The organism is Zavarzinella formosa DSM 19928 (assembly GCF_000255705.1).
Taxonomy (GTDB): domain Bacteria; phylum Planctomycetota; class Planctomycetia; order Gemmatales; family Gemmataceae; genus Zavarzinella; species Zavarzinella formosa.
This window is the reverse complement of sequence record NZ_JH636441.1, coordinates 674,896-727,923: the sequence shown is the minus strand read 5'-3', so window position 1 is coordinate 727,923 and position 53,028 is coordinate 674,896. Positions and strand designations below refer to the sequence as shown.

The window sequence follows — 53,028 nt, the reverse complement described above, 5'->3', positions numbered from 1 at the left end:
GCTGGCCGCCGAGCGACGGACCGGGTCGCAGCCGGTGACGACCGCCTTCGGCTACGACCCCGCGGGCAACCGCTCGGTCCTGGCCGACGGGGCGTCGCGGACGACCTATCAATATGACCCGGCCAACGAACTGACCCTCGAGCAGACGGGGACGGCGAGGACGACCTACCAGTACGACCCGAACGGCAACCGCGTCCGCAAGGAGGCGCCGGCGGCCCTCACCGTATATTCCTGGGATCCGCGCAACCGGCCCCAAGCCATCGAGCCCGTGGCCGGACGCGTCACCTACGGTTATGACGCCCTTGACCGGCGGGTGAAAAAGGAGTCATCAGGAGCAACGACGCAATACCTGCACGACTTCGAGCGACTGCTGCGCGAGGACGACGGAACGGACAACCGGGAGTACACCTGGACCGACGGCGGCTACGGTGATTTGGTGAGCGCGTTTGACGGGGATTCCAAATACTATGAGGCCGACGCCCTGGGCTCGACGGAGGCGCTGCTGGACGACTCGGGTTCGGTGAGCGACCGCTACGCCTATCTGGCCTTCGGGCTGGGGACGCAGACGGCCGGGACCGACCCTCAACCGCACACCTTCGTCGGCAAGCAGGGGTATCTCAAGGACACCGAGACGGACCTTTACTGGGTGCGGCGCCGGGCCTACGACCCGCTGACGGGCCGGTGGGTCTCGGAGGACCGCTCCGGATACAAGGGGGGCGACCTGAACCTCTACCGCTACTGCTTCAACGACCCGGTGAACCAGAAGGACCCGAGCGGGGACAGCATTTACGTTCCCGAGGCGGACGTGCTCCGTTGCGAGAACAACCAGGGAAATCATTCGGGCGTCACCGACCGCCTGCGCGACCAGTTCTTCATCGCCTTCGGGCCGTTGACATCCAACGATTACGAGAACGAATGGACCTCGCGCGAGTCCAAGTCGATCCGCCTGAACAGCACGGGCAAAATCAACGAAAGAATCTACTACGCCGCCGACCCGTTGCTGCGCGACCTGCCGCCGGTCATCTGGCTCAAGATCCGGGCGGGCGAGGGTTCGGGTTGCATCCCCGGCTACGCGGCCCAGTTGCAGGCCCAGATCACCCAGCCGAAACTCCTCCAGGAACCCAGCTCGTCGGCGGCGGCCGCCACGGCCTCGGTTCCGGGGGGGCCGTGCCTGGTCTGGAGCGACAACTTCCCCAGCCCGCCGTTTTTGATCTGGCTCGATAGCTTCATCAGCGACGTCCTGCAGGCCTCCGAGGTGGTCGCCGAGAAACTGGTGCAGGCGGGGCTGGACTCCATCCTGTCCCTGCTGGGGATCAACCCGGGGGACCTCATCAAGATGGTTGATGAATTCCTCGGCGGCACCTTCGCCGCCGCGGAAAAGCTGATCTCCAACCCGAGCGAGTTTGCCGGGGCGATCAAGACCGGGGTGGTCGGCGCCTTCAATCAATTCGTCGGGGGGCTGCCCGGCAGCGGCATCCAGATCCTACTCAAATGGCTCTTCCAGGGCACCGGGGTGAACACCGACAAGCTGAAAATTCCGACGCCCCCGGACGATCCGGTGGCTTGGGGCCAGATGCTGCTGGGGGCCGCGGGCTTTGACACGACGTCGCTGAAGGACGGGTTGAACAAACTGATCGGCGAGGACACGGACCCGGACAAACTGACCATCGACACAGTGCTGAAGACGGAAATCACGGACGGCGTGACGGTGCAGACGCTGCTGGACAACCCAAGCCAGTTGTACGACGCGTTCATGGCGGCGGCGGAGAACTTCAACTACGCGGGCTTCCTGACGGGGGTCGCGCAGCAGTTCCTGACCAACGCGCTACAGGCGGCGGCGAAGGGGATCGCGGAGCGGGTGGTGACGTGGCTGGCGAGCCTGACGGGGGTGGGTTCGTTCAAGCTGGTGGTGGATTTCGCCCTGGGGCTGTGGAACAAGATCCAGCCGGTTCTGACGCGAGTGAAGGATATCATCCTGGCCATCGGAGCGGGGTTGCAGGCGGCGGCGAGCTTGGACGCGGGCAAGGTGACGACGGCGGTTCTGGGGGCGTTGTCGGGCTACCTCCAGAACCTGCTCGATTTACTGGAGGCGGTCGTGGGTCTGACCACCCTGATCAACGGGCTGCGATCAGTGGTAAAGGGGGCGATCGACCTGGTCAAGGGTCTGATCCAGAAGATCATCGCCTGGCTCTTCGGCAAGTGCAAGAAGTGCAAGAAGACGATGATGCCCAAGCCGGGCACGACGCCCGCGCCACAACCGCCGTCGAAGACCGGGGGCGGCAAGACGGGAGGCGGCGGGAAACCGAAGCTCTCCCAGTGCTTCTCGGGCGGGGTTCTCCTGGAACTGGCCTCGGGGCGGGTGTTGATGCCGGAAGGGAGGATGGGTCGGCGGGTGACGACCTGGCGTCCCGGCGAGGCGGGGTTCGAGGCGGCCCGGGAAGTCCCGGACACGCCGGTCGATCCGGCGACGTGGCGGGCCTTCTGGATGGCCCAAGAGGACGACGAGGGACATCGGTCCGAGGTGGGATTGCTGCGGCCGCTGTCGTGGCTGGCCGAACGGGGGGCGGCGAAGACCGGGGACCGGGTGATATTGGACATGCCGGAGATGAGTGCCGAGGGGGTGTTCCAGTTGATGGCCGTCGAGCCGTGCCCGGCGATCGAACCTGGACCGGGCCGGGTCATCACCGGCGAGTTCCGCTTCACCCGGGGACGGGTCTGGCATCTGCTCGTGTCCGGGGAGAAGGAGCCCATCGGCGTGACCGATCAGCACCCGTTCTGGAGTGCCGACCGGGGAATGTTCGTGCCCTTGAACAAGCTGGCGGCCGGCGAACGGGTCGCCATCGAAGGCGGCGAGGCGGTGGCACTGGGCTTCGTGGAAGCCGGCGAGGAGCCGGTCTACAATATCGAGGTCGATGGCGACCACTGCTACCGCGTCGGACAGCAGGGCGTGCTGGTGCATAACGTCTCTGATACATGCAGCATTTTCAGCGAGAAAGAGTTTGGCGGGAGTTATTGCTCGTCCGGCCCCAACAGCCCTCGGTATGTCCCTGGGCCTGGTGGACGCACTCAGCGTGTTGAAGCCAGAGTTTGCAGCTTGACTGGAGATGATCGCGTGACGCTGCCTGATCCGCGTTGTTGGATCGGACCTGGTGTCAACATGCGAGGGGCAACCCGTGTGGCGAGGTGTCATCTCTTGGGGCATGAATTTGGCGGAGAAAATACCGAGAGGAATTTAGTCGCGTGTTGCCAACGCGATAACCGCCTGATGTATGATAATGCCGAAGGACCAACAGCCAAATTGATTACGGGTGGAGAATGCGCTGATATTCAAGTCACAGTCACATACAGAGGAAATAGTGCAAATGCATGCGTGAGGCAAATCAAGTACCTTGCGAAAGTACGTGACTCGGCGAAAAACTGTCAAACCATTCAATATACCGTTGAAGTCCCTGGAACTTTGGGTGACTGTCCAATTCAAGGTGAATAATGAGCGAAAAATATAAGATATCAACCATTGATGGCCGAGATTACGTATCCATTAATGATGCCAAGAAGCTATTGGGTTTGTCATCAGCCAAAGAACTACGATCACTTGGCAGTGCCACAATTTCGATAGGCAAGGCAAAGCCACTTTGGAGCCTAAGCTGGCTTATTGAGCAAGCGAGGAGTCGATCAATTTTACCTGAAATGCAGCCCGATTTGGAGTGGATCGAATCATACGAGCAAAAAATCTCCGATTCTGAGGCGAACAAGAATACAAAAGCAGTTATTTCTAATCGCTCAACTTCGACAAGAGGATCTGCGACATCGGCCCGTCTCAAAGAACTTTTGAGGATGATGCCTCCTCCCGAAGAGATTCCCTGCCGGAACATCGACTGGGGTTCCGTAGAGGAGGTGATCGGCATCCAATATCCTCAAAGCTTCAAAGACTTCATAGCAGCATATGGTGCTTTGCAATGGTTCGATTGGTTGCAGCCCCTAGTTCCTTTCGAAAACAAGTCACCGAAGCAATTTCGTGAGTTCCTGAGTCATGTATTTGACGAGAGCTTCAGATCTCAAGTCAAGGACAAAAATGGAGACATCATAGCAACTCCAAAATTCGGCACTCCCGGTGGGTTTCTCCCATTTATGACGGGGAGTGATGGCGAAACATACGCATGGATAACCGATGGTCCACCCGAAGACTGGAATGTTATTTGCGTTCTCAATCGCAAAGCAACTGTTCTTCCGGCAATTTCTATTGTCGAAATGCTTGTAAGTTGGCTTAAAGGCGAGCCGGCAATGGAATCAATTTGGGGTAGTGTTGACGAATTCCGCAAGCATTCGGCTAGTCGTCTTTCGATGTTGAGTTGATTGATATATTTGTTCGCCAAGTTGTTATGTCGAATATTAAAATATTGCGAATACGTTGGCATTAGGCTCAACAATACTGAAGATGAAAAAACAAATAACAGACCAACTGCAACTCAACATTACCAATTTATACTGCTGCCAAGCCGCGATTTCACTCGCCAATCAAATGTTTTTGGCTATCTTGGCACGTGCTTCGAACTGGCGTTTTGATTTTGCGTCTGGACAGCTTTCCTTCGACAATCAGTACCGCTGGCACTCACAGGTTCTCGGGACAGAATCTTTCGAAAGTAACACATGGCTCTGGGCTTGGGCGAACGAAGCCAGCAACATCCCGGCATCCCTAGTTGGCTCGGCCCATGTGATGCGAATGCTTGGCGAGGTCCAAGGCTTTCCTGAACTGACCGAACCCGAAGTCTCCCTGGACCGGATCGACGGCCACACCATCGCCATGATCGCCAGCAGCGTCTGCCAGGCGAACGCATACTATCGCTGCCCATACGAAGGCGGGGCATTGTACGTCCTCATCATGGACGATAATTTTCCGAAAGACCCGACACCGCCGCTGGCCCGCTTGGCCACCGTTTTTCCGCAAGCCATTTCATCGCTCGACATCCCCGATCACAGATTGGCCCTGACAGGCTATTTGGACTATCACGGCTTGGCCTACGAACAGATTGGAGACAGGGTCGTCGCCAAGGAAAACGGTGAGCCAGCTTTGACGGCCACGTTCGATCATTTGAACCGGCTGACGAACTTGGAGGCCACCATCAAGCCCCGTTCAGAAACCTGAGCAGGAGAGCGAACGATCAAAGCCTGCCCCGCTTTGCTTGCCCCGACCTTTGTTCGTTCGCTCGCTTGGCCCGCGCCCGTAGAGGCAAGTTTCAAGTTCGGGTCGGGTCAGCGAACGAACGAGCAATGTCATCGCTATCCCGAGTCTTTGTTCGTTCGCTCGAATGCACGCAGCGACCGAACAGGTCATACCCAAGCCGATGCCCCGGCGCATGCCTTTGTTCGTTCGCTCGCTTTGCCCGTTGGTCAGAATATGTGCTACGTCAAGGTCAGTGCCAGACCATACCAGGTCGTCGCAAGGCGTAGTTGGAGCAAGGCGACGCATCGACTGGTGGCGGGCGGGGGAGTGGTTGAAGCCTACGTCGTTCTCGGTGCCAAGTTCCGCTCAAGCCCAGCACAGCAATTGCCAAGCCGCAGCGAGGCCACAGGCAGGGCAACGGCATCAGCAAAGCACAGCGTCAGTTTGGCCCGGCCTCGCGGCATTGCAAGAAGTTTAACCACCCCCCCGCCCCCGCCCCGCTGTGCAGACCGGCCAAGCCGATGCCTTGCTGAAGCTCTGCGATGCCAAGCTGAAGCACTGCTGAAACCCTGCCATGCCAAGCTGGTGCCTTGTTGTTGCTCTGTTGATGCCAAAGCGATGCTCTGCCGAGCAAAAGCAGCAGCAAGCACAGCCACGGCTTTGCGATGGCTTCGACTGTCACGCCAGCCGGGTTAATAGCCGACGAAGGCAATGGCGAGGCCCGGCTATTGCCTTCTCAATCCCTGTGCTTCGTTCCCGCCGAGCGAAGCGTGCGAACGAACAAAGCCCTTTCTGGGTTGCTCCTCTTCAGTCGAGGCAGTGCGAACGAACGAACAAAGCCTTGCCGTTATCCTGACGATCACATTCCTCGCCCAGATTTGCCAAAGAGGGGCAAGCGAACGAACAAAGTCATTGCTTGTGCCTCGCCAGAAGCATCCTGTTCGAGCGAATGAACAAAGCTTTTCTTGGAAGGCATCAAGCATGTATCGCATGCGAGCGAACGAACAAAGTCAGGTCCCGCAAGGAGATGCTGCTGATCAACAGGCCGGAATGGGAAGTCGCCAGCGAACTGCTTCCATTCCAGCAGATTATCGGTTAAAATTCACATTAAACTTGGCAAGACTAGAAAGGCGAAGACAATGAGCCGACTCGTGGAGTCCCCTTGACCAAGCGTCCATGCGTCTGTGATCGATTCGTGCCCGCGGAACCGCTGATTGCCGGCCGCGACTGTAAATCCTGCTGGTTGTGGAACAACAATTTCAAGGATTCTGCAGTTGCGACCGCCGTCCGTCCCGCCCCAACCGTCCCGGAGCAACCCTCCCGACCCGCCTTCCCGCCGGGCCCGTTGCCGCTTTGCGAACACCTCGGGCGGGGATATGTGAGGAATATCGGGGGCCAAAGGCGGGCTGGCACCAACTCTGAAAGAATTCACGCGGATCCAAAAGGCCGGTTGGGATCTTCGCGGACGTGTGTCTGGAAACTAATTAATATTGATTTTTTGAAAATTGCGACAGAGTTATGACAGTATCATTTAAAAGCTAGATTTGAATATGCAAAACGTCATAAGTGACCAATGGTTGCAAGCTGGAAAAAAATGCATGACTATTCCATTGCTAAAAGTATTTATGTCAAATGAGGCGCCTGAAGCAGCCGCTCAAGTGCTTACAAGTGGATATATTGGTCAGGGACCGATGGTTGAAGAATTTGAGACGCTACTGAGATCACATTTCACAAGCGATTACGTTGCAACAGTAAATTCCGGAACATCAGCCTTGCATTTAGCGCTTCGGCTGATTGCGGACATGCCAGGGGATGAGGTGCTGACAACACCGCTCACTTGCACCGCGACAAACTGGCCGATTTTGGCAAACAACATGAGGATAAAATGGGTTGATGTCGATCCGCAATCATGTAACATGGACATTGAAGACCTTAGAAAAAAAATATCTCATCGCACAAAAGCAGTCATGGTGGTCCACTGGGGCGGCCAGCCAATTGATCTGGATTTGCTACGCAAAACAGTTTTAGAATTTAGCAATCCAAACCAACCGATACCAGTAATCGAAGACTGCGCACATGCTTTCGGCAGTTACTACAAAGGCCGTCCGGTGGGCTCTCACGGAAATTATGCCTGCTTCAGTTTTCAAGCCATCAAGCTGGTCACCACAGTCGATGGAGGCGCGATTATCACTCCGACAATGGAAACTTACAAGCGAGCGAAATTGTTGCGATGGTACGGGATTGATCGAGAAGTCCCTCTTTTGGACATGAGGTGCGAACTGGATGTGCCGGAGTGGGGATACAAATTTCACATGAATGATGTGGCTGCGGCTATTGGAAAATGCAATGTCAAACACTGGCGGCGTCTGGCCGCAATTCAATACGAAAACTCTGGCTACTATGATGAGGTTCTTGTGAATGTTCCGGGGCTGACATTGTTGTCGAGAAATCCCGATTATAAATCATCTTGCTGGCTTTACACACTGCGCGCCAAAAATCGCGACGGTCTTATGCGCCGCTTGCGAGAAAACGGAATCATGTCCAGTCGAGTGCATGAGCGAAATGACAAGCATACCTGTGTCCGGCAATTCCAGGAATATTTGCCGCAATTAGACGCACTTGTTTCAGACATGCTGTGTATTCCGGTAGGATGGTGGGTTACACATGAAGACAGAGAATTAATTGCCCGTACCATCATGCAAGGATGGTGAGCTTCAAGCCTGCCCGAAAAGGCCGTCTGTCGGCTATTTATTCCTTGTAACGAGGGGTTCTTGGGACTCTATGGGTAAATATCATCAAGCCAAATTTCCTTGTCAGGTTCGGAATCAACGAGGCAAGAACGCTCAGTTTCACGGATGTTTGTTGTTTTGCTAAGCACTAAAAAATAATGTTTAAAAAAAGCGAGGCTCTAAACTTGGTTTGCTGGGAGTTCGTCATTGCTTCCGGATATTCCAAATACACATAAGGCCATCAAGGCAAAGCAACCCAATATCAGCTTTTTCATTACAAACATCATTGTTTGATTTGTAATTTTTTTTGGAAAAGCTATTGCGCCATAAATTTGATGCTCGCACAAGTCAATATGCCAAAAAATATTAATAAACATCATAAGTCACAAACAACAATGGATGATTGGAAACAACGAGACAAAAGCTCAGCATTCGCACAAATGCTGGCCATAATTTCGGAGTACCCATAAGTTATTTTATCATGCAAAGAAGTCCGAGTTATTTTATAATGAATATTCGATATGCAGAAAAACTTGCTTGCAGCCAACATTTCACGATGTGTCCGCTGCGCTGGCGCAGGTTTGCAATCCTTGCGACCATCCAGCCATCAACCCGTTTCGCCTCGCAGCATTTTGCTGCAATTGCCCTTGGATAACCGCTTTCCGGATCCATCGTCAGGCTGAATTCAGGTTATCCTCCGCAAAGTATTTTGATTTAATCCGTTTAATGGAGTGTCAAGATGTTTGAGCAATACGGACTGAGACTTAGAAAGATGGACCGAGGTGATTTGGCTGACCTGCTAGAATTGAAAAATGAAAGCTGGCGGTACCGTCATCAAACACCGATTGTTAACATGGAAGATCAGGTTCGATGGTATGAATCATTAAGACAGAATGACATTGTTCTGATTGCAATGAGCGGCGACAAATCCATAGGTGTCTTCAAGATCTTCGGAATAGACTGGCCCAGTCGTGTCGCCGATGTGGGCTGGGACGTGTTCGCCAAACATCGGGGGCAGGGGCTGGGAAAATTACTTGTTAAAACCGGCGTTGATTTTTGCATACAGATTTTGAATTTAAGGCGGTTGGATTGTGAAATTCTTGAGGATAATATTCGATCAATTCGTTGCGGCGAAGCTGCCGGATTTGTCGAGGAGGGACGCAAAAGATCGCGAATAATGCGTGAGGGAAGGGCAATTGACAGTATCGTGTTTGGCTTCCTGATTTCCAGGAGAACCCCTTCTCCAAGAGTCAATTATGTAATCGCCACTTGGAGCGGAGAAAGACGAGATCACACTCCAGAATCGGCTGTGTATATCGAGACACATATAAAGAGCCTTCAATCGCTGGCGCATTCCTTGACTCAAGTGACTGTGGTCATCCCCCACAACCCAGAAGAACCATTCAAATTCTCGGCGATCATTGAGTCATTGCCAAAATCAATCGGTTCTGCTCAAGTTCAAGTGCTGAGGCGGTCAAATTCCGGCTTGTCATATGGGAGCTATTCCGACGCATACGGCAGATTTCGCCGGGCATTTGATTATTATATTTTTATTGAAGACGACTATATGTTTGCCGTTGACGATTTTGACCGTCATCTAATCAGCATGTTTGATGCAAAAAGCAATTGTGGTTTGTTGTGCGGACTCGTTTCACCGATTGATGGTTTGGATCACGGAGCGATATCAAATGGAATCACGACCAGCCGAGTCCTTGAGGATCTCTGGTCCCGTTACGGGCAGATTCCCCACGCCGCCGCGGAGCCAGAGTATAGTTCGGCACATCAAATCGAATTCACACGATCATTCATGCACAATGGCCGCCAGTTGTGCGATGTGACGGATAAATTCCACGTTGAATTTAACGATATGGGAGTGTGGAAAATTTATGGAGATTCAAATCTTCCTCGTCTAATGAAACCAATTCACAAGCTGTCCGGGCCCAAGCCGCTCACTGTTTTGATATTGCTTTTATACCACGAACGCCCCCTGATGGTCCGCAATGCCCTGCTCAGCGTTCTGCGTGCCAGCCGACGATTTCCCTGTTGGGAACTCGCATTTATTGATGATCGCAGTTCTCATGCTGGCGAGCCCGTCGCAAGAGATATCCTCAAGGATCATCTTGGACAAGTCAGGTTTATAAATATCCCCCAAGATGGCGAACCAGTCAGTTCCGTTGGAAAATACATGAACAAGGCAATTGTTGATTCGTCAGCAGACATAGCCTTTATATTATGCGACGACGACGAACTCCATCCGGACTATCTGTTTAACATTAGCAATTACTTTGAAACCCATCCTGAAGAATCGAGCTGCTATAGCCTTGTTCATTTATACAATCCTGCCTGGGAGAGCTCGGAGCACGTGGATAATATTACTGGCCCTTTGAATTCTCATCGTTCAAAAATTAACGCTTCATGCCAAGTCGACGCCTCCCAAGTTGCCTGGAGAACCAGTGTAAACAAGCGATTGGACGCTTGGTTTGATTATCCTCGCACATCATGTTTGGATGCGGGATTTTTTCAATTGCTGGCCGAAAAAACAGGAGGAACGTCATTTTCCGGGTTTGTTGCACAATATAAAGGCATTCATTCAGGCCAGCTTACATATGGACCTGAAGCTGCTTTGGCCAAGAGGATTGACGTCCCGCACGTTCGAATTTCCACGCCAATTAGCAAAGTGACGGAATTAATAACACATTATCGTGATATAGACAAAAAAGATGCTGTTGAGAAAATTATGAAAATCGCTCTTGAGGTTTTCCCCGAAAATATTGCCCAAGCCTTAAGGGGCATGGGCAATATTTAACAGTGCATCGCGGCATTATAATAGACATCTGTGCCGTCGTTTCTTGTTCGCTTTGGCGGCGGCCGCGTTGTGGCGCTGGTGATAGCGGATTAGGTTGCTCGCATGCCGGAGTTCCGGGATGACCCACCGCCGACGGAACAGGGCCGCACAGCGGTGATTCAGCGTGAAGCAGGCTTGCCCGCCGTCAGTTTCTGGTTCTCCCGCCCCCCGCAGTCGCTCTGTGTGGAAGGCGACGAAGCCCAGGACAAAAGGCACCAGCGTCAGGTGCCGGAGCAGCCCGACATAGTCCCGTCCCTCAAAGTCCAGCAACCCGGCTTCCTGCTTGTCAAGCCGGTACAAATTCTCGATGGTCCATTCATAAAGTCCTCCAAGAGAGAGTAGGGTTTGGGATGTTATTAAGAGCGTTCGGAAACAATGAAGCAAAACCCTTGGTTTTCACGGATGTTCGTCATTGTTTCCGGTGGCTCTTAGGTTTTGCATTCTTCTTCCGATCATGCCTGAGGACTCATGGCAGTCAAAGAGACGATAGTTTGGGATGTTATTTCGGTCTCATCCGGGAAGAGCGTACCCGGGGGGTTGACGACAAGGAGGAGCATGCTGTTTCATGAAGGGTAACCACGCTTGTTTCAGGAAGCCGGCATCTCCTCCACGCTACTGTATCGCGCCTTGGGTGTTCGTGACTACCAAGGCGTTTGCACCGTTTCTGTCGAGGGCGTTCTCACCCTTCATCTGAGGCGGGATTCCGCCCGCGACCGCTGTTCCGCCTGCCAGTCTGCCAACGTCATCCGTCACGGAGCCGTGGAACGCACCGTCCGAACCCTGCCCGTCGGCGGCAACCCCGTCGATCTGTGCCTGCCCGTTCCCCGCCTTGCCTGCCGGGATTGCGGGCTCGTCCGGCAGACGGCGATTCGCTTCGCCATACCCTTTTTGCGGTTTACCCACGCCCTGGTACGGTATGCCCTCGACCTGCTCGGCCACATGACCATCATGGCCGTCGCCGTCCATTTGAATGTCGGCTGGTACAGCGTCAAGGAACTCTTCAAACGACGTCTCCAAGCCCGCTTCGGCCGGCCGAAATTAAAACGCCTCGAACGTATCGCCATCGACGAAATCTCCATCGAGCACGGCCATCGTTACCTGACCGTCGTCCTTGACCTTGACACGGGGGCGGTCGTCTTCATCGGCCGGGGCAAGGGAGCCAACGCCCTCGATCCCTTCTGGAAATGTCTCGAGGCCGCCCATGCGAAGATTCAAGCGGTCGCCACCGACATGTCCCCGGCGTACATCTTTGCTGTCCGGGAGAACCTCCCCAAGGCCATCTATGTCTTCGATCATTTCCACGTCGTGAAACTCTTCAACCAACGCCTTTCTGATTTTCGCCGTGAACTCCAACGCGAGGCGGAGGGGCCGCTCGGCAAGAAGCTGCTCAAAGGCACGCGCTGGCTGATTCTCAAGAACCCCGAGAACCTGGACGAGTCCAAGGGGGAACGCGCCCGGTTGAAGGAAGACCAGCGGATCAACCATTCGCTGGCGACCGCTTAATACATGAAGGAGGAATTCCGTCACTTCTGGGAACAGGACACCCTGAAAGACGCCACGCGGTTTCTAGACGATTGGTGTCTGCGGGCCAAGGTGTCCAAGCTGTCGGTGTTGCAGAAGATAGCCAGTTCTTTCCAGATGCACCGGACCGGCCTGCCGAACTTACCATCGCTGCCCGATTTCGAACGGCCCCTTGGAAGGCGTGAACAACAAGATCAAACCTTGCAACGACAAGCCTACGGCTACCGTGACTTGGAATTCTTCCACCTTCGCATTTACTCAATCCATCGTGCCAAACACGAACTTGTCGGATAAAATTAATTCATGTCAAGTGCAGCTGAGCGATTGAGGATCTTGAATATTTGCAGATTTGAAATCTATATTAATAAATGGTTTACGTCAAAAATACCAAATTAACGGATCAGGCACGCTGGCTTCCGCGAGCGCACCTCATCCCTTGATGGCATGTTTTGCAATTCCTTAACCGTGACCCATGAAACGTCCGCTTTTCACGCCATGTATCCCGTACATGCCTCCACTATAGTTGCTCCGTTCTTCAGAGCAAACCGGTAACCGTCTGGGAACGCCTCCGCGAAATCTTCCTGGTGCGAGACGAGGACGACGCACCGCAACTGCTCCCGTAGCGCTCCCAGTTCCTCGATCATCGCCTGGCGGTTGGTCCGGTCGAGGCAGCCGAAGCCCTCGTCGATGATGACGGACTCGATCGGGCGTTGGCGTCTGCAGCCGTACTGACCGATCGCCAAGGCGAGTGCCACGGCGAGGCGGAAGCGTTCGCTCCCACTCAGGAAGGAGAGTGCGAACGTCTGCCCGGTATTCCGCTTGGTTGCCTCCAACTGGAGCGCGCGATCATCGTCGCCCTCCTCACCCCCCTGGAGTTGGAGGCTCAGGACTCCGCCCGTCAATCGGTCGAGGAGGCGATTGGCCTGCTCCAAGACACCTTGCTCGGCCCGCCGCAGCAAGTGCCGTTGCAGCCTCTTCCGGCCGAGCAAATCGGCCAGTTTCGTCCACAGGTGGCGATAGCGGTCTGCCTGGAGGGATAGGTTGTTGGCCTCCTCCCTCTGCGATTTCCGCGCTGTCAGTATCGTCAGCGCTGCGTCGGCTTCTGCCCGCACGCGCTCGAGGTTCGTCCGACGGTCAGCGGCCTGTGTCAACTCCCGCGTGACGTCGGCCAGCGACCGTCGATCCGCATTTTCAAACGCATCGGCTTCGCTTTGAAGGCGGGCGCACTCGTCCCGGAGCACCGTCAGCGAAGCTTGCGCTCGTTGCAGCCGTGCCCACCGCCCAGCCGCTTCGTGGCCCACGAGTTCGTCGCGTTCCCGCTGCAAGTTTCCGAGTTCCATCCGCGAGGCGTTCCGCACTGCTTCGGCCCACGGTGCAGGCAGTCGCTGGAGGGCATTGTCGCGAAGCGCGGTCGCCATCTTGAGCTGTCCGAGTTGCTCTGCGACTTCCCGTTTCGCTTGGGCGAGCGAAGCCGCCAGCACCGAGGCGTGATTCCGGCATGTTGTTAAGGATTTGACAACACGGGAGTGCGCCGTTCGCGTCTCCAACAATGTCGCCTTCATCTGCCGGTGGCGTGTCAGATCCGCTTCTTGCTGGTTCGTGATCTCGCCCCAATCCGAAGCGGATGGATAAGACACGGTCGCCCAGTCGTCTGGCGTGGCGGGGCTGACACGTGACCGGTACGGTTCAGGCAAATCCCTTCTCGCGTCCTCGCAGCTCGTTTGGTGCCGCTCCATCGCTTGCACTGCCAAGATGATCTCATGGAGAACATCTCGGTGCGCGTCCGTGGCCCTACGGTGGCTCTCGTCGGCCTCGCGGCAGTGGGCCGTGGCCTTCGCGGATGCGACCTCTCCGGCACAATGTTGCGCCTCAGCCTCGGCCCGCTCACGTTCGCGGTCGGCGACCTCAGCCTGCAGGCGTGTCTGTTCGGCGGCCTTATGCTCCGGCGAGAGCCGCAAGCCGCAAAAGCGGCAGTTTTGGTCTCCGGCGACGCTGTTGAATCGCTCCAGTTGCTCCCGAATGAGGTACATACGCTCCCGAGAGGTCGTGAGCGCGACGAACTTCCGCTTGGATTCGTCAGCCGCTTCTCCCTCTGCGAGGCGTGCCGCACTCAACTCATTTGCCCGGGTTTGGACGCACACCTTGCATTCCAGCAGTCGGGACTGTGCGTCCATCTCTGCCGTGCGGTGCTTGGTGTAATGTCCGCGTTCGCGGTCGAGGCGCTGAAGCAGTTTCACCACGCCTTCGAGTGTACATTTATCGGTTTCGATCCGTTGCAGTGCAGCGAGGAGATCGGTTTCCTGAACGGCCAGTGCCTCTCGCTGCTCTTCGTGCCCGGTGATCTCTGCTTCGAGCCGGGCTGTCTCGGCCTCACTGCGTTCGATCACCTTGTTGAGTTCGGCAATCTGCGCCTTGGCAGATAGGCACTCCTCGCACCGCGTGAGGTACGTTTCTGCCTCGGGCAGACACTCCGTGAGTTCCTCGACCCGGCGACCGTCACGCTCGATGGCGACGGAATCTCCCACCAGTCGTTCCGCGTCCGACAACGCAACTGTGCGTTCCGCGAGGTTCTGCCGGAGGCGCTCCCAGTCTGCCGCCCGGTCCCGGGTCTTCGTCAGCCTCGTGATCTCGGTGTCGGCGGCTCCAATCTGCTCGCCGGCGGCCTCGACGTTCGCGACGGCCTGCGCCAAGTCCGAGTCCGTGACCTCGGCGATGCGGTCTCGCTCCCGCAGCCGGCTCTCGGCCTCCGTGACGGCCTGCTTGCGGCGGGCTTCGGCCTCCGTGTGGAGCCGCCGCACACGATCAAGGCCGACCACCCGGCTCAGCACCTCGAACCGCTGCTTGGCCGAGTCGGCGTCGTTACTCACCAATTGTTCCGCCCGGTTCTGCATCAGGAGCACGGCTGCGGTAAAGGTCTCGAACCGGAGGCCAAGGTTCTGATCAATCCACTTCTTGAATTCCTCTTGCTTGTGTGTGCCGGTGATCGGCTTCCAGGCACCCTGCTCGGTCTGCTCGAATAACTGGGCGTCCGTCTGGCCCTTCACCTGCTTAGTCCGTCCGTCCACCTTCCGCTGGACGGACCGCTGTGCCCGATACCGGCGGTCGGATAGCTGAAAGTCGAACACGACTTTGCCGCAGTCCTTGCCTTTGTGAATGAGTTCGTACAGGTCCTTCTGGCCGGCCCGGTGGCCGTTGAACAGCGCGAACAGGATGGCGTCGAAAATGGACGACTTCCCGACGCCGTTGTCCCCGCGGAGCAGGAAGACACGGTCCGGTTCGAAGGTAAGCGTCTGCTCGGCCCCGAAGGACAGGAAGTTTTCCAGTGTCAGAGAACAGGGAATCATCAGGGAACCTCCTCCAAGAGCCCCGCCACCAAACGCAGTAACTCATCGCAATCCGGATCGGTCGCGAGTTGGTCGGTCAGATACTCCTCAACCGCCTGGACCGGGTCGTCCGTCGTCGGGGCGGCACATCCCGCAACGGCGCCTGTCCCGGCGGTGATCACGTCGCGGTCGTACCAGTGCGGGAACACGTCTTCGATCGCGTTCACAATGTCTTCCCGCTGGTGGCGGCCGGGCGTCCACACGAGTCGGTAGGACACGAGTGCCCGTGCGTGGTCGGGGTACCGGTCGCGGAGTCGGGGGATTTCGGCGTCCGGATCCGTGATCTCGACGCGATAGAGCGGCCGCGCGTCCAGGGGGAGCAGCCGGGGGTCACCTTCGCGCCCGCACGGCCCGATCGTCACGAGAGAAACGCTCTTCTCGTCGTCACGTTCTCCCAGGTCCAGCCGGTCGATGCTGCCGCTGTACCGCACGTGAGACTGCCCCCCGATGGTCTGCGCGCGGTGGATGTGGCCCAGCGCCACGTACGCGAAGCCGGCGGGTACGTCGCCTTCGCTGAAAATCACGTCCTGCGCGGCCGTCATCCGGAAGAGCGACGGTACGGTCGCCCCGCCGACATGGATGTGCGCGGCCAGAACGGTGTGCAGAGCCGTGTTGTACGAGCGGTGTTTCATGACTTGCTGAAGGCGGGTCGCATAGGCCGCTTGAAGCGTGGCGTTGCGCCCATCTCGGGTCGCGGGCACCACGCCACGGTCATCCAGATAACGCGTCGGCGTCGGGTACGGCATGAGGATGAATTGCACCTGCGTCCCGTCGGCATCCTCCAGCCGCAAAAGGGTCGGCCCCGCAGCCAGGTAGAGTCGGCCCGGCTCCACGAGATCTCCGAAGGCCGGCTGACGCGGGGCGGCAAGCGTCAGTGTACTGCGGAGCGTCTGGCAGGTCGCCTCGCGATCATGGTTGCCGGTGAGGGCCAGGATCGTGCCCCCGCGGAGGAAGAACGGCCGGAACACGTCCCCCAAGTGCTTGATGGCGTCGCCGAGGTCGTCCTGCCGCTGCGCCTTGTCGCTGAAGAGGTCGCCGGCGACGAGGAGGACGTCCGGCCGCTCGTCCGCGCAATACTCGGCGATGCGTTCGACGGCCTTGCGGAGGTCCGCCGTCCGGTCGATGCCGCGGCTGCCGATCCGGTCGCCGAGGTGCCAGTCCGCCGTGTGTAGGATCCGCATGGGCAACAGACCTCCGTCCAGCCTGGGGCTGTGGGTGGGGGATAAGGGTACATCATCGCGGGTCACGGGTCGTCAAAAGCGGGCACGCCGCCGCCACTGGGGGCAACCGGCAACGTCGCCGCGTCTGCCCCGCGAAGCGCCCAGGGCGGCATGGGAACCTTCACGAGCATCGGCTCCCGGAAGCTGTCCTGAATCAACAACTTCTCATCGGGTTGAAGGTTCGACGCCTTGCGTCGAGTGGACTCATTCAGAAATTTCCAGGTCGGGTGGTCGAGTTCGACCGACCCGCTCTTGCCAAGGGCCCGCAGACCGGCGTTCTCGATCACCCTCGTAGACACCAGCGACCCTTGCTGTTGCGCCCCCATGAGGATGATGCCCTGGGACCGCATCTCCGCCGCCACCCGTTCGATCAGTTCGGTCACGGGATCTTTGGCGCCACGGGGCGCGAAGCGGTTCAGTTCGTCGAGCATAACGAGGTACACCAAGCCCCGCTGGACCTTCGACCCGGTCCGCTCGGCGACGAGTTGGTCGAACAACGCCGCCACCACGAAACGCTGTAGTTCCTTGACCCCGGCAAGAGCCGACAGGTCAATGACGTACGGGTCGCGGGTGTCCTTGGTGCGCACGTCGAGGGGTTTGCCATCATTGTCAGTCCGCCGAAGCACGCCCTCGCCGCGTGAGAGCATTCGGAATAGCCGACGATGCAGCTTCCGGATCGTGCCGAGATGGTGGTTCCCGCCTTGAACCACCGGCTGCCCGCCGTTGGCCCAAGTGTTGATGTCGTCGAGGAGGTTGTCGAAAGTTTGCGGGGCGGTGATGCGCAAGTTCCGTCGGGCCTCGACGCCTGTCATCGTCTCGTGCGTCAGGTTGTTCTCGAGGGCCAGCAGCAGTGCCCCGAAATTCGCGTCCTGCGCGTCTTCATCCGCGAAGAGGTAGGAAAACAGGCCCCGCTCGATGACATCCTTCAAGCTCCAGCTGTACGGAGCCACGTCCGCAGTCGGCCGGCCAGTGTCGACGGCGATCGTGCCGTGCCGCTGCTGGGGAGCAAAGTACGAAGGGGCGACGAATGGCTTGGGGTCCGGCACACCGAGGTCGGCCCAGTCCTTGCTGTGTCGGGCCGTGTCGAACCGCTTGCTCGGCCGGTCGAGGTGAAATAGGTCGAAGTTCTTCACGTTCAGAATGATCGGCACCACCCGGAGCCGCTCGTTGTCCCCGGGCCGCTCGATCGCTTGGCGGCGGGCTTCTCGGAGCAACAAATTGATGACGTGTGTGAGAAAGCTGGACTTGGTTCCCCGCCCGGCCACGCCATTCACGTTCAGGTGGCCGCCGTTCGCTCCCAAGAGATAATTGAGGTCGATGACCCCGCGGCCAGCCGTGCGATTGCCGCCGTTCCTCACCAGGCCGATGGCGAGCGCCGTCCCTTCGGCCTCGATCTCGTCGCCCCCGTACGCCATCTTCGCGTCCTCTTCCCCTCCGAGAACGACGTCGCTGGCCTCGCGGGGCGGGCACATGTAGGGTGGAACACTCCTGAGAATGGTCGTCACGGCGAAGTTGAAACCCCGGCTCTCGTACGGTGGATCGTAGGTGACGTCGCCATCATAGCGGTCGTGTTCCTCGGCCAGATCGCACTGCCGGCTCTGACGGTAAACCTCTTTGACGAGGCCGTAAAAGGTAACCGTCTCCCCACCGATCACACTTCGCGTGCGTACGAGCAGAGTCTTCTCCACGAGCGTGTCCGGAGAGATCCAGAACGAGAACTCCTCGCTTGTCGATTCGTGGTGTGGGGGCGAAGCGACCTTGCCGATGACGATCTCCCCGGAACCAGGCTCTTCGCCCCCTGCTACTCGATCCGCATGGGTTGAGGTCTCGGCGATGGGCTTCGGGACAGTCATGAAATCCTCGGCATCGAATCGTCAGGTGTGATGAGGTTGTCGAGAGAATCGCGACTGTTACAAATTTGTGAGGCGGTAGAATCGCTGGGTCAGGTTGTAGAACGGGCTGAAGAGTGGTTTCAACCGTTCCTCTGCCTGCACGATCGGTTCGAGCGAGACGGCCGCCCTCGCGTAGTTATTCTGGCGGCAGCGGCGGTCGAAGATGGCCCGAGATATGCGGTTCAACTGATCGAACCCCCGCCCCAGACGTTCAAACCGTGCCAGCGGGATCTCTACCCGAACGACGCCCCACTGCGGCATCGAACCGTCTCCGCCGGAAAGTTTGAGATACCAAGACAGTGCCGGGGTGTTGTGGCTCGCTAGGCGAAACGCCGGTGTCCGCTGCCCGGGTTCGAGTTGGTACACCACCCGCCACCCGTCCGGGTGCAGGTAGTCCTCCTGCTGACGCTTGATCACCCCGATGAGGTTGTCACTCGGCAGGTCGGGCCAGTGGAACCGTCCGATCCGCCCGTCGACCAGACTGGGTGCGTCGAACGAGTGCCGCAGTGCCTCCTCTTCGAGCACGTCCATCGCTGGGAGCAGGGCATTGCGGGTCTGACGGTGCATCAGCTCGAAATCGAACACAGCCGCCCGGCGTCCGGTCTCCGCGTCCACGATCGGGGGCCGAACCGGCAGGAGCCGAAAATCGTGTTCGGCCAGGGCGGAAGCGAAGCCCTCGATGCGGTCCCAGGAGAACGGGTCCGCGATCATCGCCACGAGGCGACGTGTCGGGGCCGCCTCCCGCGTTAGCGTTCGATCGACGTCCCGCAGGCAGATACCGCCCACCTCGGCGAGTCGGATCGGCACAGGGTGTCCCTCGGGCGTCTGCACCCAAGCGACCGTCTCGCCGCGGTAGCACCCATCGATGAACCGCCGGGGGATCTCATCGGCTTCCGGCACGTGGCCCGTGCAATCAATCGGCCGCCACGACATCCCCTTCATCTCATAGTGAAGGTCATCCACCGATTCCCCCGGCTCCTCATCATCGGACAGCTCTGCGCGTGTCAGGACCGGTTGGTCCGGCGCGCGGCTAAGGCGTCGGGCACCGATGTCTCGCAGGAAATCGAGGCTCATGCCGCGCCTCCGTCAAGGCCAGGTACGCCCCGGCGGGGGAGCAGCCCCAGAGAGGTGAGGGACTTCAGCCGCCAGCGGACGGCCTCGCGACTCACGAGTAGATCCAGCGACAGTTGATCTGCTAGGAATCTCGCCCCTGCGTACCCTTGGCGGCCGTACTTCTCGATCAGCCGGACGCACACTTGGGCCGGCATCAAGAGCTCGGCCGCGAACAGGTTCGCCTGCCGCTCCATGGCATCGAGGTCGGGCCTGTCCGGGAGCACGTCCTCCGTCACGACGCCTTGGGCATCGTCGATGATGTGCCCGGGCCGTGCGTCTTCCAGTTGGGGCGGCAAATGGAGCAGGTAGTGGCCAAATTCGTGCGCAGCCGAGAATCGCCGACGCGCGATAGGATCCTCGCGGCGGACCAAGACGTATCCTCCAGCGTCGTTGGCAAACAGGAAGCCAGCGAGGGGCGTGGAGTCCTCCCAGAGCTCGGGCCGCTCGATGTTCCAGCGAGCGAGATACGCGGCCGCACCAGCGCGGGTCAGCGACGGCACTTCGTCGTGTGTCACCGGGTATGCGCCGAGGTAGTCACTGAGCGGCACAGGGTGGTCCGTCACCGGGGGCCATGGAATGGCCGCCTCCTGTGCGGCCCGGCAGACTGCGTCGAGGACGATTGTCCGCTCTTCCAGGAAGGTCATTGCTTGTCTCCCTTGTCTGTGCGGGTCGCTTTGCGGGCCGCAGACAGCTCCCCTACGCGTTGAGTGCGACCCATCGCGAGCAGGACCGCCACCTTGCGGAACTCCTTCCAGTAGCGTGGCGAGGCCGATGTGCCTAGTTCACTAACCCACCCCTCCAACACGCGGGCACCCAATGCAGCGGGCACCGGGGATGTGTTGGCGAGGAGTACGGAGTTTGCCTCGCGGTCGGAGGTGGAGAACCCTTCGAGTAAGGCGATGTCGCCTTGTAGGCGGGCGGCGACGCTCCCCGCCGTCAGCACAGCGGGTTCTTCCTGATCAGGCGGGAAATGCCGGTGGACGAGATCTTTAAGCCAACGGACATCGCCCTTCCAATCGCGGTTTAAACCGAGTTCGTCGGCTAGGCCGTCGGACACGTCGCACAACAGTTGTTCAAGCTCTGGTGACACGGCGGCCTGGGCCCAAATGGCTTCGACCGCGTCAATGTCACCGGCTTCGAGGGCGTCGAGGTACCGCATGGCCGCTTGCTCGGCCGCCGTGAGGGACACCGACCGCCCCGCGTCGTGAGGTCGGTTCATGGATTCACTCGTCGGGTGATAAAAGGTGGGGGCGGAGATCGCGCAAGGCGCGACACACTCGCACGCGCGCGGCACCCCGGCTTGTTCCAAGTGCCTGGGCCAAATCGTCCCCGTCGAGGCCGTCGAAGAACCGCCTCTCAACGGCCTCGCGGGCCGGGCCCGGCAGTTGGACGATCGCCGCCCGGAGGGCTGCGTAGCCGTCCTCCGTTGGAACGCCAGGCGGCGTTTCGCGGTCATTTACCGTTGCCGCCTCCCCGTCGGGGAGTGTGCTGAACGGCCGCACCTTGGCGTCCCGTTTGGTCCGCCGGAATCGGTTGCGGATGACGTTCACCGCGATTCCCATGAGCCACGGGAGCACGCGGCGGCCTGCCTTGAAGCGCCCTCCGGAGGTTAGGGCCTGGACGGCGGTCTCCTGGAGCACCTCGTTGGCCTGTTCCCACAGTTCCTGCGCACGGAAGTTGCCGCCCAGTTTTCCGATCTGAACGGCGATTAGCCGGCAGAGGCGATCGTGTTCACGTTCCAAAAAGTCGTAAACCTCGGGTGCCGGGGCCGGCGGGTCCGATCGGGCGGTCGGCGGTATTCTGTTCAAAGGTGGCCTCCGGGGTTTGTCCATCAGCCGGGTGACACATTGAAATTACCAGAACCTGGCAAGCTGTTACCGCATACTTGCCGGAAGGCTGGCGATTATCAATTTCCTTTGTTTCTAGCGTTTTTTGGAACAACGCGATGGTATTGTCTTTGCATTTTGATGCCGAATCACAAAATGTCAGGATTTCTAGGCCATTCATGCACGTTGGCCCTGCTCTTTTCCAAACGCTCGTCTTGTTCGACATGCGACACGGGAAGGCGCGGGACAGGATGATCGATTCCTACGCTCCTGAGCACGGGAAGGGCGAGGCGAGAAATCTTTTGAGATACCTATTTACAACGAGCAGGTTATCCAAGTTCACAAATTAGGGTTGGGGAAATCTCTGTCTTCATCAGGTGCGTCAGAGAACACAAGGAACATAGCTACCACACGAAAGGCAACGGGAAGTGGGAATTACATGCAGCCTGCGGATCCTTCCCATGTTTCCGTGATTATTGTAAGTCAATCCGACACGGCAGCGCGACCCGATCTCCGCGAGCGTACGCTGACGCCAACCCAAGGCCGCAGAATCGGCAATTGGGATCACTCGCGCAATCAACGGTCTCCCACACACGTTGCCGCGGGTGATGCATGAAGTATCCTTCAAACGCGTCTTGGAAGTGCAGCCCCAGAAAACCATACAAGAAATCGTTTGCCGCCTGCGAGGCAGCGAGAGCATTCATCGTGATGACGCTGGGGGCCGTAACGGCCGGGTCCGTTATGTAGCCTTCAGCGAGGCGCTCCGCAGGAGAAAGCGACTCTTCACGCAAACGATCAGCGGGGATGAGTTGGTTGCATAACAGGCATCCACCACCAGCGTACGGCAGCACCCGACGCGCCACCAGGAACGGATCGAGCACGTGACCGGTTCTCTTTTCCACCGGTACCTTCGATCCGATCTGAATTCCCGGGATCAGGTACTGGTGGACCAGGGCCGTGAACACCAGCCTCGCCTGCATCGTATCCGCGCACAGGAACACATAATCCGCATCCACCAGCAACCGGGCCGTGTGGAGGTCGTTGACATTGCCCACGACCGCGTCGTAGCGAACGGACGGATTCGTCTGCCGGGCCACCCGCCGGGCCACATTCACTTTGTGCCGTACCAGACGCTGGCCGAGCCACCGGAGAGGGGCGAACCCGCTTCGGATCAGCGGTTCGCCGGCGTCGCTCGGCGTCGAGCCGACGACGCGCGGCCGGTTTGAAGGATCCAAGACATCGAAATCAATGCCAACGATGTGCCCGATGCCGAGGTGGGCGAGCCACTGGCTGATGAGCGACCCCACGCCGCCGAGGCCGATAATGCCAACCTTGCACCCGGCGAGAGCGTGCTGTCCCCGGGCACCGAATAGAAGCGACTGCCGGTGGTACTCCGGCGGCGCGGACGCTGGCGGTGCTGGCGGTGCTGGCGGCCGCGCGTACAAGTGGCGGATATTGGAACCGACAACAGTGACGGAGTCGAGGGGCGACACGTTGCCGGGCCGCCAGACGCTGCCCGCCGCGGCGTTGCCAGCGAAAACCAGCGCCCCGACAGGGCCGCCGTTTGTGATGTCGAGGAGGGCCGGATAGCCGCGCCGGTGCGAGGCGTAGTCGTCGGACGAAAACGCGACCTCGTCCCTGCCCTCGTGGCAGTGCGCGGCGAAGTAGCAGAGGTTCTCGCGGGCGCACCGGTCTGTGACGTCGGCGATGAAGTCCGTGGTGAGTGCCCGGTATCCTCGGGTGCCTGGGACATAGTCAGTCCCGTCACGGGCGAGGATCACGTCACGCGCCAAGAACCGCGTGCCGCTGGGCGAGTCCTGCACCCCGGCCAGGACCACAGCTCCGTGCTCATCGTGGTCGCCTGGGAACAGGTGGCCGGCAAGGCGATCGAACAGCGGGCCGGCGATGCGAAGATTTTGTCTCATGGACGATTCCTGACCCATTCGAGGACCATGTGAAGTTTGAGAGCGGCCGTGTCGCGAGCGGCGTTCCATCGGTTCGATTTGCGGGACGCCATGGTCATCGAGCCCTTGAACGGGCCCAACTCCACGACAGTCGTGCTGAAAGCCTCCCCGAGGGGCCGCCCGTCGCGCCGTTGGAAACTCTCGGGAAAGTAATGGGGATAGATGTCAGCCGTCGGGTAAGTGTAAACGATGCGAAACGTCACCCACACCCTAGACGGCTCATAGGTGTCTCCCACAGACAAGTCGTGAACTCGCACGATCGCGCCGCCCTCGCCATCGGGATGCGCCTCAACCCTGTGACTGGGAAAGTCGGCTTCGAGTTCGTGGACGGCCCGCAAGACGGTGTCGTTCATGGGATGGCTGCTCATGAGTTGTCGTCCGGGGCGATGCACTTGAACACGTCACACTGGCGTAATTCGACTACGGCCGCGTCCGCGATGGCAGAGCCTCGGCCGCCGCCCGGCTTCTGCGGGTAAAGCACGCACCCGACGTCGACCTCTACTCCCTGCTCGATCGCTGTCGTCTTGATCTCCAGCCCGGTCACCCACCGCTTCGAGAAGCGGACGGACCTGTTGTTGACTGTAATTGTGATGACCGTCTTCTGTGTGCGGAACACGGGCCCGTCGGCGAACTGGATCGGCTCGCCGCGGCGGATCAGTTCGTCGTGCGGCGATTCCAAGTCTCGCAACACATCCAAGTTCTCGAGAATCTGAAATAGACCTCGCAAAGATTCGAGGGTCTGCCGGGGGTTGGTCGTCATTTCCCATGCGTCGTCGACGACGAACGCGAGTTTCGGCTGTGCGTCCGGGTGCCTCTCCAATACCGGTGCCTCGCAGACCTCTGTGGTCAGGAACACGTTGCCGCCTGCCAGATCGATCTCGACGCTTGGGTCGAGCGGCAAGTCGGTCTGCTGGTTGTAGTCACGCACGAGGGTTCCTCTCAAGCCGGCTTGCGCGAGGACATCGCGGGCGAGGAGCAACCGCCGCGGTAGCGGAACGAGGGTGTCATTCACGACAGCCACCCACTTCGCATCTGCATGCGGGCGGGGGGGCGGTGTTGAGATGGACAGGTTAGTGGTCGCCGTGTCAGGCATCTAATTACTCCGTTAGAATTCTCTCGAGTGCAAACCACACTACCTTAAGGTTCGCAGTTGCCAGCGAAGTGTTACAGAAACAAGACTGTGTCGAGGGTATCGCGGAAGTTTTGGATGCGGTCGTCTTGGCCGGGATGCAGAAGTCGAGCGATGAAGCCGGAGAGTGTGTCCCACTCCACGCCGATATAACGTTAGTCGGGGCAGATGAACATCCCGGCTCCGCACCCGGGTTCGAGGAACGTGCCGCCGGGCGAAACGCCGAGGCGAGATAGAGAAGCGTGAATAGCCCGGACGACGGCGGGAGTGATGAAGGCAGTGCGATTGGCACTATCGTGCTCCTCATGTGTGAGGAGCGACTTGAGTTCTTCGCCAGTCTCCTACCAACCATCCTTGTCTGTTCTCAAAACAGGGTCCGGGAAGAAGGACAGGGCACCGGGGGTTGTTTTTTGTCGGCGGTGACCGGGCGGCGGTCGTGTTCGACCTTCTTGAGAGTACGGATCGCGGCGAGGATGTCGTGGTCTTTGACCTTCTCGCAGGTGGATAGTTCGAGCACAAACTAAAGAAGTTCTTCTTCGCTCATTGGCCTTGGGATTGGAGTCTGATAGGACGAGGAAGAATCGGCCCAACGAGAAATGCAGTGCTGATGCAGGTGAAGAATTCTGGGAGACATTCGGGGGAGCAGATTCCGTTTGCACTTTCCAGCGGGCCGATTACCGTGCCGTCGAAGATCTCCAAGGGATAGGGTTCGTCGCCGAACAGGGAAGGGGACGCACGGACTCGTTGGATGTGCGAAGGTGAAGGCGGGGGACGTTTTTCTCGCAAGACTAAAGCAGGAGGTGGTGCCGGAGGAGCGAGAGGAGACGTCTTCGACATCGAAGTCGATCTAGGGTTGGTGGAGATTGGATCGCTCGCGGGCCATGCGAGACAGGAATTTTGTTCCTGACCACGTTACCCTGAATAAGGGCTAATCGCATTGCCGTTCAATCTTTGGGTGCCAAAATCGTACCTACTCGGCAGAATTGGTTTACCACAACTCAATACTGGCCAAGAGGCTGCAAATACTCAGGATCGGTAGAAAAATCGCCGCCGTTCCCGAGTTGGACAACCCGAAACGGATTCGTTTAAATTGGCATATCCGAGAAGCGGCGAAACGTGCTGCCATGTCTCCAGCGTTAATCGAAGACGACAACATGCACAGGATCGGGAAGAGCCGAGACCGACGCAGCGGCTTTGCCGTGTTCGGCGGCCATGAATTGTCTCAATTCGTCAAGCGATCCCCGTCCTTCGGAAGCCGCCACGATCCGAAGCCGGAGTGACTCGACTCGCTCGACCTCTTCCAGGCAGGCCATCAAGTATTTGAAATTTGTCAGAAGGGATTTCTTCTTGCGTCCTCGCAACCGGAACCAACCGCCGGCCCCGTGAAGGCTGGATCGAAGGTGTTCAAAGAGATCGCCCGCGCTGCGGGCGTGTTCATCGAAAATCGCGCCAATCCGCCGGGCGCGTTGGTATACCTCCGCCATGACCTCCAGCGTCAGTTGGTCGGATTGAAAAGCAGGGTCCAGGTAAATTTCCGGAGATTCGCCCAAGACTGCCTCAAACGTCACCCCCGCCAGCATCGCAAGCCCCGGCTGCTCATCGCGAAGCAGTTGCTCGGCTTGCGATAACTCCCCGCCGGCCACCAGGCAATTCGCCTGGGCGGTCAGTGACAACATGTGGTACCGTCCGCACTGGTTCAGGACGAGCAATCGTTTCGGCCCCGCCGTCTCGGCCTGAACGAGATTCCGATACAAGTGCGTCGCGAAGTTGCTTTCCTCCAAGGCGGTGTGCAAATCTTCTTTGGCCGCAGTTCGTTCAAACCGTTCCAGAAAGGACAGGCCGCGTTGCAAATGGGCCTGCTCCCTCGCGTTAAGATGCGTCTGAATGTCAGCCATCTGACCGCCGAGCTGGCCCAGCCGCTCGTGCAAGGCGTGCATCCTCCAGATCATGCAACCGGCCGACAATGATGTGACGCCCAAGGAGAACATGGACAGGTTCGTCAGGGCTCCCAACGCGCCGGCCGTGCCGATCTGGGCCGTCTCGATCTCTCTCACGACCCGCTCGATGCGAGCCTGACTATCCTGCAAACCCTCCAAGGACGCGATCACGCGACGTCCGCCGGTGCCCTCCCACACCAACAGATCGCCAAGGCGGCTGACGCTGCCGGCCGGGTCGGCCAGGAAAGCCTCCGCCCGGGGAGCGGCATGGGCGGCGATTTGGGTGACGGCCCATGCGCCGAGCGAGCGGACGGCGGGCACAAGACCGAGGGACAGCAAAGCAGCCATGGCTGGAACTCCGGAATATTACACCGCCGCCATGTTCGGTCGACGGCGTCTGGGGGGCTGTGAAAATAGTGCCTTCTGCGAGTGCGGAACTTTTTTGACGGCCGGCATCCTGTCTTGAGCCGCGACTGGCTCTGCATCAACTCCGAAGCCAGGCGTAGCGAGATTTTTCGTGAGCGCGTAACCGGCTTCGTCACGGATTGCTTCGGAATGTCACTCATCGTCGATACACCGATAATCTACAAGAATTTAACCTCGCAGGATGAAGCGGCGAGGGAAAGCGGACATCCGGGAGCGGTTTGGCTTCGTCGTGAGGGCGAGGCGGGAGGAGTTGTCGCTCACCCAAGAAGAGTTGGCCGCCCGCGCCGGTGTCAATCGCACCTACCTCAGTGACTGCGAACGGGGCGCGCGAAATGTCAGTCTGATTGTCATCGAACGACTGGCGGGCGGGCTTGAATTATCTCTTGGCGAACTATTCAACCGTGTCTGAAAACGGAAGTCTCAAAGTCACCTGATTTAGAACTCATTTGCTGGCCATGATCGGTTTGGCCGATCCAATGGCACGTCTTGACTGGGGCCACGTTCACGGATCAAAATCACGAAGCCTGCCCTGATTGAATGAAAATGCCCCGCACAGTGGGGAAGTGAAGTCCGGCAAGTTCGTATTCGCCGTTCAACTTAAATCAAACAGTCTTGCGAGTGATGTCACGGAGCAATTCAATCACTTTCAATAATCACGAGCAACTGAAAAGAGTAACGACCGCTTTCAAAGAACGCGGATAGAAACGTTGTCGAGGATGGTGCTGCCTGTCAACCCGAATCCGCACAAGATTACAACGCCGCCTGATATGTAAAAAAAATCTGCGATCGCGGCCTTCGCATCGGTCGATGTCAACACTTGCACCCGGTCTCGCTGCGATCCGCCCCGCATGGTTTCGGTGACAGGCAGTGTGAGGCCAAGGCAGGGATCATCGATCATCCTTTGGCACTGGCTCCCGGATTTGGGCTAACAAGTCCGCCTCCGGGAAACACAACCGCGAGGTGGGCATACAAGCCTGCGCATTTTCTCCCACCATGGAATCGCAATCAACTCGCAAACATCGGGGCATTTGTCGCAAACCCACAGGCATATGACGCTCAAAATATTGCAAGGGTTGAGGTTCTCCACCGTGAACCTTGGCCGCTGAGGAATTGTTTGACGCAAATAATCGGCAGTACAGTGCATTTCTCGTGATTCCCGTCTGATCAGCCGGATCACGCCGGTGATTTTCCTTGTCAGGACGCACCGGCCGCATCTAACGCCGCAACTCCAGACTGTCGTCAGGTGATTGCCAATGGCGGAGGCTGGAATTCTTCAATCGTTTTTGAATTCATCCACGGAAGACGGCTTCTGATCAGATTCCAAACCCGTATCTGAGGAAATCCGTGTCGTCGGACAACCGCTCTGGCATTGTTCTTCAATCAATTTCCGGGCGACCCCTTCCGCAAGCAAATCAAGAAATTGATGCAGAGCCCCGCGGACTGCCGCCGCACGCTTTCCATCGGAGTATCGGGAATTCATGAATGTCTCCTGCAAAGTGTGAAAATGAAAAGACCCCACACTGCTCGCAGTGCGGGGTCTTTAGGATGGTTCGGTATTTCAAGACGTGGACGTCAAGACAGTCCGTCCAATGGCAGGGGCTCGAAACGGTAACGTTGATTCAGATGACGCCGGATTCTCGAACAGTCGGCGGGGGGCTCGCCCACAAGTAAGTATGGGTCCGTCAATCCTTGTTCTCGCATGGTCCTTTCAAGCGCCGAAGCGTTCTGGACAGCCGTGACCGTGAGCCCGAGTGTTTCGGCCACTTTTCGCTCCGTCATTCCCTGCTCCCGCAGTTGTGTCACCCGTTCACGGAAGGCGGCCCGTTGGGGAGGGTCGAACAAATCGACTGTCAGTTCGCTGCGCAGCACGGTCGCTTCATTTCCCAAATCCCTGTCCGGCAGCAAGGCGGCCAGATCAAGCATTAGCTCGGCTCTTGAAGTCAGCCCTCCTCCGTCGCATAATTGCACGGGAAAAATTCGCAGGCGAGGAACCAGCAAGCGCATCAGCCTGCCGAACTCGGCCGGGTCTGACTCGGCTTCTTCCAACGCCGTCACCGCACGCTGACGCAATTCCGGCATCGAAGGGAAGACGAGTTCTTCGGCGGGCGTCCGCGTCAGACGACGGAGACGAGCTTCCAAATTCCGTTTCCGGTCTTGCAATTGACGGTGTTTTTTTCGCAAAATATCCGTCAGACCCATGTCCGCGATGGCGTCGGCCACATTCGCCTCCTGTTTGAAAACCGACTCCAGTTCCTGCCGCGCCTGGCGAAGGTCGCCGTCTTTGGCCGACAGACGTTTGTCCGCGTCGGCCCGGACTTTCCCCAGAAAGACGGCATCGAAATCCGGCAGACGGGCGATTTGGCCGAGGACGGCCTGGAGCATCCGTCGGGCGGCGTCGCGTCCGTCAAACGTGACGGCGTTCCAGCACTTGTAATCCCGGACGCCCGAGCACATCATGTGGTCATTCTGGCCGTGACCGCCCCAGTAAAACAGCCGGTTGCAAACACCGCACACGGCATGCTGGCCGGGGAAAACCGTCCGCTTCTTCGGGACGCCGGCCCGGGCGTCCTTCCCTTCGATCAACTTTCGGCCCATGCCCCGGTTCGCCGCTTCCAACAAGGCGTTGACCTCCTCGAACTCAACCGGATCCACATGGGCCAGATGCGGACATTCCAGATATTTTGGGCCCTTGGGGTTCCTCACCGATTTTCGCCGTCCCGACTCGTTGTGTTTCACGGTGTGCATGCGGCCCCGCCAGGGAGTTCCCTTGAGAACCGGATTGGCGGTGACTCGACGAACCATGCGACCGTCCCACTTCTGGTTGCGGGCATACGGACCGACGGGAACGCCCTTGGAGTTCAGCCAGTCGGCCACGGCCGAGCAGTTCCTGTCACGGCGCAGTCGGGCAAACCATTCTTGGAAGATCGGGGTGGCCGCCGCATCCAAGACCCAGTCGGCATACGTTCTGGCGTCATCCGGAACGGTGTAGCCGTAGATCTCACGGGCCATGGCCCCGCCGGACTTCTTGAAACGGTTCATCAACTTGTGTTTGAGGCGCTTGGATGTGTGGCCGTTGTGCGCGACGTGATCCTTGCAGGCCGAGATGGCGTCTTCCTCCCATGTCTCGTCATTGGTGTCGAAACCGTCGTTCGGAGCGATGACGCGCGTGCCGTGATCGACGGCAATGCCGCACAAGGCCACCACCGCCGTCCCGCGGACGATCCGGCCAAGATCTTCGGCAAAGAACAAGTCGAATCCGCCGGTGCGGAGTTCCTCCTCGATCTCCCGGAGTTCGGGCCGGTCAAGGCGCTCTCCTTTGTTAATGGTCGAGATGAACCGGAACTCGACCGGACCGTCGTACTCATCTGCGACCCATTCCCTGGCATGATCTTGTTGATCATCAAGACTGGCCTCTTTCTGGTTGGGCCCCCCGCTGATCCGGTTGACCGCCAGAACCATCAGTGTGTGCCCGTTGCGGGGCGAAATCGACCCATCCTTGTTTCCCATCTCCGCGCACCTCTTAAATATTGAGGTGTCGGTACGGCAGTCGATGATTGACCCAGTGAGTCAATCCGGGTGACAAACCGTGAGAATCCGTGATCCTTCGTGAGAATTGTTCAAATGGAATCCACCATAAAAACACACTTGAAAAACGCCCGAATTCCTGGTGTTTCAAGAGGTTCCATTTTCCAAGGGGTAGTATCCCCCCCTCTCCGTATTCTCCAACTTGCTTGACATAACTTGTTGATTCACAAGCGGTGGGAAAGTCAAGAATATTGTCCCAATCAGTGTGGGACAAAAGTGGGACAAGACTGGCCTCATTTGGCAATACTCACATCGTTTCAGAAAATTGTTTTCCCTTCAACCGGTTTTGGCGCCTCCCATCAAGCATTTGAATCAAACGGCCCCGCGACACATGTCGCGGACCAAACCACTCGATCCCCCATGACTCGTCTCGCTTCGCGGCCGACGACTCAATGGCTGTCGGTTCCGTCGGCGATCTTGCCGTCATGTTTCCTTTAAATCTGTCCGCCACGACTCGTCCCCGGCCGGGGGCAAGTCCTCTCCGCCAAACGAGGGGCAGCCGGCCCATCTGGCGTTGTGACTCCTCGCTCCGCTGATGGTAATAATGGCGGATCATTTCGCTCTCTCGGCGGCCCGGCCACGACATCAGCATTTGTTCCGGTACTCCCGTGTCCGCGGAGCAGAAACAATAATAATGCCGAAAACGATGAACTCTCCCGGTGGTGATCCCGGGACGCCCGCCGACGGCCGGGAATCGCGAGGCCAGCGCCGGCAGCGCCCGGTTAATCAGAGCCCGACGCACCTTGTCAGGCTTGATTTTCCCACCCTTGGGGCCATGAAACACCAAATGATCCGGATATCGTGTCAGTGATCGCAACACCGTCTTGAGATCGACGTGGACGGCCAGCGAACGATCCCGGCGGGATTTGGTCGTCCTCGTATCCGGTCGTTCCGATTTCCGGCTGCGGCGGGTGGTGTCGGCCAGCGTGATGTCCCACCGGTCCATGTCCGCGTCCGGCCGTCGCAGAGACGCCAGTTCATTGATCCGCAACCCGGTTTGGGCCAGGGCCACCACCACGTCCCCCAGCCAGTTCAGCGACCGGTCCGTCCGGCAATGCCCGACTATCGCCCTCACCCCGGCATGCGTGTGACAATACGTGGAGGCGCCCGATGGTTTCCGAATCGGATTGGCTGGGTGCCCGAACACCTTCAGGAATGAGCGTCGAAAAACCAGAGCGCCAAGAAGGGACCGATGGGGCGAAAAGCGTTATCGCACCGCGGCATTGCTGTATCGCCATCTGGAACTGGCGCTGCTCCGGCGGTACGAATCCGTCTGCCATCGAAACCTCAGCCGCTTGGATCTGGCATCCGCCAGCGTTTTTGGCTGTGACGAGGATCATGCGCGCAAATTGAGACAGGAGTTGTTTCAAGCCATCAATGCCGCCGACAGCTTTGGAAAGTGAGCCGTTTTCTTATCCCGTCCGGCAATTGTCCCGGATCAGTCGCCGAGTGTCGTCGAGCAATTCTGGCGACAGCAGCCACCTTATGTGGTCGGGATGCCGTTCGGCCACCTCGGGCAACGGCCGGCCGGCATGCTTTCCCCGGGCGAACACCAGTCGGCCATCGTCTTCCCGGAACCAGCCGTCCAGGTCGGCACCGGTGAGGAGTCTGTGGAGGTCGGCGACAGAGGACGGAAGGTCGCGCTACCGCCGTGACCGGCCGTCCGGCGCCAAAGCCGCCGCCCGGGCATCGGCCGCGGCCGAGTGGGCGCCGACGTGTTCGCCTCCGGTGTAGAACCGTATTCGTCAAATCTCTCCTTTCGCGTTGGTGGTAAATCTGCAGGGCATCGACGATGGCCCGGCCGGCAAGCGGAAAATGAACGCCGGCCCGTCGGCATTCGGCCGCCAGCATCGGCAGGCCGAACCGCTTGATGCCGAACCCGGCCAGGTCACAGCCGTCAAGGAAGCGAACGAGTCGGGGGACGACGGCCGTGAACACCGGGGCGTCGGCCTCGGTGATGCCGTGAACGGCGGTGGCCGCGGCGAGGATGGACACGCCGGGGTTAACCCGGCGGCAAGCCTCCGCAGTCCTGCCGTCCGGGTCGATGCGGAGAACGGCGATTTCGATGATCCGGTCGGTCTGCGGATTGGCCCCGGTGGACTCGATGTCCAGGAATGCCAACGGGCGTGCCAGTCGAAGATTGTGGAACATGAATAACTCTTGGCAAGTAGCGAGCGACCGGCGTGCGGGAGTGGTCGAATACCCAGAGGCGAGCCAACCCTCACGGCGCGGAACGAAACGGGAACAGAGAAAGGGGAGCTTGTCCGTCAGACTTGCGTTTGCCGAGGTGGAAACTCCGCCGGCCCCGGCCGGACAATTGGAACAAAAGAATCAGCTAAAAATTTCGGCTGGCAATCGCAGCCAACCCCGCCATGTATTTTGAGGCATCGCCGCCGGTTCTAAGAGTGGCAATCCAAAACATGGAATCAAGTGAACGCGAGAACTCGCCGGCTGGAACATCGCTTATTTGGAAAAAATAATCAGTCAGGCGATGGATTCCTTGGGAAAATCAAGTGCGTAATCTCTGCAGATTCAACAGCGCCAGTTGCATTTCTTGTGTCTTTTCCGTGACCACTCGCAGACACTTGAAATTATGCGGCCAGCCAATTGTCCGCTCGACCACTCATCGGAACACGCCCAAGCCACTGCCGTCCGGTGCTTCGCCAGTTTGGGTTCAATGCCCCGCTCTCGCAACACCTCACGAAGAGCCTCGACGTCATCACTCCGGTCGGCGTACAACGCGTCGGGTCGTCTGCCGGGGCCTTCGGTTTCGCCCGCCGGGTCCAACGGACCAGCGCTGTCGATCAACGGCATCATTCCGAACCCGTCGGGCAGGTTGGCCCCAGTCACCTCCCCGGCCAGCGGGATGCCGTTGACGTCAAGCAGAAGGTGGTGTTTGACTCCCGAACGCCCGCGATCCGAGGGATTCGGGCCGTTTCCCTTGGCTCCACCCCGCGCCCGGGCGAAGGAGGTGTCGAGGGCTGCCCGGCCCCAGTCAATCTTTCCGGCCTCGTCCAGCTGGGCGGCAAGGTCTGATGTAGCGTGAACCAGACGCCGGCCGGCAGCCATTTCTGAAGATGCTGCCAGCAGGTCATGCCGCAACCGCATCCCATCTCCGCCGGCAGTTCCTGCCAGGTGATCCCAGTCTTCAAAACGAACAGGATGCCCGTCAGGGCTTCCCGGTCACCCACCCGTCTTGCGGCCCGGATAACGGAATCGACGAGGCTTGGCCGGCGGCAACAACGGTTCAATAATCTCTCACAAGGCATCGGGAACAAGTGACTTGGCCATGACAAACCTCCAATTCGGGCCGCCATTATTCCCTGCGAATCAAATGCCATTTGTCTCATAAAGTTACAGGCTCTAAAAAACTTGTAGTGTAGATCTTGACTCTCCCGGGCCACATTCCCAATGTGGCCCGGGTTGTCGTTCGTTGACCAACCTTTGATGAAATGACTCAATGAGCGCATTCCTTCCCGCTTTCGACCCGGATCCGGACACTCGTGACCGGGAGCGAAAAGGCAGGCAGCAACAATACCTGTACAACCACAACTACGTCTCCCCGCTGGCATTTGTCGATGATGTGCCCGGCGGCGAAGGTTTCCCGATCAACTTCACCACGATGCTCCTCGGCAAGTTGATGACCGGGGTGGCGAACGAAGCCGACGCGGACTCGGCCATGCGCCGGACGTTGCGAAAAATGGACACTCCGCTCGCCAACATGGCGCTGGCCGGCTCGACGGCCGTGCATGCGGTCCGGGCGGCGGTGGGCACGTTTATCGGCATGGCCGCCGACGCCAGTCGAATGGAATCGATCGATGACTACAACGCCTTGTTCCACCTCATCGGACTGCCGCCAATCGCAAAGGATTTCGAACTCGACAGCACATTCGCGGAACTCCGGCTGGCGGGGCCAAATCCGGTGCTCATCCGGCGCATCGACCGGCCGGACGACCGATTCCCGGTGACTGACAGTCACTTTCAAGTGGCGCTTCCCGGCGATTCGATTGAGGCGGCCGGAGACGAACATCGCCTCTTCCTGGTCGATTATCAGAGGCTTGACGGGATTGAAACCGGGATAAGCCCGGGGGGCCAGCCCAAATATCTTTACGCTCCGCTCGCGTTGTTCGCGGTCAGCAAAGACACGCGAAAACTCGTGCCGGTCGCCATTCAATGCAAACAGAAACCGGGGCCGGACAATCCGGTTTTCACACCGGACGACGGTTACAATTGGCGGATCGCCAAGACCATTGTTGAAATCGCGGACGGCAATTACCACGAAGCGATCACGCACCTCGGACGCACACACCTCACCATCGAACCCTTTGTCGTCGCGGCGCGTCGGCAATTCGGCCCGAACCATCCGCTAAACGTGCTCTTGCGGCCCCACTTTGACGGCACGCTCGCCATCAACAACATGGCCCGCATGAAATTGATCTCCCCGGATGGCGTTGTTGATCGGCTGCTCGCCGGAAAAATTTCCGCAACGCTCGGACTGAGCGCCTGGGCCGTGCAAGGGCATGCGTTCATGGACCTGCTGCCGACGGAATCTTTCCGACGCCGGGGAGTGGACGACGTCTCGGTCCTGCCAGGTTACGCCTACCGCGACGACTCGCTCCTGCACTGGGAGGCGATTCGCGAATGGGCCGCGACTTACCTGCGGTGCTTCTACCGTTCGGACGCCGAGGTGGCGGCGGATGTGGAAGTGACGGCTTGGCTGACGGAAGTGTCCGCGACGACCGGCGGGCGGATCAGCGGCGTCACTCCGACGCGAACATTGGCGGAATTGATCGATGTGATCGCGCTGGTCATTTTCACGACCAGCGCCCAGCACGCCGCAGTGAACTTCCCGCAGTTCGACATCATGAGTTATGCCCCCGCGATGCCCCTCGCGGGTTATGCCCCGGCTCCCGCCTTCAAGCAAGGCGCGACCGAAGCCGACTACATGGCGCACCTGCCGCCGCGCGATCAGGCCGTGCTTCAAATGAACACGGGATATCTGCTCGGCTCGGCTCACTACACCCAACTCGGGCGCTACGAACCGAACTGCTTCGGGGAGCCGAGAATCAACGAACTCGCGGAAAAATTCGCGGCGAAACTCGACGACATTGAGCGGATCATCACCGAACGGAACCAACACCGCCGGCCGTATCCGTTCTTGCTTCCGTCCGGCGTCCCGCAGAGCATCAATGTTTAGAAGGCGGCCTTCCAGGCCGCTCTGTGTTCCGCTTCGCATCACCTGACGGAGCGACATCTCGTCAGGCTGACTTACCACGATTGGTATCACTTGAACGAAGACGACATCATCCTCAATGGCATCAACGGAGCGACCGGCGAATACCTCGTCGCGCCAATCACCCCGAGTGATGCGGTGAAAATCGCCAGCGGGCGTCCGACCGACAGCGCCATCGGTTCGTGGTTCAAAGCCATCGCCAGTGTGTTCAAGCGGCCGAAGCTCGGCTTGCCGATGGACGTTGACCCGACCAATCCGGGGCGAGCCGGGTGGGCCATTGTTCTTCCCGCGGGCTGTTCCCAAGAACTCAAGTCCGCCGTTCAACCGCTGATTGAGCGGCGAAAAAACGTCGTGCCCCCCGACCGCTGCAAGGTTTTCGAATACCGGCCCGGCGAGACGATGAGGAAATGGCTCGCCCGTCACGGCGTCGCCCCCGGTTCCGTTGTGCCGACGAAGGTGCCTTACTACGTCACGCTTGTCGGCGGGCCGACGGAAATCCCGTTCGATTTCCAATACCTTCTCGACGTGGAATACGCGGTTGGCCGGCTCGCGTTTGACACTCCGGAACAATACCGGCTATACGCGGAAAGCGTGGCGGCCTACGAAACGGCCACGAGCATCAAGAACGCGAAAGAAGTGACGTACTGGGGACCACGACACCCCGCTGACCGTTCGACCCAAATGAGCGCGGACTCGCTCATTCGACCGCTCATGGAGGGGATGCCGGCCGCGGGCGACCAGGCCGGCGAGGCGCCGATTGCGACCGAGAAGGGGTTTCGGTCGAAGTGTTTTCTCGCCGCCGACTCAACCAAGGCGAGGCTTTTGGAAACGCTTCACCCGACAACCGGCACGGCCCCGCCCGCGGTATTGTTCACGGCGTCGCACGGAATGGGCTGGCCAAAGGACGATCCGCGACAATTGACAGCACAGGGCGCGTTGCTCGCGCAAGATTGGGCGGGCTTCGGCCAGGTGTCGCCCGCTCATTACCTCACGGCGCCGGAAGTGGAAGCCGGTGCGAATGTCAGCGGCCTTGTCGCCTTCCTGTTCGCGTGTTATGGCGCCGGGACTCCCGCGACCGATGCATTTCTGACGGAGCGCGGACGCGGTCCGACGGACATCGCCTCCGCGCCGTTCGTCGGGGCGCTTCCGCAACGGTTGCTTTCGCACCCCAACGGTTCCGCGCTGGCCGTGGTCGGACATGTCGAACGGGCGTGGGGTTACTCGATCCGTCCGACGGGGGCGGGCTCGCAAATCGGCCCGTTTCGTGACTTTCTCGCACGCGTGCTCTCCGGCGAGCCGGTCGGACACGCGACGAAAAACTTCAGCGAACGCTATGCGGTCCTTTCGACGGCTCTCGCGAGCGCGCTGGATGAGAGCAGCAAGGAGGCAAAGGTTTCGCCGCAAGAAATCGCCGCCATGTGGGTCGAGCGAAACGACGCCCAGAACTACGTTGTCCTCGGCGATCCCGCCGTGAAACTCCGAACCGATTTACTCACATAACTTTTTCCCTTATGGCAACGCCTTATCACGTCCGGCTGGCCATCTCGCAATACGGCGAACAATTTCGGGCCGAATTGTTCACGGAAGACCTCGGGGACACCGAAGGCGACTTGCTCCCCGAATTGCCGCCGAGCATCGCCGAATGGGTGCCGTACCTCGCCCAAGGGGCGGACCTGCCGCCCGACGCGGCCCGGCAGCTTGGGAAAGACTTGTTCACCGCCTTGCTCGGGCAGCCGGAAAACGCGAAGAAATGGGCCGAGGTGCTGACGCAGGCCGCCCGCAACAAACAACCGATTCGCCTGCTTATCGACGCCACCACCGAGGCTGTTCGCGATCTTCCATACGGCCTCCTGTGCGAACCGCACGACGACTTCTTTCTCTTTCGCGGGCGTGACAAGCTCGCCGTCGCCTTCGTGCGCATTTTGCGCCGATGCTCGCCGCGCCCGCTCAAGTTAAACGACCGGCTTCGCGTGCTGATCGCGGTCGCGGAGCCGAAGAGCGCCGACGTGCCCCCGTTCGACGCGGTGCTTCGACTCCAGAAACTCGTCGCGGCCACTCACAAGGACATCGATCTTTTCTTGTGCGGGCCGGCCGGGCCGAAGCCGGTTTCAGAGATTGCTCCGAACCCGGAAACGGCCGAGTCGGGGATCTTTGCTCCTTTCACGAAGACCACCCGTGATTCGCTTTGCCTTTCGTTGAAAGGTGAATTCGACGTGTTGCACCTGCTCGCGCACGGCCACGGGGCCGGAGTGCTTCTCTGCAAGGACGATGGCGCTCCTGCGGAAACAACCGCAAGCGAACTCGGCGAGTGGTGCGGCGCGGGGCGGACGGCGTTGGCGTTCTTGCAAGTATGCAAAGCCGGACAGACCGCCGGGCGGGGCGGATTTGGCGGTGTCGCACAGCAACTCCTGAGCCCGCGCGGCGGGAACTTGGCGGCGGTGGTCGCGTCCACGTTCCCGCTTGATGCGGAGCACAGCACGGACGCGGCCATCGGCTTTTACCGCCAGCTCGCGGCCGGCAAACCGCCGGAGGAGGCCATCACCTCGGATCGCCCCGAAACGGACTGGTGCTGGGCGTTCCTCGAATTGTGGGCGCGGCCCGGCGCTCTCGGCGGGACACAACAGCGAGCGGCGTTCCAGTTCGTCAGCCCCTACCGAGGGCTTTCGAGTTTCGGTGAGCAGGACGCGGACCTGTTTTTCGGACGCAAGTCGGAGGTCGCGGAACTGCTTCAAGTGCTGCGCGCCGAACCAGCGGTCGCCGTGGTGGGCGACTCGGGCAGCGGCAAGTCGTCGCTGCTTCAGGCGGGCCTGGTCTGCGCGATACGCCGAGAGGGCCTGGCCGGTTCCGACAAGTGGCGAATCGTCTCGCCGCGACCGGGTTACCGGCCCGCTCAGACACTGCTGACCGCACTCACCGGGTCACATGAAGAGCCGACCGCCGAAGCCCTCAAAGCCGCCCTGAGAGCCGACGTCCAACCGCTGTTGATCGTGTTCGATCAGTTTGAAGAAGTGTTTACGCTGGCCCGCGACAAGGCCGAGATCCAGTTGCTCACCGATGCGCTCGCCGAAGCCGTGGACACTCAGAGAGACCGTTTCCGGCTCATCATCGGGATGCGGAGCGAATTCCTCGGGCAAGCCGCCTCCGTGCGCGGTCTTAGTCGGTTGATCCGACGGCCGTGGGTGCTTCGCCCGCCCGGCGGGGACGATATGCGGGACATCGTCGCCGGCCCCGCCGAACATTGCGGCTATACGTTCCAAGGGCCGCTCGCCGATGGCAACCCGGCACACGCGACCACCCTGCTTGACCGCATCCTGACGGATCCTTTGCTTGCGCGTGTCGAGGGCGGGCTGACCGCGGCGCCGTTGCCGCTGCTTCAATTCGCGCTCGAACGGCTGTGGCTGAAGGCGGTCGAAAAGGGGGTGACGGAGTTCACCCACGCGGAATTTGACGAAATCGGCGGCATGGGCAAGGCGATCGCCCAGCACGCCGAGGCCGTGTTCCAGGCAAGCGCGACCGCCACCGAGTTCGGCGCTCAGGGGCGTCCTCTCGTCGAACAGATCATCACCTCGCTCGTGAATTCGAAGGGAACGCGACAGCCACGCGGACGCGCGGCTTTGCAAACCGAAACCGGGAACGCCGAGGCGGCGCGGGAGATCGTCGATTACCTTGTCGGCGAGCGACTGCTCACCATCCGCAGCGACCCGGAGGACATGTCGAAATCGCTGGTCGATCTGTCGCATGAGGCGTTGATTCAAAACTGGGACCGGCTTCGCGGATGGCTTGCGGAAGACCCGCAGGGGCGGGCGATGCGGGAGGAATTCCGCATCGCCGCGGAGAAATGGGAAAGCGGCTTTGCGGGCGTTCCGTCGCGGAGCCGGCACGCGCTGCCGGGCTCCGACATGGCCCGCAACTACCTCGCGTGGATTCGCTCACACAAGCCGCGCCTTTCGCCGGTGCAGCAGGAATTCACGAAGGCGATGAGCGAAATGCTCGTCCGGCAGCGCCGTACCCGGCAATTGGTGATGGGCGTTCTCGCCGCGCTGGCCCTGGCGTCCTCCGGACTGGCGATCTACGCCGACGTCCAGGCGACGAAAGCCCGCAAGAGCGCGGACGACGCGACCAACAGCGCGGCGGCGGCAAAGAAGAGCGAAGCCCAGGCTCAGACCGAGAAGCACGACGCGCTGGTGAAATCAGCCACGCTTGCGCTGGAAAAAGGGAGTCAGATTTGCGAGGAGGGGAGACCGCGGCTGGGAATCCTGTCCATCGCGTATGCGTTGCAACTGTGCCCCGCCGACGAGCCCGACCTTCGCCGCGTGATCCTCTCGAACATCGCCTCTTGGGCGCCGCACCTCATGTGCCTCGACGAGGTTCACACGTTACCGCTTCAGATCGTCGCAACCGATCCGGCGGGGAAGCAGGCGTTGCTCTCGCGGATTGCGGAGAAACTGCCCGGAACGCCCGTGATCTTCGTCTACGAGTTTCAACTCTACGACATCGGCACGGAAAAACCGGTCGGGGAAAAATTCCGGGTCCAGAGACCGGAAGCGGACGGGAAGATCCGCCGCCACCCGATTGAACGGATTCGGATGCTTCCGAACGGAATCGGACTTTTCACCGGCGCCGGTCTGTCGTCCGTCTGGGACGTGGCCGGCGGCAAACCCCTCGGCAAGTGGATCGATCACGGGATGGGAAGCGCCGCCGTCCGGCCGGACGGGAAACTCCTGGCCGGGTGCGACGGTCAGGGCGACGTGCGCCTCTACGACGTGGCCACCGGCCGACCCCGCGACGGCGCGTTTCAGCACATGGGCAAGATCAACGACTTGGTATTTTCCGCAGACGGCCGCTATCTGGCGACTGGGTGCGGACGCCGGGCCGACGCCAGGATGGACAAGAAGGACGAGTTGATAGATGCGCGATCGGAGGGCGTCGTCCACCTGTATGAAGTCGGCGTCGGGGCGAGCGATCCCTCCAAGTTGTTATGGCGGCACAATGTGCCCGGAATCGTCACCTGCGTGCAGATCAGCCCGGACATGAGGCGAGTGACCGGCGGCGGGTTTGAAATCCGGTCATGGAACCTCGCCACCGGCGCTCCTCTGGCAGGCGAGCCGCGGTCCGGCCCGGAGAGCGCCGCCTTCATCGTGTTCGACCCGAAGCAACCATCGAGCTTTCTCGCGTGCAACCCCTCCGGGTCGCTTCAGATCATGCGCGAGGACGACACGGTTTCGCGATACGGCGAACGCATTTCCCCGCAAGGGTGGCTCAGCGGGGCCGGGTTCCGAGACGACGGGAAGGTGTTCACCGCCAGCCCGGACGGCATCGTTCGCGTGTGGAACCGCCCGGTCCAAAGCCACACCATGGAAGGCTTGGGTCAGGTCTTCCCCCCGCCGGACGCCGAGGCGATCCTGAGCGTCGCGTTCCGGCCGGACGGCAAGGCCATCGCGCTCGGCGCCCGGAACGGAAGCGTCTTCGTCTACGACCTCGACCGGCCGGGTTCCCCGACACCAAAGACATTCCGGTGTGCGTATGGCAAGGAGCAGCGGTGGCCGGTCACGGAAGTGCGGTTTGCTTCCGACGGTTCGCGGATCATCGCCCGCGATCAAATGTTGAACACCTTTGTCTTCGACACCTCCGGCGACCCGGCCCCGCTCACGGCGAAGAACGGCCGGCGTCCGCAGGGAGTGGCCGACGACGGCCGCACCGCCGTGTTCAACACGGACGACCCCGAACAATATGTGGTCGGGCGGTTGGATCCGAACACCGAAGTCCCGGCCAAACCGACCATGCGCGCGCGGGGCGGATTGTCAACCTTCTTTGACGAAACGGAGAACTGGTTTCTGTTCCGGGCCACCCGGGCGGCGTTCAGCCCGGACCGGTCGCTGGTCGCTTTGTTGAATTCCGAAGGACTGATCCGCCTGTTCCGCACGGCGAGCGGCGAGGAGGTGTGCGAGCCCCTGAAACACACCGTGAACGGAGAGTTGGAGGGAATCCATACCGTGGCGTTCTGTCCAAAAGGCCAATATTTGTTGACGCGAAGTCCGCGCGCCCGAGGCATCTGGCAGGCGGAGAGCGGCTCAAAGATCGACTACTTGGAAAACCGCGTCGGCATCCAAGTGGCGAAGTTCAGCCCGAGCGGAAAACTGGTGCTGGGGGGAACGAACTTCAGCCAGGGGCAGGCGTGGACCGCGGGAAACGGAAACGAGGCGCTGCGCCTCCCGCTGATCCACGCCGCCCAAGTGTGGGACATCGCCGCCGATGCGGCGGACGAGCGCATTATCACTGGCAGCTTCGATCACACCGCCCGCATCTGGGACCGGGCAACCGGCCGCCCGCTGACCCCTCCGCTGCGCCACCGCCTCGGGGTCAGCGAGACGACGTTCAGCCCGGACGGGACGCTCGCGCTCACCGGAAGTTGGGACGGCACAGCGCGGTTATGGGCCGTCCCGAAACCGCTGCCGGATGATCCGAGATTGATCGAACTGATGGTCGAAACGATGACCGGGCTGCGAATCTCGCCCAACACCGGTGGCGAATTGCTGAACCCGACCGATTGGCGTGCGCGAAAAGAAGAACTCTTTCGCCTGGGCGGTCCGCCGATCAAGATCAACCCCTGACGGACGCCAGCGCCGCCTGCCAGACCGCGTGCGCAATTTGCGGATGGCAGATGTCGCTATGAGCGCCACCTCGCCCGGCGCCGTCGCGGATGACTTCGCTGCACTCCAGGTTGTACGCGGTCCCGGGAACGAACTGGTAATCACCCGTCGCCGGAAGGAGAGTCCGGTCGGTCGTGTTCGTCCCCGGTCCGCGAATGCCGTGCGTGCCCAGCGCCCCGTACTTCGGCAGTTCGCCCGGCGAGGCAAACGCCACCTGCCCGGCGACTCCGGCCCCGAGGGGATACCACTTCCCGTTGGCGGTGTCGAAGACGGATTGCGTGGAGAGGATCGGCCCGCGCCCCCGCCGGTCGGCGATCACTTTGTTGAAGTATCCCGGCTGGCCTGGCGTGGCCGGGATGTCGTCGCAGTACGACCAAATCGAAAGAGCGCCCTGAACCAGCGCAAGCGATTCCACCGGGCGGGCGACCCGCCCCCGGCCCTTCGGCCCGGCGAGCGTCGCCGACATCACAATGCAACCGAAGCCATGACCCATCAGGTGAAATCGGAGATTCCTCGGCGACGCCTGCATCATGCCCGCCAGAAGCCTTGAGCCAACCAGTTCGCCGAACCAGCGAGAGCGGTCTTTCATTCGCCAAAACGAAAGAGTCCGCAACACTCCGAAGATCCCGCCGCCACTGAACAACCCGAAACTCGGGGCGTCCTCCCTGAGCGATTGGTACACGCTCTCCGGATCGAACCCGGAACGGTCGCCGCCCGGTCCTGCGCCGACGCCGCCGATGCCCATGTCTGCTTCGTAATTCAATTGCCGGTAAGCGGCGAACACATCTTGAGGCAACGTATCCGGTTCCACGTCGTCAATCGCACCAACCACGATTCGCCGAATGGCGTCCCGCGCGGCGGGAGTGTCCGCGATGCGCTCCGCATAATCGTTCACCATCGCCTCGACCGGATCGGCCGAGGCGACCCCGTCAACGGGCACGGAAAACGATCCCCCCTCGCCAAATGACTCGTCTCCCCAAGGCATGCTCGGCCAGTGTAGGGCGACGAAGCGAGGTTTGAACCCCGGGCGGGCTTGTTTCATCAAGGCCATGTCCGCGTCACAGGCGGTCATGGCCGCAAGCCACTTGTCGTAGTGCGAGCGCGCGGCGGGAATGTCACCCATCCAACCGTGAGTGAGCAGGAACACATCGGTGATTCCCGATTCGTCCGAGGCAAGATCACGAAGGACGAGATCGGACATCAGGCCGTGAGGATCGTCCTTGCGTTCGTCGCCGTTGGACTTGAAACTGACGAGGTCGTACGCGACTCGTTGATCGGTTGCGGCAAACCTGGGCATTAGGAGTCCTCGAATCAAAAGACAATTGTCGATTGAGATTGGGTTGGAAGCAAACGAAGACGACAATCACGTGCGAACTGTGGTTGAGTGTATGCCATCCTATGGCGTGATGCCACCGGTTGAATTGAGTGGAAATGACGATCATCCCATGAGCGGGCGGTTATGTCGTTCGCCTTGTTTGAAATTAAAAGGGAACTTGTGGACAGCCCCTCTGGTGTCCGTTAATCTACCAACACCGCCTCACTATCACCTACATGCAATCCGGTTCAGATGGAATCTGGCGAAGGTCATGCCTGTGTCATCTTCTTCCTCTCATGATTCTGACGAAGTCAAGGAAGAGAAGATTGCCGCGAATCCGCCAATTGGATCGCCGGCAGCCGGTGGCCATCCGTTGAATCCGGATGGCCCGACTGAAGACTATTCCAACGCCTCCCTGCAAACACCAGGAGGTAACGCGGACTTGTTCCCGGCCGGGGAACCCAATCCTTCCGCCGACTTAATCGCCGCATTCGGAGACAGGTACGAGGTGGGAACGCAACTCGGGGAGGGCGGGTTCGGCGCTGTGTTTCGCGCCCTTGACCGCCGGTTAAACCGAAGTGTCGCGATTAAAATCTCCAGATCGGCCTCGTCCGACCCGGACAAACTCCTGCGTGAGGCCCGGTCGCTGGCCCAGCTTCGACATCCGGGAATTGTGGCGGTGTACGACGTCTCCGTCTCCGGACAATCCTGTTTCGTCGTGTCCGAATTGCTGCCAGGTCCGAGTCTTGCGAATTGGCTCAAGGAACACCGTCCGTCGGCGACGGAGGCGGTTCAGATCGTGGCGGCGGTGGCCGACTCGCTCGGACACGCTCATTCCCTGAGCATCGTGCATCGGGACATCAAACCGGCGAACATTGTGTTCGCGGACGGGCAACGTCCCGTTCTCGTGGATTTCGGGCTGGCGCTCTCGGACATGGACGCGGCGGCCGAACTCGGTGTCATCTCGGGCACGCCTGCGTACATGTCGCCGGAACAGACAGGGGGCCGGGCGCACCGTCCCGACGGCCGGACCGATATCTACAGTCTTGCCGCGACACTTTACGCGATGCTCTGCGGGCGGGCGCCGTTCCGCGGGCGAAATCATGCGGATATTTTCAGGCAAGTCCGGGAAGACGAGCCTCAACCGCCTCGGCAGATTCGGCCCGATCTTCCGCTCGAATTGGAGCGAGTTTGCTTGAGGGGGATGGCGAAGCTTCCGGGCGACCGTTACACAACCGCAAACGATTTCGCCGAAGCCCTCCGTCGGTCAGTCGGACTTCTCTCTCCGCTCCCTCTTTTTTCAGAACCGGCTCCGCGGAATGCAATTGAAGCAGTGGCTCCCGTGCCCGTGCCCCCTCCGATTCCTCGCAAAGTGTCCCGGACCGAGCGACGGCAGATTACGCTGCTCCAATGCCTGTGCGAGGCAGACAACGGGGATGATGACCCGATGGAGCAGGTTGCCGCCTTCCAGACCTTGTGCGATGACGTGGTCAAAGCGCACGGCGGGTTGCCGATGCAGGCATCAGGCTCCGCGTTCCTCGCCTGTTTCGGTTATCCGGTCGCACGCGAGGACGCCCCCCGTCAGGCCGTGCGCGCCGCCCTTGCCATCCTCCGACGAACCACGGCGGTGCCTGCCATCGCCGTCGGCACCGGATCGGCGGTCGTCACCGAAAATCCGTCGACGCCTCCGGTGGTGGTCGGGGACGTGGTCGCCATCACCTCCGCGCTGATCGCAAAGGAATCTTCCTCCGGAGTAACCGTCTCCGACACCACTTTTCGTCTGGTGGACGGATACTTCGATTGCGAACCGAATGGCGAGGTCCGTCCTCGCGGGCTGTCCCCGGTTTCCGCTCACAGGGTGCGGGCGGAACGGGCCGCGCGCAACCGGATAGACGCCACTGATCCGGCCCGACTTTCACCACTGGTTGGCCGGGACCGCGAGGTGGCGCTTCTCAAGGAGCGTTGGGAACTCACCGCCGAGGGCGTGCAGAACGTGATCCTGCTCGTCGCCGATCCGGGGTTGGGGAAGTCGCGGCTCGTGCGAGTGCTGCGAGAACATGTTCTTCACGGCTCCGAGGTCACGGCGTCCGACACGGCACGGTCGGAAGCGGGCGGGGCCATCGTCATCGAGTGGTTCTGCTCGCCGTATCACCTGGCCAGCCCGTTCTACCCGGTCATCGACTATTTCGACCGGATTTACCATCTCAACCGCGAACCCGATGCCGGGCGGCGTCTCGATCTGCTCGTCACTCGCCTGCGAGTTGACGGCGTCCGCGATGCGGAAGACATGGCATTGTTCGCGGCCATGCTATCGGTTCCCGCCGGCGACCGGCTTCCGGCGCTGGCCCTCACGCCGGAGCGCCAGCGTGACAAAACTCGCGAAGCGATCTTGAACTGGCTTGTAGCCCGCGCGGAACGCTCGCCGGTATTATTTGTCGTCGAAGACTTGCACTGGGTCGATCCGTCTTCACAAACGCTGTTGACACAGTTTGTCGAGCGGGGTGGCGAAGCGAGCGTTCTTGCCGTGTTCACCTTCCGTCCGGAATACGACCCGCCGTGGAAAGGGAAGGCGGTTCAGACTCAGGTCGCTCTCAACAGGCTGACCCGAGGACAGGTGGCCGAAATGGTCCGCGCGCAGAGCGGCGATCGGGTGATTCCGCAGGTGGTCATCGACCAAATTGCCGAGCGGACCGACGGAGTTCCGTTGTTCGTCGAGGAATTCACCCGCCTGGTGGCGGAACGCGGAGGCGCCATCGGTGTTGGCGCGGACATCCCGACCACGCTCCACGACCTGCTTCTGGCCCGGCTCGACCGGATGGCGAGCGACAAGACAGTCGTCCAACTCGGGGCGGTGATCGGCAGAACTTTCTCGCACTCGGTCATTCAGGCGGCTTCCGATCTTGATGAATCGGAACTGCGCGAGGAACTCGACAAACTCGTCGGGGCCGGGCTGGTGTTTGCAAAAGGCACGCCGCCTCGCTGTTCCTACACATTCAAACACGCCTTGATTCAGGACGCCGCTTACCTGTCGATGGTGAAAAAACGACGGCAGCAATTCCACCAGACGGTCGCGGAGAAGTTGGAGGAGAGGTTTCCGGAGACGGTGGAGAAGCAACCCGAACTGATCGCGCACCATCTCACCGAAGCCGGTCAATCGGCCCGCGCCATCTATTATTGGCTCAAGGCCGGTCAGCGCGCCCAGGATGCGTTTGCAAACTCGGAGGCGTTCCGACACCTGACCCGCGGCCTTGAATTGCTCGTGGCGATGACGGATTTGCCCGAAAAGGATCGCACGGAGCTTGAATTCCAGTTGCGGATCGCCGAGGTTCTGATCCAGCAGAAAGGCTACGCCGCCGCCGAGGTTAGTGTCAACTTGGAGCGCGCCAAGGCGCTGGCCGAACAGGTTGGCGAGCCGGCATCCCTGTTCTTCACTCTTCGCGGGCGTTGGGGCTGGCGGTTGCTCCGGAGCGACCTTGTCGAAGCGATCCGACAAGCGGGGGAGTTTCAGAAATTCACGCTCGCCCGATGCGCCCCCGAATACCACTTCGAGGCGGACTTTGCCCTTGGCTGCACGCACTATTATCGAGGTGAGTTCAAGCTCGCTCTCGATCACTCGATCTCTGGCGTGAATGCTTACCAGCCGGACGCGTCGCCCGCCATTGCCCTCCGCACCGGCCACGATTCCGGGGTGATCAATCAGGTTTACTGGGCGCTCTCGCTCTGGCATCTCGGGTATCCGGAACAGGCGATGGTCCAGGGACGCATCACCATTGAGAGAGCCATTGAACGGCGTCACCAATTCACGCTGGCGCACGCTTACAATCACGTCGGATGGCTTGCTCACTTCTGCGGGCTGGGACGCGCGACGCGCGAGGCGGCCGACACGGCCCTCCGGATTTCCGACGAGCAAGGGTTCGGGTTCTGGTCGGCGATTGCGACCATGACGCGCGGGGCGGCGTTGATTCTTGAGGGCGAGTGCGAGCGAGGAATTGAAGACGTCCGGCGTGGCATGTTCCACACCCGCGCGTCCGGGGCGAGGCTGCTCGACACACTTTACGCAACATTTCTTGCCGACGGGTTGTTACGGCTCGGTCAACTCGATGAAGCCTTGGCAACGGTTGACACCGGCATTGCCCAAGCCGGGGAGACCACGACTCGCTTCGTCGAACCGGAATTGCACCGAATCCGGGGGGAGATCTTGCTCGCCGCTACGCCGCCGGACCGCGGCGCGGCGAGAGATTGCTTCCTCCGTTCGTTGGCGCTTGCCGGGCAACAAGGTTCGCGAGCGGCGGAGTTGCGAGCGGCGATCAGTCTCCATCGGTTGTTGCGAGGCGGGCCGGAGGCGGCGGAATCGCGGGCGCGCCTGGCCGGGATTTTCGGTCGGCACATCGAAGGATTTGGGCTCCCCGATCTCGTTGCCGCGCGATTATTGCTCGACGAATAGAGTCTTGAAAGACAGTCGCCTCAGTCGGCGCTTGCCGCTGAAAACAAACACTTAACCGAGGGGAAACGATGCGAACATTATCGCGGGCGTTGCTGGCGATGCTGGGGTTGGCGGCCGTGTGCGAAGCCCCGTGTCAGGCGGCGGAACCGATCTTCCTCGAACAGGGTTGGAGCAAGGAACTGCGGGAAAAAATGTACCGCATTCCGCAAGGTTCGTTCTTGATGCCTTACTCATGGTTCCTGGGTTTGGAACAACCTTATGCCGATACGCTGTTCCGCGACGACAAACACATCGAATCGTTCCGATTCCTGCCCGAAGCGAAAAATGCGGTCAACCCGGATGCCCTTCCAGTTGGCTTCGCGAAAGGCATGGCGAAGGACGGCGAAGCGTGGATCGGCCTGACGTGCGCGGCCTGCCACACGACGCAACTCACTCACAAGGGGAAAACCCTGCGAGTGGACGGCGGATCAACTCTCGCGGACCTGACGCGTTTCCAGTCGACGCTGGTGTCGGCCCTCAAGGCCACGATCACCCAACCGACCAAATTCGACCGTTTTGCCGGACGTGTCCTTGGCGACAAGGCGACCCCCGAACAGAAAAAGACGTTCAACACGCGGGTCCGGCAACAGTTGACAACGATGGCGGACTGGGAAGCGCGCAACCGGCCCTCCACCACCCTGGGTTTTGGACACTTCGACGCCGTCAACCTCCTCATTAACGCGGCCGCCGCGACCGCGCAGAACGAACCGGCGAACTATCGCGTCCCGCAGGCGGGCGTCGGGGTGCCGAGTCTCTGGCTCACGCCCGAATATGACGCGATGCTGTATCACGCGGCGATCCAGAACCAACTGGCGCGCGGTCTTGGCGAGGTGATTGTTGTGTTCGGTGATATCAAGGTGACGAAGACCTCCAACGGCAAACTCAAGTACGATTGCAGCGCTGATTTGAAACTGCTCGACGAGTTGTACCGGAATAATTACTCGCTCACGCCGCCCGTGTGGCCTGAAGAAGTGCTGGGGAAACTCGACGCGGCCAAAGTGAAGCGAGGCGCCGAGGTGTACGCCCGCGAAAATTGCGCGAAGTGTCATGCGGAAAAAGCCCCGTACCCGCGGACAGCGCCCAATGTGGCCGGCGACACGTTCATCAAAATCAACCGCACACCGCTCAAGGAGATCGGCACCGACCCGGGTTACGCCGAGTATTTCCTTGGCCGCACCGCGACCCCCGGAATTCTGGCTTCGGAGTTCGAGGGCACGCCGCTGGCGAACAAAGAAACAATCTCCTCCGCGTTCATATTCGTCGCGATGCTTCGCAAGACGATGGAGGCGATGATGGAGCAAACCGTTGACGATCCAAAGCTCCGCGCCCGAATGCTCGGGACACAGCCGCTTCCGCAACTTCCCAAGACCGAAAAAGAAATGGAGATGATGCTGGAGGCGCTGCAATGTTACCGGGCGGCGCCGCTGGCGGGCATTTGGGCGACGCCGCCTTATCTGCATAATTCGTCCGTGCCGACGTTGTACGATCTGTTGCTGCCGCCGGAGAAACGGGCGAAGTCGTTTTACTTGGGCAATCCGGAGTTTGACCCGGCAAAGGTGGGCTATCGGACCGAGGCGTTCGAGGGCGGGTACAACTATGACACGACCCGACGCGGATACACGAACCGCGGTCACACCTACGGCACGGCGATCAGCGAAGAGGATCGGCTGGCGTTGCTTGAGTATCTGAAAACGCTGTGACTCAGGACCGGGGCAGGAACCGGGCGGTCAGCCCCTTCGGCATCATTGTTCCGAAAAAGAACGACTGCTTGTAGGGTCGGGTTGTGTCAACAACCGGATCAGTTGCCCGAAAGATCACCGTCAGAAACAGTCGGTGGATGAATTTTCCGAACGCGGCCCCGATGCACGCGCGGGGTCCGCGACCGAATGGAAAGAAGTGGTCGCTTCCATAGGGGTTCGCTTCGGCGAACCCGTTGTCCCACCGGCTCGGGTCGTAGCGATCCGGCTCATGCCAATGGGGCGAGTTCTTGTGCAAATACCAATTTGAAATGAAAATCTGGGTGTTCGGCGGCAGGGTATGCGAGCCGAGTCGCACTTCACGGTCCGGCGAGGATTTGCGGAAATAAATCGGCACCGCAGGGTAATATCGCATCGCCTCGCGAATGGCGAATTCCAGCGGCCGACATCCGTCGAGGGCGAAGCGATCAAAGTCCGCAGGCAGGTCGTTCCTCACGGCGCTCGCGACCTTTGCCGCTTCCTCCGGGTGTTGGGCGAGCAGGTAGAGAGCGGTGTTCACCGTGCCGGCGCAAGAGAACACTCCCCCGAAAAAGTTCGTCGCCAGCGCTTCCGTCAGGGCGCTGTCGGACAGCGGAGTTCCATGAGCGAGCGATGCATTGAGCATGTCCGGCGAGGCCGGGTTCGGATTCCGGCGGGTCTCCGCGACAATTTGCTCGAACGATCCATACCACTTCCGCCGGGCCGAATAGAAGAACGGCGAGAGCGGTGGCAGGAATGGCTTGGGGGGATTCATCCGACGGGTTCCGGTTCGGGCCAGTGTTTGGAACCAGTCGAATCGATCCGGAGGAAACGTCCGGCCCCAGAACGCCTGCGCGAAAACATCGAACATCAGTCGTTGCATCTCCCAATACAAATCAATCCGCCCGGTCGTTGATCGGATGATCCATGATTTCATCTTCTCAGCGATGACCGTCCGCAGCGGCTCGGTTTGTCGTGTGAGCCAGCCGTCCAAAGGAGCGGTGGAAAAGGGATTGTCCCGTCTCGCCTGCTCCCAACCGCGTCCGAAGTTGGTGATGAACAAGCTGCCGGGTGTGATGACCGGCTTCAGCGCGCCGACCGGCTCGTCTTTGTAAAACTCTCCGGCGCGAGTGTCGAGAACTTCCCTGATCAAGACCGGGTCGTTCAACACCAACGCGGGCGTGTTAAACAACCAAATCAACGTGACCCCGCCGAATTTTTCGCCATAGTCAGCGCACAGCTCCCAAGGCTGTCTGCCGAAAAAGGCCCCTGCGGTTCCAAGCGGGAATCGCGGAGTCGGTCCCGGAATGTTGGCAAGTTTCGCCCGGCTTCGTCTGTTGATTGCGTTGAAGATACGCTCAAGCATCCGCCGGACTCCTGATGGGCGAGGCAATGAGAGGGAGGTTTCGCGGTGGTAATCTCACTCAGGCGAACTCCCGCCGCTCATCCATTGATCGCTTTCCAGTTTGGAAGGGCGGGGATTCGCACTCTCAAATGGACGCATTTTATCGTTCAAGAGAGATGTTGTACTCATTCCGGAAACTGATAACCAAGTCCGGTCGTCCGGGGCGCGTCGATACGTCCGCGATTCGCCGGTGAGAAGCCGGCTTGAGCAGAGTTCAATTCTCGTGACAACCTCTTCTCGCAAAGCCGGGACGCCAGAGACTCGTGTTCCTTTTTGAATCCCCCCGGGAATACACAAGAATCATGTCTGTCACTGTCTCCGTCGGGCAGAGATGTGCCAACGACCATTCGGGAGGCAACCATGTCCGCAATTCGATCTCTGTGCGCGAACTGTTCCGTGTTCATTCTGGCGGGTCTCCTGCTGGCAAGCCCCGCTTGGGCGCAGCAGCTCGTGCTTTTCGACGCCACCTTCACCTTCACCAAGGAGGACGCGGACAATTCCAAGCCGAGCAAGTCGCACTACTACGTCCGCGACAAGATGCTCAACGCCAACCGCCCCAAGGACTGGACAAGCCCCGTGGACTACCGCAACGGCACCGTTCACATCCGGGCCGAGGTGATCGAGAAGCCGGAGGGGGCCGCCCCGACCACCTGGACGCTGTGCTACATCCCGAACAAGGGCCAGAAGGCCGGGTACGGCTGCACCGGCACTGAGGTCTACAAAGAGAAAGGCGTTTACGAGCGGGACGTGAAGACGACCTCTTTCTGGCAGAACGACAACATCGTTTGGGAGGAGGGGATTAAGGAGATGCACCTGGTGATGAAGGACGACAGCGGCGGCAACGGCCACGTCCATAAGCGGACCGATCCGGAGAAGTTCTTCCCGACCAAGATGCGGATCACCATGATCCAGGTGGCGAAGGGTTCTGCCTACGATCCGAAGCTCGTGCCGAATCTGCCTGTCAAAAAGTGATTCAGATCGACGATGGGACACTCCCGTTCGTTGTCCGGAATTTCGTTTGGGAGTGGTTTTAATCGACATGGCGCGAACCCGAAGCACCAATCCAGTACGGTACTGGATTACTAAGGCTTTCAGGGCGCACCAGCCCAGGGCCATTCCCAGTTTGAGGTTGTGGATTTGGGCTTGCTTGGGTAGAGGAGGTGATCTTCCAAATTACCCGGTCGGTGGCCATGAGTTCTTGCACGCTGTTGGAAGCCCTCTCGGAATTGCCCGATCCTCGCAGTCCTCGCGGACAGATTCATCCGCTGCCCGCGGTGATCGGACTGGTCGCCCTGGCCATGCTGATGGGCCGCACCAGCCTGATTGGCATCGCCCGTTTCGGCCGGCAGCACGGCGTGCCCCTGGCCCATGCCTTGGGTTTCAAACGTGGCAAGACCCCGGCCGTGTCCACCCTGTCCCGCACCCTCCGACGATTTGACGCCGCCGAGTTCGAGGCGATCATGTCCCGCCGGATCGCCGGACGGGTTGACCCGGCC

Annotated in this window: 31 protein-coding genes and 2 pseudogenes; 14 read left to right on the top strand and 19 right to left on the bottom strand. The window is 59.9% G+C overall.

All coding sequences use genetic code 11. The features are described 5' to 3' along the window. The 5 genes from BGIM_RS65925 to BGIM_RS57835 form a co-directional block, all read left to right on the top strand. Positions 1-3,487: RHS repeat-associated core domain-containing protein (locus BGIM_RS65925; RefSeq protein WP_193789001.1), on the top strand; the 3,487-nt coding region annotated here is incomplete at its 5' end. Next, on the top strand, positions 3,487-4,353 hold the full coding sequence (locus BGIM_RS0119415; protein WP_020471393.1) for an SMI1/KNR4 family protein: 867 nt from the start codon (positions 3,487-3,489) through the stop codon (positions 4,351-4,353). The genes BGIM_RS65925 and BGIM_RS0119415, both read left to right, overlap by 1 nt. Before the next feature lie 82 nt (positions 4,354-4,435). Further along, positions 4,436-5,143 (top strand): DUF6882 domain-containing protein, encoded by a 708-nt coding sequence (locus tag BGIM_RS57840; RefSeq protein ID WP_020471392.1) that lies wholly within the window; start codon positions 4,436-4,438, stop codon positions 5,141-5,143. A gap of 1,616 nt (positions 5,144-6,759) precedes the next feature. Beyond that, the gene (locus tag BGIM_RS0119395; protein WP_020471390.1) at positions 6,760-7,872 is read left to right on the top strand and encodes a DegT/DnrJ/EryC1/StrS family aminotransferase; all 1,113 of its coding nucleotides are present in this window, start codon (positions 6,760-6,762) and stop codon (positions 7,870-7,872) included. 757 nt (positions 7,873-8,629) lie between these two features. Then, positions 8,630-10,696: a GNAT family N-acetyltransferase gene (locus tag BGIM_RS57835; RefSeq protein ID WP_020471389.1), complete on the top strand. Its 2,067-nt coding sequence runs from the start codon at positions 8,630-8,632 to the stop codon at positions 10,694-10,696. 15 nt (positions 10,697-10,711) lie between these two features. On the opposite strand, the gene BGIM_RS63080 is transcribed toward BGIM_RS57835, so the two are convergent. Continuing rightward, a complete protein-coding gene (locus tag BGIM_RS63080; protein WP_020471388.1) occupies positions 10,712-11,035 on the bottom strand; it encodes a hypothetical protein in 324 nt (107 codons plus the stop codon). A gap of 282 nt (positions 11,036-11,317) precedes the next feature. Between BGIM_RS63080 and BGIM_RS60455 the strand changes: the two are divergent. After that, a pseudogene (locus BGIM_RS60455) lies at positions 11,318-12,550 on the top strand (ISL3 family transposase). Positions 12,551-12,744: 194 nt separating this feature from the next. On the opposite strand, the gene BGIM_RS0119360 reads toward BGIM_RS60455, so the two are convergent. The 12 genes from BGIM_RS0119360 to BGIM_RS0119295 form a co-directional block, all read right to left on the bottom strand. Further along, a complete protein-coding gene (locus BGIM_RS0119360; RefSeq protein ID WP_020471386.1) occupies positions 12,745-15,600 on the bottom strand; it encodes an AAA family ATPase in 2,856 nt (951 codons plus the stop codon). Then, positions 15,600-16,820 carry a metallophosphoesterase family protein gene (locus tag BGIM_RS0119355; protein WP_020471385.1) on the bottom strand — a complete coding sequence of 407 codons (1,221 nt, stop codon included), beginning with the start codon at positions 16,818-16,820 and terminating at the stop codon, positions 15,600-15,602. Before BGIM_RS0119355 ends, BGIM_RS0119360 begins: the two co-directional genes overlap by 1 nt. A gap of 62 nt (positions 16,821-16,882) precedes the next feature. Continuing rightward, positions 16,883-18,712: an ATP-binding protein gene (locus BGIM_RS0119350; RefSeq protein ID WP_020471384.1), complete on the bottom strand. Its 1,830-nt coding sequence runs from the start codon at positions 18,710-18,712 to the stop codon at positions 16,883-16,885. Positions 18,713-18,769: 57 nt separating this feature from the next. After that, positions 18,770-19,825, bottom strand: coding sequence for a hypothetical protein (locus BGIM_RS0119345; RefSeq protein WP_020471383.1), 1,056 nt, complete (start codon positions 19,823-19,825; stop codon positions 18,770-18,772). Next, entirely contained in the window at positions 19,822-20,508 is a 687-nt protein-coding gene (locus tag BGIM_RS57825; protein ID WP_020471382.1) for an ImmA/IrrE family metallo-endopeptidase, read from the bottom strand. Before BGIM_RS57825 ends, BGIM_RS0119345 begins: the two co-directional genes overlap by 4 nt. Continuing rightward, positions 20,505-21,083 carry a hypothetical protein gene (locus BGIM_RS0119335; RefSeq protein ID WP_020471381.1) on the bottom strand — a complete coding sequence of 193 codons (579 nt, stop codon included), beginning with the start codon at positions 21,081-21,083 and terminating at the stop codon, positions 20,505-20,507. Before BGIM_RS0119335 ends, BGIM_RS57825 begins: the two co-directional genes overlap by 4 nt. Positions 21,084-21,087: 4 nt before the next feature. Then, positions 21,088-21,606 carry an RNA polymerase sigma factor gene (locus BGIM_RS0119330; RefSeq protein ID WP_157369233.1) on the bottom strand — a complete coding sequence of 173 codons (519 nt, stop codon included), beginning with the start codon at positions 21,604-21,606 and terminating at the stop codon, positions 21,088-21,090. After that, positions 21,596-21,871: a hypothetical protein gene (locus BGIM_RS63075; RefSeq protein ID WP_157369231.1), complete on the bottom strand. Its 276-nt coding sequence runs from the start codon at positions 21,869-21,871 to the stop codon at positions 21,596-21,598. Before BGIM_RS63075 ends, BGIM_RS0119330 begins: the two co-directional genes overlap by 11 nt. A 292-nt stretch (positions 21,872-22,163) precedes the next feature. Further along, positions 22,164-23,615 carry a ThiF family adenylyltransferase gene (locus BGIM_RS51290; RefSeq protein ID WP_020471378.1) on the bottom strand — a complete coding sequence of 484 codons (1,452 nt, stop codon included), beginning with the start codon at positions 23,613-23,615 and terminating at the stop codon, positions 22,164-22,166. Further along, positions 23,612-24,022 (bottom strand): hypothetical protein, encoded by a 411-nt coding sequence (locus tag BGIM_RS0119315; RefSeq protein ID WP_020471377.1) that lies wholly within the window; start codon positions 24,020-24,022, stop codon positions 23,612-23,614. Before BGIM_RS0119315 ends, BGIM_RS51290 begins: the two co-directional genes overlap by 4 nt. Beyond that, a complete protein-coding gene (locus tag BGIM_RS57820) occupies positions 24,019-24,747 on the bottom strand; it encodes a hypothetical protein (protein ID WP_020471376.1) in 729 nt (242 codons plus the stop codon). Before BGIM_RS57820 ends, BGIM_RS0119315 begins: the two co-directional genes overlap by 4 nt. A gap of 1,172 nt (positions 24,748-25,919) precedes the next feature. Further along, a complete protein-coding gene (locus BGIM_RS0119295; protein ID WP_020471373.1) occupies positions 25,920-27,068 on the bottom strand; it encodes a hypothetical protein in 1,149 nt (382 codons plus the stop codon). Between the two features lie 259 nt (positions 27,069-27,327). On the opposite strand from BGIM_RS0119295, the gene BGIM_RS0119290 reads away from it, so the two are divergent. After that, complete coding sequence (locus BGIM_RS0119290; protein WP_020471372.1) at positions 27,328-27,555, top strand: helix-turn-helix domain-containing protein; 228 nt, start codon at positions 27,328-27,330, stop codon at positions 27,553-27,555. Between the two features lie 1,163 nt (positions 27,556-28,718). Here BGIM_RS0119290 and BGIM_RS0119275 read toward each other — a convergent pair. The 4 genes and pseudogenes from BGIM_RS0119275 to BGIM_RS63070 form a co-directional block, all read right to left on the bottom strand. After that, positions 28,719-30,653 (bottom strand): recombinase family protein, encoded by a 1,935-nt coding sequence (locus BGIM_RS0119275; RefSeq protein ID WP_020471369.1) that lies wholly within the window; start codon positions 30,651-30,653, stop codon positions 28,719-28,721. 325 nt (positions 30,654-30,978) lie between these two features. Beyond that, entirely contained in the window at positions 30,979-31,806 is an 828-nt protein-coding gene (locus tag BGIM_RS0119270) for a tyrosine-type recombinase/integrase (RefSeq protein ID WP_157369229.1), read from the bottom strand. Between the two features lie 299 nt (positions 31,807-32,105). Further along, positions 32,106-32,882, bottom strand: a complete 777-nt coding sequence (locus tag BGIM_RS68325; protein ID WP_072022270.1) for a 3'-5' exonuclease — start codon at positions 32,880-32,882, stop codon at positions 32,106-32,108. Between the two features lie 358 nt (positions 32,883-33,240). Continuing rightward, positions 33,241-33,986: pseudogene (locus BGIM_RS63070) on the bottom strand (IS5 family transposase). Positions 33,987-34,191: 205 nt separating this feature from the next. Here BGIM_RS63070 and BGIM_RS0119245 point away from each other — a divergent pair. From BGIM_RS0119245 to BGIM_RS0119235, 3 genes are all read left to right on the top strand, one after another. Then, entirely contained in the window at positions 34,192-35,928 is a 1,737-nt protein-coding gene (locus BGIM_RS0119245) for a lipoxygenase family protein (protein WP_020471364.1), read from the top strand. A 90-nt stretch (positions 35,929-36,018) separates the two neighbouring features. Then, positions 36,019-37,464 carry a hypothetical protein gene (locus tag BGIM_RS51275; protein ID WP_020471363.1) on the top strand — a complete coding sequence of 482 codons (1,446 nt, stop codon included), beginning with the start codon at positions 36,019-36,021 and terminating at the stop codon, positions 37,462-37,464. Between the two features lie 11 nt (positions 37,465-37,475). Further along, on the top strand, positions 37,476-42,575 hold the full coding sequence (locus tag BGIM_RS0119235; RefSeq protein WP_029630184.1) for an nSTAND1 domain-containing NTPase: 5,100 nt from the start codon (positions 37,476-37,478) through the stop codon (positions 42,573-42,575). Here the strand turns inward: BGIM_RS0119235 and BGIM_RS0119230 are convergent. Next, positions 42,565-43,911: a hypothetical protein gene (locus BGIM_RS0119230; protein ID WP_020471362.1), complete on the bottom strand. Its 1,347-nt coding sequence runs from the start codon at positions 43,909-43,911 to the stop codon at positions 42,565-42,567. The two genes, BGIM_RS0119235 and BGIM_RS0119230, sit on opposite strands and share 11 nt — an antisense overlap. Before the next feature lie 289 nt (positions 43,912-44,200). On the opposite strand from BGIM_RS0119230, the gene BGIM_RS0119225 reads away from it, so the two are divergent. Together BGIM_RS0119225 and BGIM_RS0119220 are read left to right on the top strand one after the other, a co-directional pair. Then, positions 44,201-48,373: a protein kinase domain-containing protein gene (locus BGIM_RS0119225; RefSeq protein ID WP_020471361.1), complete on the top strand. Its 4,173-nt coding sequence runs from the start codon at positions 44,201-44,203 to the stop codon at positions 48,371-48,373. A 68-nt stretch (positions 48,374-48,441) separates the two neighbouring features. After that, positions 48,442-50,112, top strand: coding sequence for a di-heme-cytochrome C peroxidase (locus tag BGIM_RS0119220; protein ID WP_020471360.1), 1,671 nt, complete (start codon positions 48,442-48,444; stop codon positions 50,110-50,112). Between the two features lies 1 nt (position 50,113). Here the strand turns inward: BGIM_RS0119220 and BGIM_RS0119215 are convergent, their stop codons facing one another. Beyond that, positions 50,114-51,493 carry a cytochrome P450 gene (locus BGIM_RS0119215; RefSeq protein ID WP_020471359.1) on the bottom strand — a complete coding sequence of 460 codons (1,380 nt, stop codon included), beginning with the start codon at positions 51,491-51,493 and terminating at the stop codon, positions 50,114-50,116. 399 nt (positions 51,494-51,892) lie between these two features. Here BGIM_RS0119215 and BGIM_RS0119210 point away from each other — a divergent pair, with 399 nt between their 5' ends. Together BGIM_RS0119210 and BGIM_RS0119205 are read left to right on the top strand one after the other, a co-directional pair. Then, a complete protein-coding gene (locus BGIM_RS0119210; protein ID WP_020471358.1) occupies positions 51,893-52,504 on the top strand; it encodes a hypothetical protein in 612 nt (203 codons plus the stop codon). Positions 52,505-52,692: 188 nt separating this feature from the next. Further along, the coding region (locus BGIM_RS0119205) for a transposase family protein (protein ID WP_238537677.1) at positions 52,693-53,028 on the top strand (336 nt) is incomplete at its 3' end.

What these genes read in the sequence shown, in the direction of transcription:
- BGIM_RS0119415 (WP_020471393.1), top strand. Translation starts at nt 3,487, where the DNA reads ATGAGCGAAAAATATAAGATATCAACCATTGATGGCCGAGATTACGTA.
- BGIM_RS57840 (WP_020471392.1), top strand. Translation starts at nt 4,436, where the DNA reads ATGAAAAAACAAATAACAGACCAACTGCAACTCAACATTACCAATTTA.
- BGIM_RS0119395 (WP_020471390.1), top strand. Translation starts at nt 6,760, where the DNA reads ATGACTATTCCATTGCTAAAAGTATTTATGTCAAATGAGGCGCCTGAA.
- BGIM_RS57835 (WP_020471389.1), top strand. Translation starts at nt 8,630, where the DNA reads ATGTTTGAGCAATACGGACTGAGACTTAGAAAGATGGACCGAGGTGAT.
- BGIM_RS0119360 (WP_020471386.1), bottom strand. Translation starts at nt 15,600, where the DNA reads ATGATTCCCTGTTCTCTGACACTGGAAAACTTCCTGTCCTTCGGGGCC.
- BGIM_RS0119355 (WP_020471385.1), bottom strand. Translation starts at nt 16,820, where the DNA reads ATGCGGATCCTACACACGGCGGACTGGCACCTCGGCGACCGGATCGGC.
- BGIM_RS0119350 (WP_020471384.1), bottom strand. Translation starts at nt 18,712, where the DNA reads ATGACTGTCCCGAAGCCCATCGCCGAGACCTCAACCCATGCGGATCGA.
- BGIM_RS0119345 (WP_020471383.1), bottom strand. Translation starts at nt 19,825, where the DNA reads ATGAGCCTCGATTTCCTGCGAGACATCGGTGCCCGACGCCTTAGCCGC.
- BGIM_RS57825 (WP_020471382.1), bottom strand. Translation starts at nt 20,508, where the DNA reads ATGACCTTCCTGGAAGAGCGGACAATCGTCCTCGACGCAGTCTGCCGG.
- BGIM_RS0119335 (WP_020471381.1), bottom strand. Translation starts at nt 21,083, where the DNA reads ATGAACCGACCTCACGACGCGGGGCGGTCGGTGTCCCTCACGGCGGCC.
- BGIM_RS63075 (WP_157369231.1), bottom strand. Translation starts at nt 21,871, where the DNA reads ATGAATGGCCTAGAAATCCTGACATTTTGTGATTCGGCATCAAAATGC.
- BGIM_RS51290 (WP_020471378.1), bottom strand. Translation starts at nt 23,615, where the DNA reads ATGAGACAAAATCTTCGCATCGCCGGCCCGCTGTTCGATCGCCTTGCC.
- BGIM_RS0119315 (WP_020471377.1), bottom strand. Translation starts at nt 24,022, where the DNA reads ATGAGCAGCCATCCCATGAACGACACCGTCTTGCGGGCCGTCCACGAA.
- BGIM_RS57820 (WP_020471376.1), bottom strand. Translation starts at nt 24,747, where the DNA reads ATGCCTGACACGGCGACCACTAACCTGTCCATCTCAACACCGCCCCCC.
- BGIM_RS0119295 (WP_020471373.1), bottom strand. Translation starts at nt 27,068, where the DNA reads ATGGCTGCTTTGCTGTCCCTCGGTCTTGTGCCCGCCGTCCGCTCGCTC.
- BGIM_RS0119290 (WP_020471372.1), top strand. Translation starts at nt 27,328, where the DNA reads ATGAAGCGGCGAGGGAAAGCGGACATCCGGGAGCGGTTTGGCTTCGTC.
- BGIM_RS0119275 (WP_020471369.1), bottom strand. Translation starts at nt 30,653, where the DNA reads ATGGGAAACAAGGATGGGTCGATTTCGCCCCGCAACGGGCACACACTG.
- BGIM_RS68325 (WP_072022270.1), bottom strand. Translation starts at nt 32,882, where the DNA reads ATGTTCCACAATCTTCGACTGGCACGCCCGTTGGCATTCCTGGACATC.
- BGIM_RS0119245 (WP_020471364.1), top strand. Translation starts at nt 34,192, where the DNA reads ATGAGCGCATTCCTTCCCGCTTTCGACCCGGATCCGGACACTCGTGAC.
- BGIM_RS0119235 (WP_029630184.1), top strand. Translation starts at nt 37,476, where the DNA reads ATGGCAACGCCTTATCACGTCCGGCTGGCCATCTCGCAATACGGCGAA.
- BGIM_RS0119230 (WP_020471362.1), bottom strand. Translation starts at nt 43,911, where the DNA reads ATGCCCAGGTTTGCCGCAACCGATCAACGAGTCGCGTACGACCTCGTC.
- BGIM_RS0119225 (WP_020471361.1), top strand. Translation starts at nt 44,201, where the DNA reads ATGCCTGTGTCATCTTCTTCCTCTCATGATTCTGACGAAGTCAAGGAA.
- BGIM_RS0119220 (WP_020471360.1), top strand. Translation starts at nt 48,442, where the DNA reads ATGCGAACATTATCGCGGGCGTTGCTGGCGATGCTGGGGTTGGCGGCC.
- BGIM_RS0119215 (WP_020471359.1), bottom strand. Translation starts at nt 51,493, where the DNA reads ATGCTTGAGCGTATCTTCAACGCAATCAACAGACGAAGCCGGGCGAAA.
- BGIM_RS0119210 (WP_020471358.1), top strand. Translation starts at nt 51,893, where the DNA reads ATGTCCGCAATTCGATCTCTGTGCGCGAACTGTTCCGTGTTCATTCTG.